Source organism: Comamonas sp. MYb21, assembly GCF_037479395.1.
Taxonomy (GTDB): domain Bacteria; phylum Pseudomonadota; class Gammaproteobacteria; order Burkholderiales; family Burkholderiaceae_C; genus Comamonas.
This window is the reverse complement of sequence record NZ_JBBGZC010000015.1, coordinates 1-57,671: the sequence shown is the minus strand read 5'-3', so window position 1 is coordinate 57,671 and position 57,671 is coordinate 1. Positions and strand designations below refer to the sequence as shown.

Genomic DNA, 57,671 nt, shown 5'->3' with positions numbered 1-57,671 from the left:
GCCGATCTTGTCGGTCAGCCAGCCGCCCAGAAAGCCACTGAAGAAGGTGCCCAGCATCGCCGATGCCGCCACCATGCCCTGCCAGAAGGAATCGAGGTGCAGATAATCAGAAAACTGCACAATGGCCACGCCGATAATACTCAGAATATAGCCATCCAAAATCCAGCCACCGCCACAACGCAAGGTCATTAACTGGTGGAATCCATTCAAGGGCACATCCTCGATGGACATATTCTCCTTTTGCATGATATATCGTCTCCTTTTTTAGTAATACATCAATCCATGGATAGCGTTATCCATGCCGGATATTTTTTGAATCCGGTTTAAAAAATCATTGGCGCCACGCTTTCACCGCGAGAGGCGCGGCGGCCTCAGCTCTCCAGCCCTGCCTTGCGCTGGCCCCACCACAGGGTGGCGTTGACGCCGAGCGACAAAAATGGCTCGGGCGGCAAGCGGCTGGGGCCGGAAGTAGCCAGCAAAAAATCCATCAATTCATGGCGTTTGCCGGCGATCATGTCGGCCAGCAGGCTGCCGGTGACGGTGCCGCGCGTGATGCCCAGGCCGTTGCAGAACAGCGCGCCGTAGACGTGGGGCGCCAGCTGCCCAAAAAAGCCGTTGTGGTTGCGGGTCAGCGCCAGCGATCCGCTCCAGGTGTAGTCAAAGCTGACGTCTGGCAGCATCGGAAAGCGCCGCGCAAAAGACTGCTGGTGCTGGCGGGCAAAGCGCGCCAGGCAGGCCGGCTTGGAGCGCTGGCCGGGGTTGAAGCTGAAGCTGTTGCGCATGAGAATGCGGTTGTCATGCGTGCGGCGTACCGTGCTGCCATAGGGGTCGGCCGGGATCACGCCCCAAAAGGCCTCGCCCCCCAGCAGCTGCTGCTCGGCCTCGGTCAGGGGGCGGCTGAGGCTGGCATACAGGTACATCGGCAGCACGGTGCGCTGCAAAAAGCCAAAACGCGCGCCAAAGGCATTGTTGGCCAGCACCAGCTTGTCGGCCCGGATGCAGCCCTGGGCATGGCGCAGCAGCACCTGGCTGCCGTAGTCCACCTCGGTGATGGCGGTGTTTTCGTACAGGGTCACATTGGGCGGCAGGCTATCGGCCAGGCCTTTGACCAGGGCCGAGGGCTGCAGCAGCATGGTGCCGGGGGTGAACAGCGCCTGGCGATAAAAATGGGTGCCAATGCGTGCGGGCAGGTCCTTGCCGGCAATCACCTCATAGGGCTCGCCCAGCTTGTCCAGGCCACGCCGGTAAGCCTCCAGCACCGCAATGCCCCGGTCCTCCACCGCCGCCTGGTACTTGCCACTCGCACGCATATGGCAGTCGATCTGGTGCTGCTGCACCAGCGCATGGAGCAGGCCCTGGCCCATGCGGTTGAGCTTGAGCGTGTTCCTGGCGATGGTAATGTCGCCGATATAGTCGTCAGCGCCAATGTCATGGGGCAGGTCGATCGCAAAGCCGGCATTGCGGCCCGAGGTGCCAAAGCCCACTTCCTGCGCATCGATCAGCACCACCTCGTCCTGCGGAAAATGCAGTGCCAGCTGCCGCGCAGCGGCTAGGCCGGTAAAGCCTGCGCCGATCACCGCCCAGCGGACGTGGCGATCGCCGCGGTGGGCGGGCCGGGCCTGGCGTGCAGGCCCCGTGTGGTACCAGCCGCAGGCGGCATCGTCCTGGGGCGTAACGCTTATCTTTTGCATATTGTCTCCGGCTTCCGGCCTCAAACTACTGCAGATATTCAAGCACTGCAATAAATCAAAGCCTTTTTATCAAAGGAAGCGATTATTTTTAGGCCGGCACACTACCCACAAAAAAAACACGTCGCTTTACCAATACCCCGCCTTTAAAAGGTGGATAAGGGTAAAAACACAGACGGGCTTGTTTAACGAGATAATGCGTTACCGAGCGATTGAAGTTTAGGCATTGGCCACCCCGGGCACAATCGACATTTCGTCCGGGCAATTGATAACATGGCGTTATGAATCAGCACCCCAGCACCGACCAGACCCTGCTCAAGATGCCTTCGCTGCGGGCGGTGAAGTGCTTTGTGGCCGCCGCCCGCTATGAGAGCTTCACCCGCGCGGCCGAGACCCTGTGCGTGACCCAGGCCGCCATTAGCCGCCAGATCCGCGAACTCGAAGAGCACCTGGGCACGCCGCTGTTCGAGCGGGTCGGGCGCTCGGTCCGGCTGACGACGGCCGGCGCCATCTTTTTTGATGCGGCGCAGCTGTCCTTCATCAACATCGCACAGGCGGCATCGCGCATCCGCAAGGACTATGGCAACAATGCCCGGCGCAGCTTGACCGTGTGCTGCTCGCCGGCCTTCTCGGCCTTGTGGATGGCGCAGCGCTTGCCGAGTTTTTTCAGCGACAACCCCGATATCGACCTGGACCTGGTGACCAGCCAGAACTTTCTGTCCCTGGAGCCGGGCATCCACCCCGATATCTTCATCACCAAGATGTCGCGGCTGCGCGATGGCTATGCCAGCGTGCCGCTGTTCCATGACCGCATCTACCCCGTCTGCACCCCCGCCTACTTGCAGGCGCACCCGGAGATCCAGACCCTCGACGGCCTGCGCCACAGCGTGCTGCTGAACCTGAGCCCCTATGGGCGCTCCCAGGTGGCCGAGCATGTGGACTGGAGCGTGTGGCTGGCCATCCACCGCCTGGACCTGGACGAGCGCCAGAAAAATGGCGCGCATTTCTTCAACGCCAATGACTACAACCTGCTCATTCAGATGGTGCTGAACGGCCAGGGCGTGGCGCTGGGTTTCAACCAGCTGGTCTCGCACCTGATCGCGCAGAACCTGCTGGTGCGGCCTGTGCCCGAGGAGCTGGTGCTCGAAGAATCACGCCACTACTTTGCCTACCGCGAAGACAAGGCCAGTGACAGCGCGCTCGCCCGCTTCAGAAGCTGGTTTTTTGCGCAGTGCGGGCTGCTGCAGGAATAAGCTAAAAGGCCATCACAGCGCAGCCTGCCGCATCCTGCTGTGCATAAAAAAAGGCCAGGCTTCCCCAGCCTGGCCTTCCCTTCTCCTCCTACATTTCTTAATCGATAGGCACAATGCGGACGCTCGACTGGCTGGCGGCATCGGCGGCCACCACGCCCACAAACAGGCGGCGGTTCTGCTCGTCATAGGCCACGCCCCGGATCTTGGGCCAGCCGCTGGCCAGCACGCTGGTCTCGCCCTTGGGGCTGACGCGGAACAGCTTGCCGCCCGAGCCGCCAAAGAACAGGCTGCCGTCCGTGGCGGCAGTCATCAGGTCAATGCCATCCGAGCTGGTGAAGCTGGCGATCAGCTTGCCGTCAGCCACAGTGGCTGGCGCCGCACGCAGCTTGGCCAGCGAGAAGGACAGCACCTGGCCGCTCGTCTGGTCGCTCACATACACCGCATCGCCCACCACGGCCAGGCCCACGGGCTTGCCAAAGCCGGTGATCAGCTCGGTCTCGGTGGCAGCGCTGCCACTGATCTTGAGCTCGCTCACGGCACCTGTGCCGCCCTTGATGAACCAGCCATCCAGCAGCGATCCATCAGGCGTGGGGGTGATGCCGATGCGGCGGCGCAGGCTGTCGGTGCCGCGCAGGTTGTAGGCCGTGCCGCTCTTGGGCACCGCAGCCACGGCGCCATCCGTGCCAAAGCCAAAGCGCGTCACATAGACGGTGCCATCGCTGCCACGCGTGACCTGGCCCAAGGTCGAGCCGCTGGCGGGCGCAGCGGGCAAGGCCGCGTACTGTGCAAACTGGCTGCCGCCCTCCCATACCCGGATGGTGTTGGCCTTCTCATCGCTCACAAACAGTCGGCTTTCGTTCTTGTCCCAATACAGGCCATTCAAATCCGCAGATACCGACAAGGTGGTCGGCCCCCGGTCCGCATCACTCCCGCCCCCGCCGCAGGCCGACAAGGCGACTGCCGCGCCAGTCAGGCCCACCAGCAGCATGCGGCGTATGCCTGCATCCACAAAAGGGCGGCGCAAAAAGGGGCTGATCCATGGCATGGGCTTGTCCTCGTTCTTCATATAAAGCGCTATTATATTTTTGAATAGCGCTTGGATGGAACAACGACTGGTGCGACAGCTGAGCCCGGGATTCTCAGCGCAGCAACGGCAGGCCGTTTCATGGATACGCACCGCAAGCGGTGGGGCATTGGGCAGCTGCTCAGCCCCTTGGCCCACGCCATTGGCGCTGCCCAGCGGCCGGACGTAAGACATTGTGCGGCCCGGTTTAAGGCCATTAAAAGGAGTACCGTGGGCCGAGGCCATCCATCTTGGTGTGCCGCAATCGCCATAGACCGGAGGTCTACATGTTCAAATTCTCAGCCTATCCCCCTGCTTCGTTTTGGGATAAGTCCAAACTGATGCTCCAGAGCGCAGGTGTGCCAGCGCCGCAGGAGCAAGACAAGAAGCCGCCTGCTGACCCAGAGCGCCCAGGCCAGGATCAACAGATCGTGGCTGGCCATGGTTTCAAATTTGTATAAACGTGGGAAGCTGCCGTCCCCAGAACTGACCGCCGTTGTGCGGTTTTTTTCTACCTGGTGTGCGCTTGCGCCAGCTTTGGCAGCACTGGCGCTGTTGTGGCCACTGCCGGCAAGGGCTGGCAACTACGCCACCTGTATCCTCGACCATGCAGCACGGGTGCGCAGCGACGCGGCGGCCAAGGCCGTGTCGCAAGGCTGCTTGGCCAGCTATCCCGGTGGGATAGAGGCCGTTCGGCAAGGCGCCAGCATCGCGAGCGATGACTTCAGCTCTGGCGCCCAGTGCTCGGCAAGAAAGGCAGAAGACACGCGCAGCTCCATGGCGGCCTACCAGATCAAACGGGCCTGCCAACGGCTGTATGACCATCCCGAGGTCCCCGCACCGGCGCCGATTGCGGTGCCTTGAGAACTTCTGTTCCAAGGGTTTTTTCAGCGCGCCGTTGCTGCCTCCTCTGCCCTTGAGGGACTCCACGGCCTTCCCGGCGTGCGGCCTTGCGCTCGCAGCTAGCCATGCTGGTCGTTGCAGCGGATGCTTGCTGCCATGGAGCACTTTGCACACAGAAGTCCGCTTTGTGCTATCCTGAAATATCCGATCAGGGCATGCTTGCCCCTTGATCCGTCAAAGTGCAAGGCGCGCAAGGCTTTATGCACACATCCTAGGCAAGCCCTCCAAGCCACAATAAATTCCTAGGGTCGGCTTTTCCCTCTTTCGCATTTATTTCTGGCGCTTCATGCTCCACCGTTTCAGCGCGTGGAGCGCGCACCCATGTTTCAATTTTTTAAAGATACCCACAAGATTTCCCGTTATTTCATCTCGCCAGGCGTGTGCGAGCAAGCAGACGGGAAATTCCAAGCAGCAGTCTCATTGAAGTCCGGCCAGGGCTCGGTTGCGCAAGACACCGTGTACACCTTCTCCAAGCTGTTCGAGACAGCGCAGGAGGCGGTCGATCACGCCAAGCATGAGGGCATGCAGCTTGCCCTCATGAAATAAGGCCACAGGCCATCACCAAGGACATCCGTTGAGCAAAGAAGACCTTATCGAAATGCAGGGGAAGATCGAAGAAATTCTCCCAGATGCGAGATATCGCGTGAACCTGGACAATGGCCACTCGCTGATTGCATATACCGGTGGCAAGATGAGAAAGCACCGTATCAAGATCATTGCCGGGGACAACGTGACGATCGAAATGTCCCCCTACGATCTGTCGAAGGGTCGCATTACCTTCCGGCATCTTGCGCCTCGCTCGGGAGCCGCCCCCGGCGCCAAGCAGTTCCGCAAGCGCTAGACATTCCAGCGTCCACAACGGCACATGGCTGTGCCGATCCATAACCGCCCATGGGCGGTTTTTTTATGGGCCGCTGCAGGCAGCGCTTGCCGCGCCATGGGTTATCAGCCGCCGCACAGCTCGCATTTGCAGCGGCTTCTGCCCAATGCTTGCGCCAACCGAGCAGCCAGCGCCACGGCTGGCTGCAAACCAACAAAAACTGGGCTGACCGGGCTCAGATGCGAGCCAGAGGGATGCTGCGGATTCACGTTAGGCTTCAAACCAATCGACATCGAGCGAAATGGCATAGCTCCGCTTCTTGCCGTCCACGCCCGTGCCACCACCGCCAATATAGGCATCGCATGACGTGACCTGGGCATGCAGGCCTGCGTCCTGCAGCATGACTTTGAAAGGCATCAGGTCTCTGACAGACAGCTGACCTATGCGCAATCCATCCACCACCACCGACACGGGCTTGTCCGTGTTCTCCTTGCCTTCTTCCGGAACGAGGAACGCGATGCAGTCCCGGTTGGCGTTTTCACCAGAGCTGTTTCCTGCGACGCGGAAAATGTTCGCCGTATAGGTGCCGTCGTCAGCCACCTTGACCGTCTCTCCGCGCGCCCAATGCTTTTTTGAGCTCAGGTCTTTCAATGCGATCGTCGCCTTCAAGGGGCCACGAAGAAACCCAGGTGTTCTCGGCGGCCCTCTGGACAGCAGCCAGTACGCAAAATAGGACAGCCAGCACAGGAAGAAAAACAACAGTATTTGTCCATAGCTCATCTCGTTCCTTTAATCGACGCTGTCTGTCAGGCTACCGCATCGCAAGGGGGAGGGAGCGAGAGCAAGAAGATGTCCTTCAAGTAGGCGCTTCCCGCGTTTACCCAATAAGCGGCCAGGCCGCAAAAATGGCGGCCTGTATTTGGCATGTACGCAACGACGGCGCTTCAAGCGCCAGCGCCTGGCCAGGCCGCGAGGCGCTTTGCAAGAGGGAGAGAGGGGACAGGCGGCCCGTTGTCAGCGAAGCAGCATATGCCCATGGCAGCGAGGCCAGGGCGGGTGCCGCCGATCACGGGCCTGGGACGCAACGCTGGCCAAGGCCCGGCCTACGTCAGTCGTCCACCCCGATCATCACCGACGAGGCCTTGATCACGCCGTAGGCCTTGGCGCCCTCTTTCAGCTTCAGCGCATCGGCCGAGTTGGTGGTGATGCTGGAGGCAATCTGCACGCCCGGTGCGATTTCCAGAACAACTTCGGTAGAGACGGGGCCGCGGGTGATGGAGATAACGGTGCCGCTCAAGACATTGCGTGCGCTGATTTTCATGGGGATTCCTTTGGGAGCGGTGGGTACCGCGAAATAAACGAACGCTCTATTCTGGCCGCATTTGCCGCGCGGCCCAAGCAGCAGACCCCCTCCACCGCCGTGATGGCAGCAGCGGGCCATGGCGCAATCACGCCACAGATCCCCGGCCAGGTCTAGGCACATCTAGAAACAGTCATAAAATGCGAATAATTCTCAAATGCATCGGATTGCTGCCTGCTCTGTACCGCCTCCCATGTCTGCCATTCCCGACGTCCAGCTTCTCTACACCGGCCACCACCAATGGCTGCAGCAGCGCTTGCAGCACCGGCTCGGCAATGCCGCCGATGCGCAGGACATGGCGGCCGACACCTTTGTCTGCGTGCTCACCAGTGCCACGCCCCCCGAGGCCATCCGTGAGCCCCGGGCGTTCTTGACGACCATTGCCAAGCGGCTTTTGATCAACCACTGGCGCCGCCGTGATCTGGAGCGCAGCTACCTCGAAGCGCTGGGCGCCCAGCCCGAGCCGCTGATGCCCTCGCCCGAAGAGCTGGCGGTGCTGCAGGAAACGCTGGCCCATGTGGCCCATGCGCTCGACGGCCTGCCGCTGCCGGCCCAGCAGGCCTTTTTGCTCAGCCAGCTCGATGGCCTGGGTTACGAGGCGATTGCACAGCGCCTGGGCATCTCGCACAGCACTGTGCGCCGCCATATGGCAGAGGGCTTTCGCCGCATTGCACTGGCCCTGGCCCGGCAGGATGCCGGCATTACCGCGCCAGTGCGCAACGCAGTACCTGCGATCGCGGGCAGCCTGAGCGCTGGATGACGGCCAGCCCCGAATCCACGCTCGACCCGGTCAGCGAAGCTGCCGTGGAATGGCTGGTGCAGTTCCACTCGGGCGAGATGACCGACGCCGACCAGGCCCGCCACCGCGCCTGGCTCGCCGCCCACCCCCAGCACCAGCTGGTCTGGCAGCGGCTGAGTGGCAGCCTGCATGCGCAGTTTGGCGCGGCCCGCGCCGTGGCCACGCCCAAGGCCGCCGCCGCGATGGGCGATGTGATGGGCCAGGCCCTCGCGCATGCCCAGCGCCGGGGCAGCAGCCGGCGGCGTCTGCTCAGCGGTGCGCTGGCCATCGGCGGTGTCTCTGCAGGCGCCCTGCTGCTGGCCGACCGCCAGATGCCCTGGCGCCAGATGACCGCCGACCTGCGCACCAGCACCGGCGAGCGCCAGAGCTTTACCCTGCCCGATGGCAGTGAACTGCTCCTGGATGCCCGATCGGCCGTGGACCTGGACTTTGGCCCAGGCCGACGCCGGGTCAAGCTGCGCCAGGGCGCGCTGCTGGTGCAGGCCAAGCCCGCCAGCAACGGCCTGCCGCCGTTTGAGGTGCTGAGCCCGCATGGCAGCATCCAGGCGCTGGGCACCCGCTTTTCTGTGCGGCTGGAAGACGCCAGCAGCCGCTACACCCGCGTCGGCATGCTTGAGCACGCCACGCGCCTGACGACCGCAGCCGGTGCCAGCCAGGTGCTGGACGAAGGCCATAGCGCGCGCTTTGACACCTTGTCCATCGACGCCGACGACATCAACCCCCAGGCAGAGGCCGCCTGGCAGCGCGGCATGCTGGAGGTGCACAACCGGCCGCTGGGCGAGGTGGTGCAGGCGCTGCGCGCCTACCGCCGGGGTTTTGTCCGCATCAGCGCCCAGGCTGCCGCGCTGCGGGTCTATGGCAACTATGCGCTCGACGACAGCGACCGCGCCTTGGATGCGCTGGCGGCAACCTTGCCGATCACGGTGCGCGTCTACCAGCGCGGCTGGCTGGTCGTGATCGAAGCGGCCTGAGGCGCGCAGACCTGCCCGGACAGGTCTGTCGAGGACGGGGCTGCAGCGCATCACCCCCACCTCGCAAAAATAAATGAACACTTTTTTGCGCTCGCTCTACATACCTTGGAAGCCTCGATTTATCTACCTGCATTTCCAAGGACCCTATGCCACTCCGCCGCTCGCCCACCCTGCCCACTGCACCTATGGGCGCCATCGCACTGGCCGCCGCACTCGCCGCTGCCATGTCCTGCACCCTGCCTGCCCAGGCCCAAACCCGCAACCCGGCCGCCGTCCAAAGCTATGACCTGCCCGCCCAGCCGCTGGGCAGCACGCTGGCCCGCATCGCCTCGCAAAGCGGCCAGCAGATCAGCATGGATGCCAGCCTGGTGCAAGGCCGCACGGCGCCTGCCCTGCGCGGCAGCTATGCCCCGGAGGATGCTGCACGCGCTGCGCTGGCCGGCAGCGGGCTGGAGCTGGTCAAGATCGACGGCAGCACCTGGTCGTTGCGCGCCGCGCCCCATACGGGAGCCGGAGCCGGCGCCACGACCGTCAGCAGCGATGCCGCCGCCGCTGGCCTGACGCTCAACGAGATCCGCGTGACCGCGCCGGCGATCCGCAGCGCCACCACCGAGCAGACCGGCGCCTACACGCCGCGTGCCGTCACCATCGGCAAAGGGGAGCAGGCGCTCAAGGACATTCCCCAGTCGATCAGTGTGGTCACCCGCCAGCTGATGGATGAGCAAAACGCGACCTCGGTCTACGACGCGTTGGGCAGCACCACCGGCATCACCTTGCTGCAAAGCCCGCAAGGCGGCAAGTACATCTACTCGCGCGGCTTCAGCATGGCCACCATCCAGTATGACGGGGTCAATGTGCAGCGCCTCTATGGCCGCGCCAGCAACTACCAGGGCGGCACCGCCATCTATGACCGCGCCGAAGTGCTGCGCGGCTCGGCCGGCCTGCTGCAAGGCGGGGGCGATCCGAGCGGCGCCGTCAACCTGGCGCGCAAGCGCCCGCTCAAGGAAGGCGGCGTCACCGTCACCGCCAAGGCCGGCTCCTGGGACCGCTATGGCGCGCAAATCGATGGCAGCGGCGCGCTGAACGCCGAAGGCAGCCTGCGCGGCCGCGCCGTCATCGATGTGGACGACCAGCACTCCTTCATCGACTACGCCAACCAACGCAACGGCACCCTGTACGGCACCCTGGAGTACGACATCTCGCCCCAGACCCAGGTCAGCGTGGGCGCCAGCTACGAGTCCTTCAAGGGCCGGCCCTTTATCTCGGGCCTGCCGCACTACAGCGATGGCCGCGACATCGCGCTGCCCCGCTCCACCTACCTGGGCGCCATCTGGAACCGCCAGAACAACAACACCCGAACGCTGTATGCAGACCTGAACCACCAGTTCAACAGCCAATGGCGCGCCAAGGTCTCGGCCCTGCATGTCAAGGAGGAGTTGGACATGAAGTACGCCTCGTCCCAGCGCGCCGTGGCCGCTGCCACCGGCCTGGGCGCCAGCGTCAGCAACCTGACCCAGGCCGACCAGAGCGCCTCGGGCCTGGATGCGAGCCTGGTGGGTGATTTCAGCGCCTTTGGCCGCGAGCACCAACTGGTGCTGGGCACCAGCTACAGCCAGGGCAAGGTCACCAGCGACTACAGCTCGATCAGCCCGGCCGTCCCGATCAATGTGTTTGACCCGGACCCGTTCCGCAGCGAGCCCAGCGACGAGGCCATTCGCTATGCCAACACCGAGCGCACCTTGGGCAAGACGCGCCAGGCCGGCGCCTATGGCGCGCTGCGCCTGCAGCTGAGCGATCCGCTCAAGCTGGTGCTGGGTGGACGCCTGGGCAGCTACAAGACCGATTTCGACACGATTACCACCACCACTGGCAACGTGGCCGCTTCGTCCACGCACCAGGACAACACCCGCTTCATGCCCTTTGCCGGGCTGATCTACGCCCTCAACCCGCAGTGGTCGGCCTACGCCAGCTATGCCGATATCTTCAACCCGCAGTGGTCGCTGAACGCAGCGGGCCAGAACTTGAAACCCATCCAAGGCGCCACCTATGAGCTGGGGCTCAAAGGAGAAATCCTGGGCGGCCGGGCCAACACCTCGTTTGCGCTCTACCGCGTCGACCAGAAGAACCGCGCCACCGAAGACATCGCCTCCGGCCCCGACTGCCGTGACGGCTACTACTGCTACACCGACGACGGGCGCGTGCGCAGCCAGGGCTTTGATGCCGAGATCAGCGGCGAGCTGAGCCGGGGCTGGAACCTGTTTGCCGGCTACACCTTCAACCGCAACACCTACAAGCGCGACATCAACAACGAAGGCCTGGACTTCAACAGCTACACGCCCAAGCACCTGCTGCGCCTGTGGACCACCTACCGCCTGCCCGGCGACTGGAACGCGCTCACCATCGGCGGCGGCGTCAACACCCAAAGCGCCTCCTACCGCAAGATCGGCGCGATCAGCCTCAATGCCCCGGGCCGCGCCGTCTGGAGCAGCTATGTGCGCTACCAGATCGACCCGCATTGGCAGCTGAGCCTGAACTTCAACAACATGTTCAACAAGCGCTACTACTCGTCCATCGGCAACCTGGTCAACAGCAGCCACTATGGCGATCCGCGCAACGCGATGCTGACCTTGCGCGGCTCGTTCTAAACCGCGTCTGCGCAGATGGCAGGCGAGTTTCGCCAACGCATGGCCTGGCTGCACACCTGGTGCGGCCTGGTCAGCGGCTGGCTGCTGTGCGCGATCTTTCTGACCGGCACTTTGAGCGTGTTCCGCGCGCCCATCACGCGCTGGATGCAGGCCCAGCCGCCGCTGGAGGCCGCAGCAGCGCAGGCCCCACTGGCGCTGGATAAAGCCGCGCGCCACCTGGCCAGCGAGGCCGCTGGCGCGCGCTTTTGGCGCATTGAGCTGCCCCAGCAAGCGGGCGATGCGCTGCTGCTGGCCTGGCAACCGGCTCGCGGCCAGCGCGGCGGCCTGCACACCGCTGCGATGGACCCGGCCACGGGCGCCCTGCTGCCCCAGCCCTGGGGGCGCAAGACGGAGGGCGGGCGCCATTTCATGAGCTTTCACTACAGCCTGCATGCGGGCACCATCGGCTTTTGGCTGGTGGGCTTTTTGGCCATGTGCATGCTCGTCGCGCTGGTCTCGGGCGTCGTCGTGCACCGGCGCATCTTTGCCGACTTTTTTACGCTGCGGCTGGGCAAGGGCCAGCGCTCCTGGCTGGATGCGCACAACGTGACCGGCGTGCTGGCGCTGCCCTTTCTGTTCATGATTGCCTACACGGGTCTCGCCTACTTCTACAGCAGCTATATGCCCTGGCCGCTGCGCGCCGTGTATGGCGACAGCCCCCAGGCCCAGGCGCGTTACCAGGGCGAGCTCTCGCCCGAGGCCGCGCCGCCACGCCGCAGTCTGCAGGGCCAGCCCGCTGCGATGCAGGACCTGGCGCAGCTGCTGGACCAGGCGCAGCAGCTGACCGGCCGCAGCCCGCGCATGCTGTTTATCGAGCGGCCCGGCGATGTCTCGATGACCGTGCGCGTCTTTCACCAGCCGCCCAGCGACACACAGACTATCCTCCACCAGGCCGCTCAGGTGAGTTTTGATGGGGTGAGCGGCGCGGTGCTGCAGCTGCGCAACCCCGACCCACACGCCCCTACCCACAGCGGCCAGATCCACCCGGTGCTCGAAGCGCTGCATGTGGCCAGCTTTGGTGGCTGGACACTGCGCTGGATGTACTTTGTCTTTGGGCTGATGGGCACGGCAATGATGGCCACCGGCACCATGCTCTTTATGGTCAAGCGGCGCAAAAAAAGCGCGCAGGAGTTTGGTGGCGCTACCGCTGGCTTTTACCGGCTTGTCGAGTGCCTGAACGTGGCCGCCCTGGCCGGTATGGCACTGGCCTGCATGGGCTACTTCTGGCTCAACCGCCTGCTGCCAGCCTCCCTGCCGGGGCGCGAGCTGTGGGAGATTCGGGGCTTCCTGATTATCTGGGCCGCCAGCGGGCTGCATGCCGCCTGCCGGCCCCCGGCGCGGGCCTGGGTAGAGCAGCTGGTGCTGGCAGCGGCCCTGTGCATGCTGCTGCCGCTGCTGAACCTGGCCACCACCGGCCTTTGTGCCTGGCATTACGCCCAGAGGGGCGACTGGCAAAGCGCCAGTGTGGAGCTGGTTGCCATCGCGTTTGGCATGCTGCTGATGGGCATGGCCAGGACAGTAAAGCGGCACTGGCACAGCCCAGGCCCGCGGGCAACGCTGGCTCCGCTGCCAAAGCCGGCCAAGCCTGCAAAGTGGCAGGCCGCCCAGCCAGGCTACCGCCTGCAAGTGAGCAGCCGGGTACTGGCCGCCTGCCTGGGCGGCTATGGCCTGGCCAGCCTGGCCGCAGCAGCCCTTGCGCGCATGCTGCCCAGGTTCAGCGGGCTATCCAGCGCCGAAGCGGTGCTGAGCGCCAGCCTGCTGAGCTTTGTGCTCTATACCGCCCTTGCCATCTGGGTGTTCAGCACCCGCAGCGCCAGCCAGGCCTGGCTGGGCCTGGCCATGCTGGCCTTGGCCTGCGCCGCCTTGGTTCTTGCTTAGAGTCGCTGCAAAATCCTCGCCTGGTGGGAGGAACCCGAGCCGCCCGCACCGCCCCGGAGCCAGCGGCTGGGCCTGGGCAGCGGCGAAAAAACGCTCTTGCCAAGGTCTTGCGCCAAGGTCTTGATCACAAAGCAGCTACGGTATTTCCAACTGGTGTGTCCATTTCCCATAACCACATAATCTATCCTCAGGAATCCCCGAAGCATCTGCCATAAATTCCGAATTGTGCTTCTGCCACCCATCCGGTTCAATGGGGCCATCTGGAGGTCCCCCATGCATGATTCAATGTTCTTTTATGGCTTGCTGACAGCCACCTTTCTTTTTGCCGGCATGGTGAAGGGAGTGACAGGGATGGGTCTGCCGACGGTGGCGATGGGGCTGCTGGGCATGGTGATGCCGCCGGCCATGGCGGCAACGCTGTTGGTGGTGCCATCCTTTGTCACCAATGTTTGGCAACTGTTCTCTGGCGGCGCGATTGCAGCGCTGGTGCGGCGCCTGTGGCCCATGCTGGCGGCCATGGTGATCGGGACGGTGGGCGGGTCCGCGCTCCTGGTGCGCGTTGACCCCCGCTGGTCCGGCTTCGCCCTGGGATCGGCCTTGATCGTCTATGCGGTCTATGCCTTGTTGGCGCCCGCGCTCTCCATCCCGCGTGCGCTGGAGGCATGGCTTTCACCGCTGGTGGGGCTGGTTACCGGCATGGTCACGGGGGCCACCGGCGTCTTTGTCATGCCAGCCGTTCCCTACCTTGGCGCTCTTGGCTTGCACAAGGACGAGCTGGTGCAGGCGCTGGGGCTGTCCTTCAGCATCTCGACCCTGGCCCTTGCCGCAGGTTTGCTGGCCAACGACGCATTTCGCCTGAACCAGCTGGGCCTGTCGTCACTCAGCGTCATCCCTGCGTTGCTGGGCATGTGGCTGGGCACTTGGGTCCGGGCGCGTATCAGCCCCCAGCGCTTTCGGCAGTGCTTTCTGCTACTGCTGCTTGTCCTGGGGCTCGAACTTGCCTCTCGGCCGTTCTTTTAAGTACCTGCTCAAAAGGCCGCGCCATCTAAGAACCTGTTCAAAGGCCCATGGGCAGTCAGCCAGATGCGGGGCGGGTTGTGACTCAGTGCCAACCACCGAACGCGCGCCGCCCCAGGCCTAGATGCCAGCACACCTTGGGCATGCCCATGCAGACCGTTGACAGCACCGCTGCCCGCACCCGCCGCCGCACAGCGGCCCATCGCTTGCATCGCAAAAATTCGTCGCTATAATCCGCGACCTATGGTCATCATCTCGTACGCCTTCGCTGTGCTGTACCGCCTCGCTTCCTAAGCGCGGCACGATTTCCTATTCCCATTTGAAACGATGCCGCCGCACGGGCGGCATTTGTTTTTTCAACGGGCCTTCCTGCGGCATTTTTCCCAGAAAGGACCCCGTCTTGTCTTCTCCCTGCGCTTCTTTCACCGCCCTGGCGCTGCTGCCTGACAGCGCCGGCCTGCGCCTGCACGCGCCGCATTTGCCTGCGCACAGGGCCTTGCGATGACGCACGCCGCCATCGCCCTTGCCCTGTGGACCGCATCGCTGCTGATTGCCGCATGGCAAGGCCGCGCCGGCCGTATCGACCGCCGCGATTACCGGGCGCTGCTCACCGTCGCGGGCCTCGCTGGCCTCACCTCCGCCGCGCTGGCGCTGATCGCACTCGTCGCTGGGGGCACCGCGCCCTGATGCCCGCCGCTGCACCCCACCTCACCCACCCCATGTCCATGCTGCTACAGCAAGTCCTTCCATGACAACCGATACCCACCTACCTGCCAGCGGCCTGCGCTTTGCCGCCTCTCTCGCGCTGATTGCCGTGCTCGGCCCCTCGGCCACCGACATGTACCTGGCCTCGATGCCCGAGATCGCCACGGAACTGGCCGTGCCCTATGCCCAGGTGCAGCTGACCCTGACGGTGTTCCTGCTGGCCATGGGCCTGGGCCAGTTGCTGTTTGGCCCCATCGTCGATGCCTTTGGCCGCCGCCGGCCGCTGCTGGCGGGGCTGTTGGCCTTTGCGCTGGCCTCGTTCTGGGCCAGCCAGGCGTCCTCCATCGGCATCTTGCTCACCAGCCGCTTTGTGCAAGGGCTGGCCGGCGCGTTCACCCTGGTGGTGGTGATGAGCTCGGTGCGCGATGTGGCCAAGGGCGCGCGTGCCGCCCAGCTCTTTGCCTTGCTGATGACCATCGAGGGCCTGGCCCCGGTGCTGGCGCCTGCCGTGGGCGGCTATGTCGATGTGCATTACGGCTGGCGCGGCGTCATGGTGGTGCTCGGCGCGATGGGCCTGTTGGTCCTCTTGAACACCGCGATGGCCCTACCCGAAACCCTGCCGCGCGCGGCCCGGCTGCCGCTGCGGCTGCGCTCCGTCGCCAGCACCTACCTGCGCATTGCCAGCGACCGGCAGTTTCTGCTGCCCGCGCTCGCGCTGTCCAGCGCCTTCTTTGTGCTGTTCATCTACATCGCCGGCGCCTCGCTGGTCTACCAGCAGCGCTTTGGCCTGAGCCCCGACCGCTTTGGCCTGGTCTTTGGCGCCACCGGCGTGGCGGTGCTGATGGGCGCAGTCACCAGCGGCAAGCTGGTGCAGCGCGCCGGCGTTGCGCGGCTGGCGGTCATCGGCGCACTGCTCATGGTGGCCGGCTCCGGCCTGGCCCTGGCCGCCGCTGCCGCGCAGCTGGGCCTGCCCGGCATCGTGCTGGGCATGTTCCTTGCGATGTGGGGCCTGGGCATGGCCGAGGCCACCTTGATGTCGATGGCGATGGGCTCGCAGCACAGTGCGTTGGGCTCCACCGCTGCGCTGCTGGGCGCCTTCCAGCTCAGCATCTCCTCGGCCGCCACGCCGCTGGCCGGCAAGGTGGTGGTGCTGGGCACCGTTCCGTGGCTGGCCTTCATGCTGCTGGCCTCTGCCGTGCTGTGGCTGCTTACCTGGCGCAGTGCCCAGCAGGCGCCATCTACGCTCCATGCGCTGGCGGGGCATTAGCGCGCCAGGGGCAATAACAGCCGCATTTACCGTAAATGCGTGATGGCAGATCTCCCTCTTTGCGTCAAAATGTAGCGATGGCTATTGCGCAACTCCCCGTACTGCTGGTTGATGACGACCCCGACATGCTCGCCCGGCTGGGCGCCGTGCTGGGCTCGGTAGGCGTCGCAGCCGATCAGCTGTGCGAGGCTGGCTCGCTGGCCGAGTGCCAGCAATTGGTGACCGCGCCCGAAGGCGGCCTGCAGCCCATGGTGATGGCGCTGATCGACCTGGGCCTGCCCGATGGCAATGGCATTGACCTGATTGACTGGCTGCGCGCGCGCAACCCGGTGCTGCCGATTCTGGTGGTGTCGGCCTGGAGCACCGAGGAGATGATCCTGGGCGCGCTGCGCGCCGGCGCCAATGGCTATGTGCTCAAGGAGCGCGACGACCTGGAGATTGCGCTGTCGGTGCGCAATGTGCTCAAGGGCGGCGCGCCCATCGACCCCTTTATCGCCCGGCGCATTCTGGACCTGGTGGGGCGCCCGGCCGGGCGCCCTCCCACCCCGTCGCAGCCGCCCGACCCGGCGCTGCGCGAAGCGCTCACCGAGCGCGAGCGCGAGATCCTCGACCATGTCGCCGCCGGCATGAGCAACCGCGAAATCGCCGAATGCCTGCACCTATCCCGATGGACCATCGACACCCATATCCGGCATATCTACGACAAATTGGCCGTGAGCTCGCGCACGCAGGCCTTGCGGCGTGCACGCGAGCATGGCTTGCTGCGCTGATCTGTCTGGCAGCGCTATGCCAGGTACCGCCCGCGCAGGCCCAAGGCCAGCCCTGGCCCGGCACGGCCGAGGCCGCGCGCTCGGACTGGAATGCCCAGCAGCCACCCGACAACGGCTGGGTGCCGGTGAAGGTGCCCAACGACTGGAACCAGCAATGGCCGGGCTATAGCGGCGTCGTCTGGTACCGGCTGCGCTGGGACATCAGCGGCGAGCCACAGACCCAGGGCCTCTACATCCACTACCTGATGCAGGCCGGGGTCATCTCGGTCAACGGCGTGGAGCTGCAGCGCGACCCGTATTTGACCGAGCCGATGACACGTGCCTGGAACACGCCGCGCTACCTGGTACTGCCCGCACCGCTTCTGCACAGCGGCAGCAACGAGCTGCTGATCCGCGTGAGCGGCTACTACGCCTACCAACCCGCGCTGGGGCCGGTGGAGATCGGCGCACCCGAGTTGCTGCGCGCGGCGCAGCAGGACAGCTACCTGGTGCGGCACAACCTCAACTGGCTGCACCTGGGCGTGGGCGCAACCCTGGGCTGCTTCTTCCTGGTGCTGTGGTTGATGCGCCGCCAAGAGGCCGCCTACGGCTGGTATGCCGCACGCCAGGCCGCCTGGGTCGGCTTTACCGTCAACTTTGTCAGCGTGACGCCCTGGCCGTTCCACCACATCAACACCTATGCGGCTGTGGTCTCGATCGCCTATGTGCTCTACCACGGCTGCAATGCCATGTTTGTGCTGCGCTTCATGGGCCGCCGCTGGCCCAGGCGCGAGGCCGCCATGTGGCTGGTTATTGCCGCGCTGGCGGCCATCACCTTGCTGGTGCCCGATGCGCAGCTCAGAGAGATGCGCAACGTCATGGCCTGGGCCTCATCGGCCCTGCTGTTCACCACCGCTGGCGTGTTTGTCGGCCTGGCCTGGCGCAACGGCAACCAGGCCCAGCGCCTGCTGTCGCTCACGGCGCTGGCCAGCGCGCTGGCGATGGCGCATGACCTGCTGGTCTTCACCCGCATCGTGGACGACAACTTCTACCTGGCCACCTACACCGAGCCACTCGCCACCGTCGGCATTGCGCTGACCTTGGCCTGGACCTTTGTGCAGAACACCCGGCGCGTGGAGAGCTTCAATGACGAGATGCAGCACCATGTGGCCGAGGCCCGCGCCGAGCTGACCGAATCGCTGGCCGGCCGCCATGAGCTGGAGCTGCTGCAGGCCCGCCTGGGCGAGCGCGTCAATATCGCCCACGACCTGCACGACGGCCTGGGCGGCATGCTGATCGGCAATATCACCACCTTGGAGCGCACACGCGGCGCGCTGCCACCCGACCAGGTACTGGGCATGCTCCGAGGCATGCGCGATGACCTGCGGCTGATCATCGACCTGGCCTCCGCCCAGCACTATGGCGAGCTATCACTGGGCGAGCTGCTCGCCCCCATGCGCTACCGCATGAGCCAGCTGTTCGAGGTGCACGACATGGAGGTGCACTGGCAGCTGAGCCATATCGACCAGCTGCACCTGCCCACCAGCGCCAGCCTGGATGTCCTGCGCATTCTGCAAGAAGCCCTGACCAATGCCTTCAAACACAGCCATGCCCAACGCGTGGACGTGGTGCTGGCCCGCGAGGCCGGCCAGCTGCTGCTGCAGGTGCAGGACAACGGGGTGGGCCTGCCTGCGGCCAAAGCAGCCAACACCCCCACGCACGGCACCGGCCTGCGCAGCATGCAGGCCCGGGCGCAGCGGCTGGGTGCGCAGTTGTCGGTGGGGTCGCAAGGGGGGCTGACGACGGTGGTGCTGCGGGTGCCGCTGCCGGCTGTGGTGGAAGTGCGGGACATACCTGAGGTCTGACACCCCCGCGTAGTCAGCTATTTGAGGTACGACTGGATTAGACTAAGAAAATCATTCAACCAATTAGAAGAGTCGCTCGCTACTAATGTCCCGCGCATCAAAAACGTTCTTAATCTCTATCCAAGATGCGACCACGCTCCTTGCGCATTTCGACTCACTCCATAAGCAAAATGCGGAGTCAGCAGAGGTTCTCAAACGAGCAGGGCTCGTGATGGCACTTACCGCATGGGAGACCTATGTGGAAGATCGCGTCATAGAGGCAGTTGCCGCCAGATTAAAAGCGGTGAACGGTAGTCCTATCGGGGATTTCGTGAACAACAAGCTCACGGAGGAATTGAAGCGCTTTCACAACCCCAATTCAGAGAAGACCAAAAAGCTATTTCTTGATTACTTGCAGGTCGATGTGACCGCAGGGTGGGCATGGCTTCACTACGACACTGCGTCAGCAAAAAAGTCACTTGATCAACTCATCAGCCGCCGTGGAGATGTGGTTCATCGCTCGAAACCAGTAACTGTCGGGGCACCTGCACCTCACATGGTCAAGCGGGATGACTTGGAGAAAGCCATTCGCTTTTTAACTGGCCTTGTAACTGCCACGGAACATGCTCTTGAAGCAGAGTGACGGTGAAGGCTTCATAAAGGCAAACGGCTGACTTGGCCAAGCCAGCCGTTCGCCTAGGACCTGTCTCCCTGCCCTCCTACACCCCCTCCACCTCTGCTTATTCACCACATCTCGGCGCCCGGCCCCCGCAATACAGGCTGGCCCGGCGCCCCACCACTCAATCGGCCTTGCGCGCCACCACACGGCGCCCGACCAGGCCCATCCCGCCCACCAGCGCAGCCAGCAAGGCCAGTGCCCAGCCCGACAACGCAGGGACCGCAATGGGGTTGGTGCCGCCGTTGCCCGGAGGCGCGGTGACGACCACCTGCGACGGGGTCAAGGTCACAGCGGCGGCGTTGTTGCTATCGCCGCTGTAGGTCACGGTGATAGCGCGCTCGCCCTGCGCCAACGCGGAGGTGGTGCAGCTGGCGGTGGCGGTATCGCCCACGGTGACAAGGGCCACAGGGCCGCCGCAGAGCACGCTGGGGCCATCGCTGAAGGTGACGGTGCCGCCAGGGGCGCTGCCGGTCACCGTGGCGGTCAAGGTCACTGCCTGGCCCTGCTGCACTTGCTGCGGGCTGGCTTCCAGGCTGACCTGCGCGGCAGCCTGGCCAACGGCAAAGCTGGCACTGCTGTTTTGCAGCACAGCCGGCTCGGCCAAGCCAGGGTTGAGCGCCAGGCTGGCGACGAGGCTCTGGCTACCGGCTTGGGCAAACTCCAGATCGTCAAACACGGCAGTGCCGGTGGCAGTGGCCAGGTCTACCGATACCGGCGTGGTGGCCAACACCAGCTTGGCCAGGCGGCCCGTGCCCGGGCCTTGGGCCAGCTGCACGCTGCCCAACGAGGCGAGTGCGCCAAGGGCTGGGTAGCTGGTACTGCTAAAGGCCTGTCCGTTTTCTTGCAGTGTGACTTGCGGCGCTGGCAGCATGGGCGTGTTCAGCGCCACCGCTGATGGCTGCACGCTGAACTGCATCGCGTAATGGCTTTGCACGGCACCGGCATCCACGCAGGATGCGGGCACCAGACCATCGGCCACATAGGGGCGCGCGGCGCCGCGCTGGTCCAGCGGTGGCACCGTCACCTCTGCCGCGCTGGCCACGCCCGCGCAAATGCTGCGCGAACCGGGCAGCGCCAGCAGGGTTGGGGTGTTGCCACCGTAGTGGCCCAGCGGTGCCAGGCCAGGGTCGATGGTCGTAGGCGTGTCCTGGGTAAAGACATTGCCACCGCCATCAATGAGGGTCAGCCCTGTGCTGCGGATATCAGCCGCTGGCCCAGCGCCGCCGCTGTTGCCGGCCACGATGCTGTTCACCAGGTTCAGGCTGGGGGTGTTGCCACCGTCGGCTGCGCCACTGATACCACCGGCAATGCCGCTGCTATTGCCTGCCAGCGTACTGTTCAGCAGCACCAAACGGCTCTGGCCCTGGCTGAACAGGGTGCCGCCTTGGCCGGCCGCGTTCGGGCTGGCATTGGCGCTGAAGGTGCTGTTCTCGATCTGCGCCACACTGCCCAGGTTGGCAAGCGCACTGCCGCCCAGGTCGCCTTGGTTGGACACCCAGGTGCTGCCGCGCAAGGTGGCGGTGTTGCCCGCCGCCACCAGCAGACCACCGCCCAGTTGCGCAGCACTGTTGCTGTCGAAGCTGGAACCTTCAATCTCCAACGCACCCGTTCCATGCGAGTACACGGCGCCGCCCGAGCCCGCCTGGGCCAGCGTGTCATTGTCACCGCTATAGCCACCGGCTGCGGCCACATTCTGCGCCAGCACCAGGTTTTGCAGCTGCACCAAGCCGGATGAATGGTTGAGCACCGCGCTGCCGCCGTTGGAGCGGCCTTGCGCCAAGCGCAGGCCCGCCAGGCGCACCGGCTGCGCGGCGGCCTCGATCTGCAGCACACGGCTGGCACCATTGCCGCTGACCGTCAGCACATCGGCGCCCGGGCCCTCGATGGTCATGCTTTTACCCAGGCTGATCTGGCCATGGGCCAAGCTGATGGTCTGCGGCGCAGCGGGGTTGAACACGCTGGCATCAAACTGGATGACGGGCGCGCCGCCCAGCATATTGGCCTGCAGCACCGCATCGCGCAAGGTGCAGCTGTTGGCATTGCCCTGGGCGCAGGCTTGTGGGTTGCTGCCATCGCTGTCGCCAGCGTTGTTGACCACATAGCTGGCCGCAAAGAAGCGCAACACGCTGGCGGGCGTGATGGGGCTCATGCAATTGGCGTTGGGCACGGCCAGATAGCAGCCTTGGGTAAACACCTGTACCGCTGCATCGCTGCCGCCCGCGCCAGCCGGCGCCACAAAGCTGAGCGACGTGGGCGTCACATTGAAAGGCTGGATATAGGTAAAGCCTGCAAATTGCACTTGGGCCGTGGCATCAAAGTGGCTGCCGTTCACCGTCACCACCGTGCCGCCTGCGGCATCGGCCACGGAGGGCGCCAGACTGGTGACGAGGGGCGGCAGCAACAGCACCTGCGTGCTGGCCGAGCCTTGTACCACGGGGTTGGACAGCGCATCTGCCACCGTGATCTGCTGGCTGCCCGTGGCGGCCAAGGTGGCGCTGAAACTGCCCGCACCGCCGGAGAGTGCGGCACCTGCGGGCAACTGTGCCCCGGCATCACTGCTGCTGAAATGCACGGTGCCGCTGTAGCTGGGCATCGCATGGCCATCGGTATCGAGCGCGTTGACGCTGAAGTTAAACGCCTGGCCCGCAGCCACTTGCGCTGGCAGGCTGATACCAAATCCGCCCAGCTGCTGGGCCGCGACGGTAAAGGCCGCGCTGCTGACCGAGGCTGCGCCCAGGTGCGCATTGAGGCTGACGCCCGAAACCGGCACGCCACCGGGCAATGTGAAGCTGACCGTGCAAGCAGCCTGGCCGCTGGCATTGCTCGGCGCGCAGCTGGCGCTGGAGGTCAGGCCCGCATGTGTGCTGGCAAGCAAGGCCGGGGTCACCCCCAGCAGAGGCTGTCCGCTGCTTTGCACATCCACCGTCACCGGCAACGCCGCACCCGGCGCCACCTGGCTGGGGAAAGGCGAAGGGCTGGCAAATGCCAGGGTATAGGCCTGGCCTTGCACAGCACCTGCATCAATCACCGCACCTACGGTCGCTGGGCGCGGTGCGCCGATCTGGTCGAGAGCCTGCTCGCCTGCTGCGTAGCGGCCCAGACCCAGCGCCGGTGAGCCCGCCAGGGGCGGCATCGTTGGCATGGTGCCGCCATAGGCGCCCAAAGCGGCAAGCCCGATCACAGGCAGGCCTGTGTCGGCTGCGTTGGCGATATGGACGGAACTGTTCTGGTTCACCAAGCTGCTGCCGCCCACCACATTCGGAAAGCTTGGCGCCGTGTTGCCGCGAATGATGGAGTTGACCACCAACGGCGCGCTGCTGCCCTCCCTGTAGAAGCCTCCACCCCAACTGGTTGCTTGGTTTGCGCTGATGGTGGAGTTGTGGATGGCAATGCTGCCACCTGAGCTACTGTTGATGCCGCCACCTTGGCGGGCCACATTGTTGGCAATGGTGCTGTTGTGGATCAGCAGCGCCGTGGCAGTCGGATCATTCTGGATGCCGCCGCCGTAGCCAAACGACGCGTTGCTGGCCGTGTTGTTGGCCACCGTGCTGTTGAGCAAGCTGAGGCTGCCGCGGTTGAGGATACCGCCACCGTTGCTCGTGCTGGTGTTGGTGTTGCTATCGATCCAGCAGCTGTCGACCGTGAGCTTGGCAGCGCTGTTGATGCCTTGGCGCGCGCCACTGATGCGCAGCCCAGCGAGACGAACCTCCAAGGTACTTCCGGTACCGCTCGCGCCTTGGCCGGCATTCATCACAAACATGGTCTGCGAGGTGCTGCCCCTCAAAGTCAGCAGATGCGCACCCGGGCCCGCAATGTCCACGCTGTAACGCGGGGCCAATTGGCTCACCGCAATCGTCTGCGGAGACGAAAACAGGCCCGCCTCAAACTCGATGCGCGCCGCAACGCTGCTGTCTGCATCGGCATTGAGCGCCAAAATGGCATTGCCGAGGGTGCAAGTGCCGCTATTGCCTGCATCACAGCCCGACGCATTGGTGGTGGAACTGCTCACCGCATTGACCACATAGGTTTTGGCCTGGGCCGCCAGTGGCAGTGCAACTACCAATGCCAAACTGCCCAGCAAAACCAACTGCCGCAAACGGCTCCCGGCTGCCTTTGCCTGCACAGTGCGTTCCAGCAGCGTTGCCAGCCCAACTGTGCCGCCTTGCGCCCGCCGGTTGGCGTTACCAGCGTTGCCAAATCTAACCATAGTTACCCCCAGTCTTGTCTTGAGCGCAGACTAAAGGGGCAAGCCGGTTTTGCCATCCCGTAAATTAGTGATTCGGCTGCGGGTGGCCGGCTTTCAGGGCCTGCCCAGGGGAGATGTGGAGGTATCTCGAGGCCCATGCCCGGCACTGGGGCGCTGGTTCAGCGCTCGGGTTAAAGCCAGTGCAGTCCGCTTGCTTATCAGCGTCCAGCCGCCAAGCTTGCCAGACCTACTCGGCGTCACCGACGGCGTGGTTTGGCCCAAGCGGAAGAATACAGAACAGGTGCCTGGCATCCTGCCCTCCGCTTCTGCGCATGCAAGGACAAATAGCGGTTGGCCTCCGCCCGATGGCGCTTGCCGAGGGCCCCATGCGAGCGGGTACCTTGGTGCAGCCTGCACAACATGCCTCGCGCAAGTCCAAGGCTCAAGGTTGACCCGTCCCCTGCTGAAGCTGCCGGCTCAACGCCTCTATCTCGGCATCGATCCAGGACAAGCGCGCATGGTCGCTGGTGCCCGGCGCCGGCCTGCGGGCCAGCAACTCCGCCCCTTCTTCCCTCAAGGCTGCCAATCTTTCAGCCAAATCCTGCAGGTTGCTAGAACGTTCTGACATTTGGTTTTCTTCAATTTTCTTTGAAAAATTAACTCTACCTATTTATTTGATGAAATCTATCCGGCGTTACAAAAACTACATAACGAAGCGATTTCCGCTTACAGGGCGCCCGTGCCAGCCGGTTGAACTTTTCCGCCAAGCACGGTCCCGGCTGCCCCGGATTTGCCAAGACCACAGCCATGCGGCATTTACATGGCATCTGCGCAGCAGCCCCGTCTGAGGCGCTGATGCGCCAAAACAGGATGCCCGCGCAAGCCCCTCGCTGACAGCGGGCTGCCGGGGTCGCCACTACGCTTTTGCGACGAGATCAGCGCATTTCTCAAAACCACAAGAGCAGCACCACATGGTCAAACCCCCAAAGCCTTTGGCTTATGTCACCGATGCCTCGCCCGGCTGGCAGCGCATCCAGCGCGGCGACGGGTTTGTTTACCAAAACCAGCGTGGGCAGACCATTCGCAACCCGCGCCAGCTCGAACGTATTCGCCTCTTGGTCATTCCTCCCGCCTACACCGATGTGTGGATCTGCCCCGATCCGCAGGGCCACCTGCAGGCGACGGGCCGCGATGCCCGGGGGCGCAAGCAGTACCGCTACCACCCGCTGTGGCAGGAGCAGCGCAAGCAGACCAAGTTCGAGCGCATGGCGGCCTTTGCGGCCAAGCTGGGTCTGATTCGAAGGCGCATCCAGCGCGACCTGAAAGCGGGCGATACCACGCAGACCTCGGTGGCGGCAGCGGTGGTCCGCCTCCTGGACACCACCGCGCTGCGCATTGGCAATGACAGCTATGCGCGCGATAACGGCTCCTTTGGGCTGACGACCCTGCGCAACCGCCATGTGACGATGCGCGCATCGCGCATCCGTCTGGCGTTCAAAGGCAAGAGTGGCGTGGAGCAGCAGGTGGAGCTGGAGGACCCGCGCGTCGCGCGCATCGTGCGGCGCTGCCAGGACCTGCCGGGCCAGCGGCTGTTCCAGTATATGGATGACGCGGGCGAGCGCAAGCAACTGCGCTCTGAGCATGTGAATGCCTATCTGCACGAGATCGCCGGTGAGGACTTCAGCGCCAAGGACTTTCGCACCTGGCATGCCAGCGTACTGGCCTTGTCGCTGGCGCTGCAGTCGCGCAGCAGCGATGCCCCGCTGACGGCACCCGATATCGTCCGCCAGGTCGCCCAGCACCTGGGCAATACCGTGGCGGTCTGCCGCAAGTACTATATCCACCCGCTGGTGATGGAGGTCTGCGAAGGCCCCGAGGGCGGCGCGCGCTGCGATGCCTATGCGGGCAAGCTGCGCGGCAGCGCGGGATTGCGCGAGGCCGAGCGCAGGCTGATGGCGTTTTTGGCAAGCGGCAAACCCAAAGAGTAAGAACAAAATTCATTCTGCAGAGCTTGCCTAACCCAAGCCAGGGTTCTGATCGTGCAACGAAAAAAGGGGAGGTATGTTTCCATACCTCCCCCGACGTCTGTGGAGACTCTACCTGTTGTGCCAATCTCTTGGTAGGCAACAGGCTGGCGAAATATCTCAATCCGATAGACGGATTAAGCCAAGCTACTTTGCTTGCGATGACGCACAACGGCAACCACCGCAATCAATAGCGAAAGAATCCACAGCGCCCATTGAGAAAGCGAAGGCACAGGCTGTGCCACTGCAGCGGGTGCCGGCAAGGGCACGGGGACGATAGGATCATTAATGACTCCGTCGGCAACAATATTATCATCGCCAAGACCACCATCCGTCAGTTCATAAGTAATCGTGTTTCCCGATATCGTCAGGCCCATTGGATCATACCAAATGCTCTTACCCGAAGAGGTTGGGGTTGGACCAAACTTCTTAGCCCCCATTCCCTCGAGCGATGGGAATGTAACAGCAACCTTAACCTTTTCACCGACTTCACAGTTCAGCAGTTTAAATTTGAAGCCGCCTTGTGCAAAAACCGAATTTCCTTCATAAGCCACCGCCGGCGTAAATGGGCCCGTGTTTTCCGGATCGAATTCACAAGCAGAACTTGCCGTGATCAAACTGGCACTTACGACAGCATCAGTAGAAGATTTGCTGATGATGCTTCGCATTGCAAATTTAGCGGTCACGGACTTATCGCCTTGGATGTTCTCTACCGTGCAGATTTTCCCAGTGCAATCACCTTGAAACCCAACCAGCTCGAAGCCAGGTGCAGGCGTTGCAGTACACACGCTGGTATCACCATAAGCAATTGGACCCGTGCATGCCACTTGACCTCCATTGGCAGGAGTAGCAGACCCAGTCACCACAAAGAAATTACGTGTAAATGTTGCAACTGCAGTTTTGTCACTCTGAATATTATCGATAGTGCAGACCGAACCGGAGCAATCGCCACTGAACGACGCAAATGTATAACCAGGATTAGCGATTGCTGTACAGGTACTGCTGCCTCCGTGATTAATCGATGTCGTACAAGTTACCGTTCCGGCTTCCAATGGATTCACGACTCCAGTGACGCTATAAAGAGTCGGCGAAAATCGAGCAATCACCATCTTGTTACTCTGGACATTGTTAATGGTGCAAACATTGCCCTCACAATCACCAGCAAATGCCTCGAAGGTATATCCTGGCACGGCTTGTGCCGAGCAATTGATCGTGCCGCCAAAGCCCACAGGCCCAGAGCAAGTCACCGCTCCCGCATCCACAGGATCGGCAGCACCAACAACGTTGAAAGATGCAGCAATAACCGCATCCGTATCGGTTGCCGAATTATTTTCAGGACGGGGATCAACGATTTCTGCAGAATTCGCAACAACTGCAGTATTGGAAATCGTACCAGACGCGGCCAGGTCCACTGTCGCATTCAATGTATATGTCACAGATCCGCCGACGGCCAAGTTAATGGAGTCATTGATGCTACCTACGCCGGAAGGCGTACATATTCCACCGGCATTTCCCACGCAGGTCCATACCGCATTGGTCAAAGAGGCAGGCAATGTATCGCTCACGGTGGTGCCAGAAGCGGTGTCAGGCCCTGCGTTCGACACCGTAATAGTGTAGGTCAGGGAACCGCCTGCCGCCACCGACGTGATGCCATCCGTCTTGGTAATAGATACGTCTGCAGCGGCTACTTTACCCAGCAGCGGGATCTGCAACGTTACACCATTGGCGGTAAAGGTCAGCTCGCTAGACGTCACACCTTGGGAGGTGGGCGTGAAGGTCACATCAACCACGCAGCTTGAATCTGCTGCCAAACTCGCTTGACAGTGCGAGTTTACTGAATAGCCAGGACCAGCCACAAAGTCGCTCAAAATCGCCAGTGCTTTTCCATTATTCTTAATGGTAACCGGCAGACTGCTCACCGAAGCCAAACGTTTATTACCAAAATCCAAAAACCGTGGCTCTACACTGACATCATAACCCACGGCACCCGAACCATAGGTATTCATCTTGATACCAGAGTTGGTTATATAGGCAATGTGAATATTACCAGTCTGGGGATTGATTACCGCGGTTTGATTATTAGCCTGCGCCACTATAGTCTGCGAAGCATTGAAAGTAGTAAAAAAATCGTTTGAATTTTGAAATGCTATGCCACCACCATTGGTCTTATAAAGATAGAGCGCATTTCCAAAATCATCAGAAAATACGCTAGCCGAATTCGCAACAGTCGTTGCGTCCAGATTAAGCCGAACACTAGTATTTGAATTTATATTTACTTTATAACCCGGATCACCAGAAGATCCGATAAGACTTCCGACCGCATACAAGTAAGTATTATCTTGCTCATGCGCCAAGGCCCAACTAGAAAAATATGCTTGCCCTGGAGGGTTGATTACCGGCCCAAAGGTTTTGCCAAAATCGGTACTTTTACGAACCTGGAAAGCGGGAGTGTCAGCGGCGATGTAAACATCGCCATTAACCCTGTCAACCATAACATTTCCGAATGCCACGCTCATAGCGACATTCGTAGTAGCAAACGTCAATCCCTCATCATCACTTCTGAAAAGCTGAAAACCACCACCTCCAGCACCCATAAGATAGACGTATTTACCAAATGTAGCCATCCCAATAGCGGAACTGGTGCTCGAAACCGCGCCCACCTTGTTCGGGTCAGACCAAGTGACACCTTGATTCAAGCTTCTCGAAACATATGCCTCGCCATTATTCAGTATGGCAAATACGTAAACTATTCCACTGCTTGATGACCTAATTGATGCGGCAGCTACCGTAGTCGCACTACCCCCAAATGCGGGCAGATTAACGCGCTCCAGAAAACTAGCACCCTGGTTGGTGGATTTTGCTACGCTTAATACATTTGCCTTAAAAAATACCATATATACATTACCAGCAGGATCTGCGGTAAGTGAACGAGAGGTATTGGATACGCCAACATTGCTTCCTGTGCACGCCGCCCCTTCACACACATCAACTTGCACGTCTCCGCTCAACAAGATTGGGGTGAGGGCCGCATGCGCGTTCCAAGAAATAAATAGAAGTAGCCAGATTCGAAAAATTGATTTCATAAAGCTCTCAGTAAAATCTTAATTAACACCAATTACCTGGATCAAAAAAAATACGATGCAGCACCAAAACGAACACGGTTGATCATGTCGTCTGCATGACAAACCTACATGTGCAGAACGCCCTATCCAGAGGAATGTCAATGGGTTACAGCGCCATAAAGCAACCGGTCCCCAAACCGGCGCTTTACCAAATTACCAACCTGCCTCGATGTAGTGGAGCCGAGATCAGACTCGTCAGCAGCCTGAGCTCATGTAGCGCGGAACGACGGGAACCAACACACCGCGCGCAAGCTTACACACATTTCAATACATTTGAAACTTTTTGCGATAAAGATTGCACGGTTCTTCAATTCGCTATCGACTTTCGTTGGAAGAACGCCGCCAAGAGGCGCTAAGGCGAAGCTAGTGCTCGGTGCCAGCAGAATTTTTGTAGTCGCCCAAGGCGGAGGCGGCCGACAGATGCGAGGCTTCGGGAGCAATATCGGCCTCAAAAAGCTATATGCGTTTGTCGCCACCCAGCAGAATGTTGCCCCCTAACCCGCAGCGGGATCAGTGCCGATCAATGCTGGCAAGGTTTTGCCCACCACCAATGATGGCTACGTGGGCAAGGCACCGGATGTTGGCGTCTTTGAGGCCGGGAGGCCCCCCCCCCAAGCAGTACGACCCACGCGGTATGCCGTCAGCGAGGCGGTAGTTTGGATGTGGCGGGGGCACGCATATAAGTGCTTTCCCCCTTCCCTGGCCTGACTCAGCCAGCCATGGAGTCGTTACACTCACTCACATCCAAAGAGGGGGAGACCGTGTTCAGGCCCGTCATCTATCTGCTGATCGCATTAGCCGCGTGGACGGTGTACAGCCGCTATGAGCAGCAGCAGGCCGCATCGCTGCGGGATTCCGAGCCTGTTCTCTCCGAGCCCGAGCCACCCGAGGCACCGGAGGCAGCTGCGCCCAGTGCGCCGAACCCACTGTTCAAATGCGATGGCCGCACCCACTGCTCGCAGATGACCTCGTGCAAAGAGGCCAAGTTTTTTCTGAAGAACTGCCCGGACACCAAGATGGACGGCGACAACGACGGCGTCCCCTGCGAGCGGCAGCTCTGCAACGTCAACAAAAGACCATAAACCAAGAGCTTTCACTACAGTCCTCGTCCTCGTACTCTTTCTCGCACTCGAACTTTCCGCTCCAAGTCGGCAAGGGGCCGTCGGCCTCCCAACCCGTTCAGACAGTGTCGTTGCGCAATTTGCCAAGCATCCAGCTGCAAAGACGCTTTGGCTCAGGAAAGACGTTCTCACCGGTTCGCTAGAAGCTTGGTAAGTCCGACCAACCATCGGGCGTCAGGCCTTTTCGATCCATAACCCGGGGAACCAGGAATTCTCTCCACCGTTCCCTGAAGACATCCACTTGGCGCATGTAGGCAAGGTGGCTTTGCACATCCACTCCAGCGCGTCGCTCGCTGGCCAGTACCAAACTCAAACCTGGAGAGAGCCAAGACCAATGCTCCACGAAGTCTGACTGAGCTTCACGCGCATCTTCGAATCGCTTCAGCTCAGCACGCAATTCCTGCTCTTGTTGTAATGCCCTAACGACAAAGCTTGCAGGCCAAACTGCAGGTAGATGGCTCGGAATGTCTGGATGACTTGCATACCAATTTTGGGCGAGCTCTTGCTCATGCGTCTCGCTCTCCTGCTGCGCATCTCTGATTTTCACAATCGAGGACAGCCTTGAAGGCATTGGAGAATGTATTTGGGCAGCCTGCACCATGGCCGCAGGAACGACGAAGGTGAGCGCAAGCCAAATGCCCAAAGCAGTGAGCATGCTCGCTGCGCCGGAGATTGGCGCCCAAGACAGCAAGCCTCCAATCACTACCCATATCAAGGTGAAAACTGCCAGGAGACCTAGCCAACTTAGAGCTGCACTGGCGCTTGAGCCCGGATCCAGAGCGAATGCAGGCAAGGTGGACACAGAGGCCACCCCGAAGAGCGCCATAAATCGCCACCCAATCGCTGCGCGCATGAGCCCACCTACACCATGGCTGGCTTGCACGCGAAGAAGGCTAAGCCGACCCTGTTCGCGCTCTTCCTGCATCATTCCCGCGCAAAGAATCAGTGTAGCAAGGGGCAGCAGCAAGGCAGTCATCGCAGGAATACCAGGCAAACCCGACAAACTCAACAGAGGATTCTTGATAGACCCCAGCTCCCGTGCGTCGACTTGGCTATTGTCAAGAGAGACCTTCAACGCTGAGGGCAGCGAATAAAGGCGCTGAACACCCAGGACCAGCCCTTCTTGAACAGGCATTCGGGTTGAGCCCAATTCACTGCGTCCGGCTTGGTAGGTGGCGGTCGCCAACGCAGGTCCGGAGGTACCGGCTTTACGCGCCGCCTCCATCACGGCATCCAACCTTTGCGCGCGAAGCGGTTCATCTTGCGCAGCAGCGGCTCGCCATGCTCTTGCATCCAACCCCGCAGAAATCGAGGCAAACATCAGTACGAGCATCAGCGCACCCAGGCTCACCCACGTTAAGGGCTGCTGCACAAATTTGCTGGCTTCTGCACGCCAGTAGTGCACTCCAAACACGGCTTTCATGGATTGAGCCTCCGCGTACTGAGCCAAAGAGCAGCAGCAACCGCTGTGGCCCATGCCATCAGTTGCGCCCAAGCCAGAGCGCTCGCTTCTAGTGCAAATCCAGTCCCAGGCGCCTCATAGCTCCATGCGGGAATCGCCTGCCACTGCGCGTTGCCAGCATATTTGTCTTCGAACGATGTCACCCCTTTGGTTGAGGTAAGGTCCCACTCGTCCATCCAGGTGGTGAACTTTTGACGGTAGGTTTCCGCCGCCATCTCAAAATGATGTCGATGCGCCAGATCCGTGCCCGCCATCGCCGCGCTGATAGTCCCCATTGGTCCGTAGGGGCTGATGAAGCTCATCCAGCCGAGCAGCTTCTGTTGGTGGAATTGTGCAGACCAAAGCCGCTCGAAATGCAGTTCATGGACATGGGTCGAATAGCTGTCTCGGTAGAGCCGGCGCTTGGCGTTCGCACCGAAGGGCAAGTCCTCAAGCCTTGACACGCCGTTATCCGCCAGAAGCGTTTTATCAAAGGCTTTCATGCGTTCAGAAGCTGAACCGTCACCTGGCAGGCCATTTTGGATGTCATCGCCAATGTCTTGCCAGAATGCCGCACCGGTTGGCAAGGGGGCCCATCGCTCGACCAGGGAGGCCGAGAGCCTCGGCACGATGAAGACCCAGCCAACCCACAAGGCAGTCAGAACAAGCAGCGCCATCCTTGAACTATGGCAGTGCACAGATACAAGCACTGTTACTCCCACCCAAGTGATGTAGTACACAAGAAGAGATACACCTAGAGCAGCGAAAGCACCAAGGTGCTGCTCACCCCCAGCCATCCAAGCGCAGGCAAGCCCGATGGGCAAAAGCACGACCAGCAAGGCCACGGTAACCCCTATCCATTTACCAAACACCAGTGAGCAACCGCTGATACCACATGCATGCAGCATCCTCAAGGTGCCAGATTCCCGCTCTTGGGTGATGGTGCTGTGTCCCAGAACCGCAATGAGAAGCGGGACCAATACCAGCAACACAAATGCGGGAGTGAATGCCCCCAAGCCGATAGAGGGTGTCGCATCTGCGGCGGGCGAGAATAAAGCCATGTTGCGCTTGTGCGGCTCTAACCACATTGCCTGGCCAACATGCGCATCAACTCCGGGATCCACGCTGGACAGCGTGGACCGGGGCTTGAAAGCGTACATGCCGAAGTGGGCAGCACGGTGCGGGTTCTTGTCTCCTTGGTGGTCCCATTGCTGGCGGGCCACTTTCTCAACGTGGGCGCGCTCTTGTTCGGCAGCATCACGTTGCATGGATGCAGTCGTCAGCATTGCTGCAAACAGCAGTACAAGGACAAGACCCAATGTCCAGAGTCGCCCGTCCCGTAACAACGAGCGGGCCTCCTTCGTAGCAATAGAAGCCATCATGGGACGCTCTCCTCCCTACAAGTTGTGCCTGCTTGCTCAAGGTAGATGCGCTCCAGCGTGTGATGGTCAACATGTTTCGCGTCGAACGCAGATACAAGCTGCCCTTCGCGCAGTATGCCAATACGGTCCGCCACCTGGAGGACGTTGTGCAGGTCATGCGTTGCCATGAGGATGGCCATGCCGGCGTGTTTGGCCGCTAACACGCTTTGAGCGAATTCATTGGCCGCAGACGGATCAAGTCCCGAGGTGGGCTCGTCCAGCAGCATTGCACGTGCTTGCCGTGCCGTGGCGATGGCAAGGCCCACTTTCTGGCGCATGCCCTTCGAATATCCAGCAACTTTTCGTTCATGGGCTTCGATGGCCAGGCCAGAGATTTCCAGGAGCTCTTGTGCTCTGCCCTTGTCCAGTGGCAACTTGGAAACCATGCAGAAATAGCGCAGGTTCTCCACCCCTGACATGTAGGGATAGAGTGCAACATTTTCTGGCAGGTATGCCAGTCTGGAGCGAGCGTCTTGCGGATGCACCGAAGCGTCGATGCCATCCACCAGAGCTTGACCGGAGGATGCTTTGACGAGACCCAAAAAGGCATTCAAGGTGGTTGTTTTTCCAGCGCCATTGCCTCCCAGCAATGCGTAAACCGTGCCCGACGGGATTCCTAGATTCAAGGTCTTGAGCGTGGTTCTGCTGTTGCGTTGGACAGTGAGGCCGCGAGCCTCAAGAATGAAGTTGTTGGACATCAGAAAAAGTAGCGGACCGTAGCGCCAAATGTAGTGCGAGGAACAGGCGAGACCATCAATCCAGCAGCGCTCCCATAGGCAATCTCGGTACCATAGCGATGGGGCTGGAATGAGGCATACAGCGAAAACTGTGTTTGGCCCATGTCATAGGTACCGCGCAAGTCGTACCTGGTAAATATCGGCATGGTCCGCTCCTGTGTAGTAGGCGTTCCAACGTAATACGGAATATCCGAGATCAGATAGGCATCGGCGTTCAGCGTAAGCTGGCCTGAGCCCAACCGGAGTTTGTGCTGCGCTCCCGCCTTGAGTTGCGTGGCTGGGATAGAGAGCTTGGCACCGGCATTGGCAGCTGGATTGTTCACCTTGGCCATCAGGATCTTGCCGATGCTGGCATACACGCTGGTTGATGGGCTTACCCGCCAACGTGCGTCCAGCTCGTAGCCCTTTCGGGTGGTGTCCCCGACAGATTTGAAGGAGCCGTCCGCCTGGCTGACGATTTCATCGGTGTTCAAGATGTAATACGCGGCGCCAGACAAAGTCCAAGCATCAGCGGGGACCGCCGTAAATCCCAGATCGTAAGAGCGCACCTTGCTAGGGGCCACATGGCTGACAACGCCTCCCGCTGCACCGAGCGGCCCGGTTGAGCCACTGCTGCTGATTTGTTCCGCTGCAGGAGACCGCATACCTTCGGCGACGTTCGCAAACAGCTCCAGCTTGGGCAGCACTGACCACGATGCTCCGAGCTTGGGTGTAAAGCTTCCCTTGTCGTACGTGGTACTTGCCGCGGGCAGCTTGAGATTATCGATGTCGTAGTCGAATCGGTCATAGCGCGCGCCGGCGCTCAGCTTCAGCGTCTCCGTAGCTTTCCATTGACCTTGCGCGAACACCCCATAGGTGAGCAAGTCCAAAGACTGTGCGTTCACATAGTTCGCCGTTGGAGCCCGATTGACGTACATCTGGCGGTAAGCATCGCCGCGGTCTTTGCGCAGCTCAACGCCCAATGCCAATGCTGCCTGGTCAAACGTTGTGTTGTTCAACACGCGCACGCCATAGATGTCACGGTTGTCTACACCTACTGTATGGGTCGTGGCGTTGGACGTAATTCCTCGAGTGCGTTCAAAGTCCTCGGCATAGACGGTTGCGTACCAGCCATCCTCACCATCAACGGGCACGCGATTGAAGACAATGCTGGTTCGGCGTGCATTGCCAAAGCCTGGGTTGTTGGCCTGGGTCGAGCGCGGGTCCAAGCCTGCCTCAATTTGAGGCAGAAGCAGATAGCCCGAGGCCGTAAAGTCAGCCACATAACGGGTCAAGCGAAGACTGTAAAGGGCACCATCATGTTTGGTGGAAAGCTTCCACGAGAAGCTGTCTCGGTCGGTCGACGAGTCGTAGCGATAGCCGTCGTTGCGGTACACATCGGCCAGGAACAAAGAGTCGATGTCCGAGAAGCTATTGGACAGCAGCAGCGTCGCACGACGCAGACCGTATCGCTCGGCACTCACGCTGATGCTTGAAGGGGTGGCACTTCCGCCGTTCTTGGTTCGAATGCCGACGGCACCGGCGCGGTTTTGGTCACCGTAAAGCGCGGAAATTGGCCCTTTGATGACATCAATGCCGTCAATCAGATCCGGGTGCAGCCACTCCAGAAAAACTGGCCCGTGACCCGCACCGCCTTGGCTTGATGGAATGTTTTGTGGGACGCCATCGACATAGACTGCCGTGTCGGCGCCATGGGTTCCTTGTGTGGCAAATCCGCGCATTCGAAATCCGTTGCCGGTCTCGCCCTGGTCAATATTGTTGGCAAGCACCCCGGGCACCCGGCGAAACACATTGGAGATGTCGCGTCCCACGTTCGTACTGGCTATGTCGTCTGGAGTCAGCGCTTGCACTGTGGTTGGCAACGCTGTTGCCTTCAGGGAGACTGCTGCACGGTCCCCTGGTGCGCGCCTGGCTGAGCCAGCACTTTCTCGCACTTCCACCGACGGAAGTGTGACCTCTGCTGTAGCGCCTTGGGGAACCGAAGCATCGGAAGCGCTTGGTTCAGAAGTCTGCGCATGCACGCTAGGAAGGAGCGACACCGCCACGGCAACAGCGCTGAGCTGTGCAGTGGACCAGCGCAGCTGAGGGTTCACAAGGCTGAGGGGATAGAAGAAAGGCATAAAACTTGAAAATGGTTCTTGTGACAGTGCACACGACCACCTGACAGGCGCATCAATGCCTGCCCACGTGAGAACATAGTGAAAGGTCGGGTTTTGAAGGCCCCGCCCCGAAACGGCTGGACCGCCAATGGTCAGATCATTTGACTGGGACGCGATGGCGATACGTCGCTCGCTGGAAGCGGGAGAGTCGGACTGCAGCTAGAGAAGCAGCGCAGGGATGCAGCCTGACGGATTCAGCCTGCGGGTGGGCCACGCGGATGCGCCGCAAGTGCGCTATGCGCAGAGGGTAAACCTGCCCAGATCTGCGCAGGAGGAGGATTGGCTTCAGCATGCGCGCAGAACTGAAAGAATGCGGGCATGGCTTCCAGCTGGCTTGCATGGAACATGCACCAGAGGCATGACTCCTTCGTGCTGCCTTCGTGGCTTGGTACATCAACGTCCGAGTTGGAGACGGCTGCCCTATTTCCCTGCGCCAAAGGAGTCTCTGTATCTATGGGCTCGCTGGCATGCTGCGCTTGGTGCAACGGCCACGCAAGCAAGACACAAGCCGCGATAACAGCAAGTATCCAGCGTGAAGCTGATTGGCTAAGCACAAGCATGTTGGATTCAATTGATAATGAATTATCATTATCACATTTTTAGCGCTTGTCTGGTGCATCAAGGCCTATGGTGGTGCTCGCTTTCCGTGTTGCGGCCATGCGCATAGGCTAACCAAGTGCCATTTAGTTAGCGCCTGGCGAGCTCCACTTGCCACAGGCACTCGTCACTCCAACTATCAATCCAGCGCCTGTCCCCACAGCTGATCCATATGACGAACGCAACCAGCGGCTCAGCCCGATCCCCAAACATGTTTCGCAGATGACCTCGTGCAAAGAGGCCAAGTTTTTTCTGAAGAACTGCCCCGACACCAAGATGGACGGCGACAACGACGGCGTCCCCTGCGAGCGGCAGCTCTGCAACGTCAACAAAAGACCATAAACCAAGAGCCTGCGCTGCAGGCTCTTTTTCATCGCCGATGGCCTAGAACTTGCCGTTCAAGGTCAGCATCGCATTGCGTTGCAGCGCCTGCATATTGCCGTTGTAGACCGAGCTGACGGTCTGGTAGTAGGTCTTGTCAAAGACATTGTTCAGGTTCAGGCTCAAGGTCCAGGTCGGGTCAAAGCGGTACTGCAGCATCAGGTCCCAGGTCGCATAGCCGCCCTGCGTGAACTTGTAGGGCTGGCTCTCGCCGCTGCTGTTGGTGACAGCGCCACTCACATACTGCGTGCTCTGGATGCGGCCACTGCCGCCCACGCGCCAGTTCGACAAAGCACCCGGCAAGGTATAGACGGTGGACAGCTTGAACAAATGCTTGGGCGTGATGCTGCTGAAGACCGTGCCTTCGGTCTTGTCCCGCGTCTGGTTGAAGTTATAGCCCGCCGCCAGCTGCCAGCCGCTGGAGACCTCGCCCCCCACTTCCACATCAAAACCCCGGCTGGTGACCTTGCCCTGGGGCAGGTAGCAGCAGCTCGCGCCCCAGAGGCTGTAGTTCTCCGCATAGCGCTCATCGAGCACTGCGGTGCCGGTGCGCTCCACGTTGAAGACGCTGAAGGTCGCGTTCATGCGCCCATCCATCAGCTCGCCTTTGAGCCCCGCCTCATAGCTCTTGCCCTTAATGGGGTTCAGCGGCGTGCCCGGCTGCGGGCCCGCCAGGTTGAGTGCCTGGGGCTTGAAGATCGACGAGTAGCTGACATAGGCCGACCAATGCGGGTTCAGGTCATAGATCACACCGCCATAGGGCGTGAGCTTGGCGCTTTCCTTGAACGATTTGGCGGACCAGGGGCTGGTGTTGCCAGCGGTGTCGATGATGTCGGACATGGTCTGCGTGAACTCATAGCGCGCCAGACGGGCGCCAGCAATCACATGCAGCTTGTTGGTCGGGTGCAGCCGCACAACGCCATAGGCGCCCAGCTGCTCCTGGCCCCAGGGGCCGTAGCGCTCGCTGAGGTTCAGGTTGAACTGGTCAAACGCCGGGTTCCAGGGCTGGATGTCAAACACATTGCCGCCCACCGTGCCGCTGTCGGCAAAGCTCATGTTCTGCCAATGGCTGCGCACCCGCTGCCAATCGGCCCCGATCAGCAGCTCATGGCTGCGGCCCAGCAGCGAGAACGGGCCGCTCAGGTTCAGATCCACCATGTCCTGGGTGTTGGACGAGTCCAGTACACCGCCGCGCCATACCGGCCCGGCCAGGGTTTGCGGATCGACGGCGCCGGATAAGGTGCTCCAGCGGCGCTGCTGCTCGGTGCGCGCATGGGTGGCGTTGAGCTTGAACTTCCAGTGGTTGTCAAAACGGTGCTCCAGCTGGGCAAACACCTCCTCGTTCTGGTAGTGGAAGTAGGCCCAGGGGTTGGAGAAGGCCGTGCTGCGCGGCAGGCCCAGACTGCGGCCATCAGCAAAGCGTGGCAGGCCGGCATAGTCGCCCTTCTGCCGCACCTTGCCGTAGGAGCCGCCCACGGTCAGCAAGGTGTCGGCCGTCAGGTCGGCCTCCAGCACGCCATAGAGCGAGGGCTTTTCCTGGCTGATGTAGTCAAAGTAGGAGTCGCCCTTTTGGTAGCTCAGCACCGTGCGGCCCCGGATGCGGCCATCCTGCGTCAGGGAGCCGGTGGCATCCACCTCGGTGCGCTGGTTGCCCCAGCTGCCCAGCGATTGCGACACCTCCACCTGCCGCTGCGCCAAAGGCTTTTTGCGCACCAGGTTGATGATGCCGCCCGGGTCGCCCACCCCGCCCAGCAGGCCGGATGCACCACGCATCACCTCCACCCGGTCGTAGGAGCCCATGTCCTGCTGGGGCTGGTAGGTGTAGGCGCCCAAGGCCATCGGCGCGCCGCCATCGATCTGCATGCTGGTGATCTGAAAACCGCGCGAAAAGTAGCGGCCGGAGTTGTCGGCCACGATGACGCCAGGCGTCAAGGTCAGGGCCTGCTCCACATCCACCACCCGCTTGTCATCCATCAGCTGCCGCGTCACCACCGACACCGACTGCGGAATCTCGCGGAAGGACTGGTCGGTCTTGGAGGCAATGCTGGTCACCTGGTTGGTGTAGGAGCCCGTGCCTTCGGTCGTGCCATTGGCCGAGCGCCGCGCCGTCACGCGGATCTCTGCCAACGAGCGCTCGGGCGCCAGCGCCGCAGCCGCAGCGACCGGTGCGGCCGGCGCGGGCGTGGTGCTGGTCGGCTTTTTGACGACCAGGTAGCTGCCGCTGGCCTGTTGCACCGCCTGCAGCCCCGTGCCTGCGACCAAGGCAGCCAGGCCCTCTGGCACCGTATGCAGGCCCTGCAGGCCGGGGCTGCGCAGGCCCTCGGTGGTATCGGGGGTAAACGACAGCAGCACGCCGCTCTCCTTTGCAAAGCGGGTCAAGGCCACATCCAGCGGGCCGGCGGGGATGGCGTAGGCCTGGGCGCTCTGCCCCGCTACAGCGGCCTGTTCTTGGGCCTGGGCATGTGCGGCAGGCGGCAAGATAGCGGACAGCGCCAGCGCCAATGCGCTAGGGATGCTCTGCAAAACCCTCGCCAAGCGGGATGGGCGCGGATCGGGATGAGACGCAAGGCGTCTTTTGCAGTCAATAGCCGTAGCTATTGACAAGGAAGACAACGCAGCGGATCGCCCGAGACCGCGTTCAGACCACGGCAGGGAGTTTTGCAGAGGGTCCCTAGGGGCAAGAACGGTGGAGCGGCCGCCAAAGCGGCGCGCGGATGTGCGGTGATGGGCCATGGATGCAATACTTTCTGTTCGCCACGGTGGCGACGGCGGTCAAGAGGAATCTCGGATCAACAATGCGATCTCCTCTTCTTGAAACGCTGCTCGGCCAAACAGCTCAGCCCATCCCCATTATTTTTTTGGCCCTGCCTGTACCAAGCGGTACGATGCCGCGCGCCAGCCCCACAGCCGGCTGACGCTGTGCACCTGCAAGGACAGCAGGCCAGCCACGTTGTCCAGCACCTTGGCAATATCGCCCAGCGGATAGGCACCCGACAGGCGCAGGCCCGCCACGTTGTCATCGCAGGACAGCGGATGGACGCTGTAGCGCCTCAACTCCTGCAAAAAGTCATCCAACCGCATATCCCGCGCAACCAGCACCCCATCGACCCAGGCCGCATCGCTGTCCTCGCGGGCGGGCCGGGCATCGCCGATGTGCTGGCGGTCAAAGCTGCTCTTTTGGCCGGCCTGCAGCACCAGGCTGCGCTGGCCGTCCACCGGCGCCAGACGCACCGCACCTTCATACACGCCCACCCGGGTCGGCCCGTCCGCATCCAGCCGTACCGAAAACCGGGTGCCCAGCGCGGTCGCCAGACCGTGCGGCGTCTCCACCAGCAAGGGCCGGCCGCTGCCCGCCTTGCCGCTCTGCACCAGCATCTCGCCGGCAATCAGGCGCAGCCTGCGCTCGCTGCTGCCAAAGCGGATATCAAGCACGGTGGATGCGTTCATGACCACCCGCGTGCCGTCATCCAGATCGATCGTGCGCCGCTCGCCCACCCCCGTGCGCTGACCCGCCAGCACCTCGCGCCAGCTGGTCTGCCGGTAACCCGTCCAGGCCGCGCCACCAGCAACGACCAGCACCACCAGCGACTTGACCATCTGCCTGCGCCGCGCCGAACGCTGCGGCGCCAAGGCGGCTTTGGCAAAATCCAAGGTATCGGGCCCGGCCATCGCACCCAGCTGGCGGTTGACAGCTTCAATGCGCTGCCAGGCCTGTTCATGCACCGGGTCTGCCGCGCGCCATTGCTGCCATTGGTCTTTCAGATCGAGGGTGGCATCTGGCGACTGTAATTCCACCATCCATTCCACCGCCTGCTGGGCAACCGCCCGGGGAATCGCCGCCTCAGCCATGGACGGCGAAGTAGCACTGCATGCCCGCTTGCACGATGTAGCGCTTCACGGTCGAGAGCGACACGCCCAGCGCAGCGGCAATCTCCAGCTGGGGCATGCCCTCCAACTGCGCCATCAAAAACGCCTGGCGCACGGGGGCTGGCAGTTGGTCCAGCATGCGGTCGATCTCATCGAGCGCCTCCAGCAAGAGCGCCCGCTCCTCGGGCGACATCGCCATCACAGCGGGCGCCTGCGCCAATGCCTCCAGGTAGGCCTGCTCCAGGCGCTGGCGGCGGTAGTGGTTCAGCAGCGCATGCTTGGCAGCGGTGGTCAGAAAAGCGCGCGGCTCCTGCGCCGCCACCGGCTCATCGCGCAACAGCAGGCGCAGAAAAATATCATGCGCCAGGTCGGCCGCATGGTGCGCATCACCGAGTTTGCGGCGCAGCCAGGTGCGCAGCCACGTGTGGTGGTCGCGGTAGAGCGCACTGACTTCCTGTCGCACGCCGTGGTGCGCACTGGCATCTTGGGACATAAAAAGGGGAGCCCCGCGCAGGTGCTCCCTCATGTATTGCAAATGATTCGTATTCTATTTGAAATTCCCAAATACAAGTAGCGACCAGGCTTGGGATGTTGGTTCCTGTCTGCGCCGATCAGCCCAACGCCGAGGTCAGCGGGCGGTTGAACACGACATCCTTCATGACCAAGGTCGAGGTCATGCGCTGCATCCCAGGCAAGGCCGTCAGCTTCTCGTCGTAGAGCTTCTGAAAAGCCGGCAAGTCCTTGACAACGATCTGCAGAAGATAGTCGGGGTCGCCAAAGAGCCGCTGGGCCTGGATCACGTTGTCCAGTTCCGCAACCGCCTTTTCAAAGTCGCGCACGACCTTGCTGCTGTTGAGCGTGACGAAGACGATGGCGGCAAAGTCCAAACCCAGTGCCGCAGGTGCCAGATCGGCACGGTAGCCGCGGATGGCACCCGCCTCCTCCAGCGTGCGTACACGCCGATGGCAGGAGGACAAACTCAGCCCCACCTGCGCGGCCAGGTCGGTGAGGCTCAAGCGCCCGTCACGCTCCAGCGCTGCAAGAATTTTCCGGTCCAGTGCATTCATTCTTAAATAGCTTCCAGTTTTCTCTCAGTTATCGGAATTTAAGGGAAGCACATTCTGCTACATGTTGCCTATCCTTCTCTCCTTTGTTTGCAGAGAGAAGTACTGTGCCTTTGACCGCTGTAGCCGCCTTCTGGGCAGTGTCGTTTGCGTTGGTGATCACCCCGGGGGCCGATTGGGCCTATGTCATTTCTGCAGGCTTGCGGGGGCGCCGGCTGGCTTGCGCTGCGGTCGTCGGTCTAGCCTGCGGCGCCTTGTTGGCCACAGCGGCCGTAGCCGCAGGCGTTGGCGCGCTGGTTGCCCGCCACCCCGTGGTCTTGACGGTTCTGACGGTGGCCGGTTCCGCCTATCTGCTCTGGATGGGCGTGGCCATGTTGCGCAGCCCTGCGGCCGCCGTCAGTGCCAGGTCCGAGCTGGTGGGCGGCGGATGGAAATGGGCGTGCAAGGGCGCAGGTATCAGCGGCTTCAATCCCAAGCTGATTCTTTTGCTTCTGGCGTTGCTGCCGCAGTTTGTACATGCCGAAAGTGCCTGGCCCGTCGCGCTGCAGATCATGGTGCTCGGTGCCGTGCATGCGCTGAGCTGCTGTGGTGTGTATCTAGCGGTTGGTTTTACAGCGCAGCGCGTGCTGGGCACGCGCCCAGGCGCGGCACTGGTGGTATCTCGTGTGTCAGGGGCGCTGATGGTTGGCATTGCGTTGCTGCTGCTGGCTGAGCGGGCGATGCATTGATGGGGGTAGTGGCTGCCGATGGGCTGCAATGACACTTCGGTTTGCGGCTCTGCCTGGTCTAAAGCTGGCATTCAACATTAAAACCGGGAGTTAACAACAGCCTCCCCACTCCCTCAAATTCGCCCGTTTAGGTGCTTTTTTTCATTGACGGGAAGTCCCTGCAGTGCAACAAAGCCACCAACATCCAATCCGCTATCTGATATCGAATTGGTTCACTTGCGTGGTTTCTTTTGCAATAGTGCTGGTGTATTGAGTGGCTTCAGCTGCGTTAGTACCGACATACCCGTATGTAGTGATAATGGAGTTCTCTTTGAGGGAGAGTCCTCGGTAAGGACCTGTAGCAGCCACCCATGAAGTGGCCTGTGTATCAAGGGTGAGCCTGCCGCTGTCTGCGTCCTTGGCCTGTGTCTTGGTATCAAAACGGCAGGCCGAAAATTGACCCAGCGAGGTGGTGACCGTTTCCAGGCCTACAAAGGTTCTTGTGTAGGCAACGTTGGAAACTCCACGTGTATAAACACCCTTTAAATATCCTTCATTCGTCTGCACAAAGTTCTGCATGGTGACCTGGCCAGGCTGCATAGCCATCACGGATGCGCGTGCTGGCACCAAGCTTTGTTTGCTCGAAAAAACTAGGTTATCTAAATTGCCGAAACCGTAATAGAGCAGCACACCGTTTCCAATGGCATAACGAGAGTGGCCAAACGAATCTTCATTGGAGTCCACAAGAATAATATTGGCACCGTCTTGTTTTTCTTCGCCTACGACCCGGTGAAAGAGAGAGTGTACATAAGTCGATGCACTGGAAGATTCAGCGGCTTGTGTGGTTTGTGATTGCATAAAAGCGATTTCGGTCCCCAGGCGGTAAAAACCGGCGTTGAAGCAGGCGGCCGAATCCACAGGCTCAGCGATGTCATCATCGCCACCACCTCCGCAAGCCGAGAGGATGGTTGCCAAGGCAAAGACGACTATGTGGTGTGAAGTTCTTTGGTACATGAAGTGTGCCCCGTTGATGTATCTGGAACTATCTTAAGTGTCACGTGCGAGTTCGGGCATAACTCCACGTGCATCAAATGACATTTGCAGCTTTTTAGTGTGACAACGCCAACAAGAGCCGCTTCCACAATCCAGCAAACCGCAGGTTTGCATTGAAGACGAGACATGAAGCCGCAGGCAGTACAAAAGTACGAAAAGGTTTCCTTGAGCGACGACTGGGTAAACCTAAGGGTAATTGCTAGGCACTGACTTTTAGAGCTCTAGGGAGTCATATTCTCGGTGCTTTAGTGTGCAAGTCGTGGACGGGTCTGACCGACAGCTTTTGTGTGAAATGAACTCCCGCCTTGGGTCTTTAACCGCCCTCAAATTCATCAAGACCCTTCTCTACGATCATCGCAATAACTTGAGAACAGACAACGCGCGCACTCAATCCGCAATTCACACTCCAAAGTGCAGCAATCCCCCTCACCTCTTCCCCGCACCCCCATACATCTCCCCCGCCGGAAACGCATTCGTCTCAAAATCCAGCCACGGCGGGTTCTGTGCATACATCTCGGCCGTCAGCTCCTTGATCGCCGCGATATACCAGGAGTCGTCATTGACGCGGTGGCTCAGGATGATGGGTGAGGTGGCGCGCTCGTCGTCGATCAGGCGGTAGACCAGGTCCGAGCGCAGCCGCGCTGCTGCCGGCACGATACAGACGCCCATCTCGGCGGCAACCAGGCCCAGGCCGGCCTGCAGCTCACGCACCTCATGCACCTCGGCGGGCTGTATGCCCTGGTCATGCAGGAGGCCCAGCACATGGTCGGCAAAGCTGGGGCGCGGGTCCTTGGGGTAGACGATGAGGCGCTGGCCGGCCAGCTCGGGCAGGCGGATGCGGCCGGTGTCGGCGGCCAGCGGGGTGCCTGGCGCAATGGCCAGCACCAGCTTTTCTTCGCGCAGCACGGTGCGCGCCACCGAGGTGTCATTGGTGCGGATGCGGCCAAAACCCAGGTCGATGCGGCCCGAGCGCAGCTCCTGGATCTGCTGGATCGAGCCCATGTCCACCAGGTGCACGTCCACGTCCGGATAGCGCTTGCGGAACATGCGCACCAGCATCGGCAGGCCGCCATACAGGGTGGAGGCTACATAGGCGATCGAGATCGATTGCCGCTGGTTCAGCCCCACCTGGCGGGCCGCGCTTTTCATCTGGTCCACCCGCTGCAGCACCTGCAGCGATTGCTCATAGAACAAGCGCCCGGCCTCGGTCAGGCGCACCGGGCGGCTGTTGCGCTGGATCAGCTGCACGCCCAGCTCGTCTTCCAGCTGCTGGATCTGGCGGCTGAACGGTGGCTGCGCAATATGCATTTGCTCAGCCGCGCGGGTGAAGTTGCGGGTAGTGGCCACGGCCACAAAATACCGGATATGGCGCAGATCCATCAGGGAAAACCATAGATATGGGAATGTAGCGATTTTAAGTCATTGTTTTTTAATATTCAAACTCCACACCATACCTTAAAGGTATGAAATAAGACAAATTCGGTGTTGGATCAAGGGGCGCACTGCGTCGTCCAATAGCCTCCATGCAAAACACACACCCACCCCAAGACAGCGCCCGACCTGCGGCATATACGGCAGCAGGCACCGTTGTCGTCGAACAGGTGGAGACCTTGCTGGTCGATCTGCCCACCATTCGGCCCCACAAGCTGTCGATGGCCACGATGAACGGCCAGACCCTGATGCTGGTGCGCGTGCGCTGCTCCGATGGCACGGTGGGCATGGGCGAGGGCACGACCATTGGCGGCCTGGCCTATGGCGCCGAATCGCCCGAGGGCATGAAGCTGGCCATCGATACCTATTTTGTGCCGCAGATGGTGGGCGCCAACGCCAACCGCGTGCCCGCGCTGATGGCCCGGCTGAACCAGGCCATCCGCGACAACCGCTTTGCCAAGTGCGCGGTCGAGACGGCGCTGTTCGATGCGCTGGGCCAGCGCACCGGCCTGCCGGTGTCCGAGCTGCTGGGCGGGCGCCTGCGTGACCGCCTGCCCGTCGCCTGGACGCTGGCCTCGGGCGACACCGGCCGCGACATCGAAGAAGCGCAGCGCATGCTGGAGACACGCCGCCACCAGATCTTCAAGCTCAAGATCGGCCGCAAGGCGGTGCGCGACGATGTGGCCCATGTAGCGGCCATCAAGAAGGCACTGGGCGATCTGGCCTCGGTGCGGGTCGATGTGAACATGGCCTGGAGCGAGCTCGAAGCGCACCACGGCCTGGCGGGCCTCGTCGATGCCGGCTGCGAGCTGGCCGAGCAGCCGGTGGCCAGCGCCGATGTGCTGGCCCGGCTCAAAGGCCGCTACCCGATTGCCATCATGGCCGATGAATCGCTGACCGGCCCGGCCTCCGCGTTGGCACTGGCACGCGTGGCTGGCGCCGATGTGTTTGCGATCAAGACCGAGCAATCGGGCGGGCTGCAGGCGGCGCAACAGGTCGCCGCCATTGCCGATGCGGCCGGGATCGAACTGTATGGCGGCACCATGCTCGAAGGCGGCGTGGGCACCATCGCCTCGGCCCATGTGTTTTCCACGTTCCGCGAGCTGCAATGGGGCACCGAGCTGTTTGGCTCGCTGCTGCTGACCGAAGAGATACTGGCTACGCCGCTGGAGTACAAGGATTTCCACCTGACGGTGCCCACCACACCGGGCCTGGGCATTGCGCTGGATGAAGACCGCGTGCGGCACTTCCGCAGGGACCGCAGCCGCGTGAGCGTGCCGGTCGGGGTGTCCGCCACAGACTGACACCACAGACGGATAGACAGACAGATTGACCCCAAGAATTTACGACAAGGAGACTACGATGAGCGCCCCAATCTTCAACACCCCCGACGTGCAGGATTTTCTGCGTCTGGCCAGCGGCCTCAACCAGGACGGCGGCAACCCGCGCACCAAGCAGATCATCCACCGCATCCTGTCCGACCTGTTCAAGGCCATTGAAGACCTGGACATCACCTCCGACGAATACTGGGCCGGCGTGGCCTACCTGAACCAGCTGGGCGCGCGCGGCGAGGCCGGCCTGCTCTCGCCCGGCCTGGGGCTGGACCGCTACTTCGACATGCGCATGGATGCTGAAGACGCGGCGCTGGGCATCGCCAACGGCACACCGCGCACGATTGAAGGCCCGCTTTACGTGGCAGGCGCCCCCGTGGTGCAAGGCTCTGGCCGCCTCGATGACGGCAGCGACACGGCCGGCCACACCCTCATCATGCACGGCACCGTCTACGGCGCCGATGGCCAACCGCTGCCCGGCGCGCAGGTCGAGGTCTGGCATGCCAACACCAAGGGCTTTTACTCGCACTTTGACCCCACCGGCGAGCAAAAGCCATTCAACATGCGCCGCACCATCATGGCCGATGCGCAAGGCCGCTACAAATTCCAGAGCATTGTGCCGATGGGATACGGCTGCCCGCCCGATGGCCCGACCCAGGCCCTGCTCAACCAACTGGGCCGCCACGGCAACCGCCCCGCGCACATCCACTTCTTTGTCACGGCCGATGGCCACCGCAAGCTCACCACGCAGATCAATATCGACGGTGACCCGCTGGTGTTTGACGACTTTGCCTACGCCACCCGCGAAGGTCTGGTGCCCCCGCTGACCGAGCACAGCGACGAGGCCAGCATCCGCGCCCACGGCCTGAGCGGCCCGTTTGCCGAGATCGTGTTCGACATCCAGCTCAGCGCGCTGGTGGGCGGTGTCGACAACCAGATCGTGGACCGCCCACGCCTGGCGGCCTGATCCGCTGACGCCCGACGGCCGGGGTGCTGCCTAGCGGGCAGTGCCCCCGCCCCAGACCCATCCTCCCTCCCCTAGCCATTCGCGCCGCGATCCGCGTTGCGAGGCGGAGCTGTACCCCCAGGAGCCCTCACCATGACCACGATTGCCTCTGCCGATCAGTTCGGCGCCGTCGAACACCTGCTGGAGACAGCGCTGCAAGACGACAAGGAAGCGGGCATTTTCCGCTGCCGCCGCGACATCTTCACCAACCCTGAGCTGTTCGAGCTGGAGATGAAATACCTGTTCGAATCGAACTGGGTCTACCTGGCGCACGAGAGCCAGATCCCCGACAACAACGACTACTACACCACGTCGATCGGCCGCCAGCCCATCATCATCACCCGCGACAAGCTGGGTGAGCTGCATGCGGTGATCAATGCCTGCGCGCACAAGGGCGCGATGCTGTGCCGCAAAAAGCATGGCAACAAGGGCAGCTTCACCTGCCCCTTCCATGGCTGGACCTTCAGCAACGCCGGCAAGCTGCTCAAGGTCAAGGACGAGAAGACCACCGAGTACCCGATCTCCTTCAACAAGAACGGCTCGCACGACCTGACCCGGGTCGCGCGTTTCCAGAACTACCGGGGCTTTCTGTTTGGCAGCTTGAACGCCGATGTGCAGCCGCTGGAAGACTACCTGGGCGAGACCCGCGTCATCATCGACCAGATCGTGGACCAGGCGCCCGACGGCCTGGAAGTGCTGCGCGGCAACTCCAGCTACATCTATGACGGCAACTGGAAGATGCAGATGGAAAACGGCTGCGACGGCTACCACGTCAGCTCCGTGCACTGGAACTATGCCGCTACGATGAGCCGCCGCAATGCCGAAGGCACCAAGGCGACTGACGCCAACAACTGGAGCAAGTCGGTCGCCGGCGTCTATGGCTTTGAGAACGGCCACATTCTGCTGTGGACCAACACCTTGAACCCCGAGGTGCGCCCGATCTGGAACCAGCGTGAAGAGCTGGCCCAGCGCGTGGGCCAGAAGCGCGCCGATTTCATCGTGCGCCAGACGCGCAACCTCTGCCTCTACCCCAATGTGTTCCTGATGGACCAGTTCGGCACCCAGATCCGCGTGGCCCGCCCCTTGAACGTGAACCAGACCGAGATCAGCATCTTCTGCTTTGGTCCCAAGGGCGAGAGCGCACAAGACCGCGCCACCCGCATCCGCCAGTACGAGGATTTCTTCAACGTCTCGGGCATGGGCACGGCCGATGACCTGGAAGAGTTCCGCGCCTGCCAGGCAGGCTACGCCGGCAGCGCGGTGCGCTGGAACGACATGAGCCGTGGCGCGCCGCTGTGGATCAAGGGCCCCGACGAGAACGCCAGGAAGATGGGCATGAGCCCCTTGCTCAGCGGCGAGCGCAGCGAGGACGAGGGCCTGTTTGTCTGCCAGCACGACTACTGGGCCAAGACCATGCGCCAAGCCGTGCAGCAAGAGCGCGCAGGAGCCCAGCCATGAGCAGCGCCGCCAGCCACAGCAACGCGGCCGACCACCGCGCCATCTGCGCCTTTCTGTACCGCGAGGCGCGCTACCTGGACGACCGCGAGTGGGAGCCATGGCTCGCGCTCTACGCGCCCGATGCCGAGTACTGGATGCCCGCCTGGGACGACGATGACCAGCTCACCGACGACCCGCACAGCCAGATCTCGCTGATCTACTACCCCAACCGCAATGGGCTGGAAGACCGGGTCTTCCGCATCAAGACCGAGCGCTCCAGCGCCTCCATGCCTGAGCCGCGCACCAACCACATGATCACGAATGTGGAAGTGCTGGCCGAGCAGGCCGATGCGGTGGAGGTTCGCTACAACTTTCACACGCTCAGCCACCGCTACAAGCAGACCGATCACTTCTTTGGCACGGTCTATCTGACCCTGCGCAAAGTGGCCGGCAGCTTCCTCATCGCCCGCAAGAAGATCGTCCTCAAGAACGACTACATCCGCCAGGTCATTGATGTCTACCACATCTGACACGCCAGGAGACCACCATGAACAGCTATCGCATTGCCCTGAACTTTGAGGACGGGGTCACCCGCTTTGTGGACTGCGGCGCCCACGAAAAAGTGCTGGACGCCGCCTTCCGCAACCGTATCAACCTGCCGATGGACTGCTCGGACGGCGTCTGCGGCACCTGCAAGTGCAAAGCCGAAAGCGGCACCTACGACCTGGGCGACGACTACATCGACGACGCGCTGACCGAGGACGAGGCCGGCCAAGGCCTGGTGCTGACCTGCCAGATGGTGCCGCAGTCCGACTGCGTGATCGCCGTGCCGGTGCCCTCCACCGCCTGCAAGACCGGCACCAGCCAGTTCAGCGCCACGGTGAGCGCGGTGCAGCCCTTTGGCGATGCCGCCTATGAGCTGGTGCTGGATGTGGCCGAGGCCGCACCCGCATTTCTGCCGGGCCAGTACGTCAATATCGGCGTGCCGGGCAGCAGCCAGCATCGCTCCTACTCGTTCAGCTCCGCGCCAGGCGATGGCCGCATGACGTTTCTGATCAAACAAGTGCCCGGGGGCCTGATGAGCAGCTGGCTCCAGCGCGCGAGCCAGGGTGAGCCGCTGCAGATGACCGGGCCGCTGGGCAGCTTTTACCTGCGCGCGGTCACGCGGCCGCTGCTGTTCTTGGCAGGCGGCACGGGCCTGGCGCCCTTCCTGTCGATGCTGGAAGTGCTGGCCCGCGACGGCGCAACGCAGCCCATCCACACGGTCTATGGCGTCACGCGCGATGCGGACTTGGTGCTGGTCGAGCGCCTGCAGGCCTATGCGCTGCAGATCCCGGGCTTCACCTTCAGCACCTGCGTGGCTGATGCGCAAACCGGGCATGAGCGCCAGGGCTATGTCACCCACCACCTGCCCGCCCAGGCGCTGCATGGCGGCAATGTCGATGTCTACCTCTGCGGCCCGCCGCCCATGGTGGATGCAGTGCAAAAGCACTTCCAGGCCGAAGGCATAGTGCCCGCCAACTTCCATTACGAAAAGTTCACGCCCACCCAGCCGGTGGCGGCCGTGCCGGAGGCCCTGGCATGAACGCGCCCCTGCAACCCGCAAGCCACCCACGCTTTGCCGGCAAGGTGATGGTGGTGACCGGCGCGGCCCAGGGCATTGGCCGGGGCGTGGCGCTGCGCGCCGTGGCCGAAGGCGCCAAGGTGCTGTTGGTCGACCGGGCCGACTTTATTGCCGACGTGGCAGCCGAGGCCGGCAGCCCCCACGCCGCTGGCCTGGTCGCCGATCTGGAAACCTACGAGGGCGCACAGGCCGCGATGGCCCGGGCCGCCGAACTGTTTGGCGGCATCGACATCCTCGTCAACGGCGTGGGCGGCGCAATCCGCATGCGCCCTTTTGCCGAGTTCGAGCCCGCGCAGATCGATGCGGAAATCCGCCGCTCGCTGATGCCCACCCTCTATGCCTGCCATGCCGTGCTGCCGCATTTGCTGGCACGCGGCGGCGGCACCATCGTCAATGTGTCGTCCAACGCCACGCGCGGCATTCGCCGGGTGCCGTACTCGGCCGCCAAGGGCGGCGTCAATGCCTTGACGCAATCGCTGGCGATGGAATACGCACCGCAGAACATCCGCGTCGTCGCCTCGGCCCCTGGCGGCACCAATGCGCCGCCCCGGCGAGTGCCGCGCAATGCCGCTGGCGACAGCCCGCAGGAGCAGAGCTGGATGCGCGAGGCCGTGCAGCAGGTGACCGAGTCCAACTACTTCAAGCGCTACGGCAGCCTGGATGACCAGATCGGCCCGATCCTGTTTCTGGCCTCCGACGAGGCAGCCTACATCACCGGTGCGGTGCTGCCCGTAGCCGGTGGCGACAACGGCTGAGCGCAGCCCGCCGCCCGCCGCCCACCACCCTACTCACTCTAAAAAGAAAAACCGCGCCAGCGCAGCACTGCAAAGCTGCAGCGATGCGCGGGCCCAGGAGACACCATGACTGATCGCCAAGCCATTGTTCCGCCCGGCATGGAGGCGGTGTACGAGCAGATCGGCTACGCACCGGCCATCCGGGTCGGTCGCGCCGTCTATGTATCCGGCCAGATCGGCCGCAGGCCCGACCTGCAGCTGGTCGAAGACCGCGAAGCCCAGATCACGCAGGCCTTTGCCAACCTGCAGCTGGTGCTGGAGGCTGCAGGCGCCCGCCTGGCCGATGTGGTCGATCTGACCAGCTTTCACACCGATATGCGCGACCTGCCCTTGTTCATGCAGGTGCGCAACCGCTTTTTGCACAGCCACCCGCTTCCCGCCTGGACAGCGGTGGGCGCACACATGCTGGGCGGCGCGCCCGGCTACATCGTGGAGATCAAGGCCATTGCAGTGATACCGGCCCATGAAGCCAAACCGGGCTGAACAACCCAGCCCTTATAAAAGGAGACAGAGATGAAAACCTTGGACATCAACCAGGTCATAGACAACGCCCGCTTTACGCGCTTCCACTGGATGGTCACCCTGCTATGCGGCTTGCTGCTGGTGTTTGATGGCTATGACCTGTTCATCTACGGCGCCGTGCTGCCCGTGCTGATGAAGGAGTGGAGCCTCTCACCCGTGCAGGCCGGCGCCCTGGGCAGTTATGCGCTGTTCGGCATGATGTTTGGCGCCTTCATCTTTGGCCCGCTGGCCGACCGCATCGGCCGCAAAAAAGGCGTGGCCATCAGCTTTGTGCTGTTCAGCATTGCCACCTTCATGAGCGGCTTTGCCACCTCGCCCACCGAGTTTGGCATCTTCCGCTTTATCGCTGGCCTGGGCTGCGGCGGCCTGATGCCCAATGCCGTGGCCCTCATCAACGAGTACGCCCCCAAGCGCGCCCGCAGCACCCTGGTGGCGCTGATGTTCAGCGGCTATTCGCTGGGCGGCGTGCTCTGCGCGGGCCTGGGCATCTACATGCTGCCGCGCTTTGGCTGGCAGTCCATGTTCTTTGCCGCAGCCCTGCCGCTGGTGCTGCTGCCGCTGATCTTGTGGAAGCTGCCCGAGTCGGTGGGCTTTTTGCTGCGCCAGGGCCAGCAGGCCAAGGCAAGGCAGATGCTGTCGCAGGTTGCGCCCGATGTGGCCATGGGCAGCGATGTGCAGCTGCTGCAGACCGAAGCCAAGGGCGCCGGCGTCCCGATGCTCGATCTGTTCCTCAAGGGCCGCGCCATGGGCACCTTCATGATCTGGCTGTCCTTCTTCTGCTGCCTGCTGATGGTGTATGCGCTGGGCTCCTGGCTGCCCAAGCTGATGGCCACGGCCGGCTACAGCCTGGGATCGAGCCTGTCGTTCCTGCTGATGCTGAACTTTGGCGGCGTGGTCGGCGCCATTGCCGGCGGCTGGCTGGGTGACGGCTTCAGCCTGCCCAAGGTGGTGCTGGCCTTCTTTGCGTTGGGCACCGTGGCCATCGCGCTGCTGGGCTTCAACAGCCCCATGCCGGTGCTCTACCTGCTGATCGCCATTGCCGGCGCCACCACCATCGGCACGCAGATCCTGCTGTATGCCAACACCGCCCAGTTCTATCCGCAGGCCATCCGCTCCACCGGCCTGGGCTGGGCCTCGGGTGTGGGGCGCACCGGCGCCATTGTGGGCCCGCTGCTGGGCGGCTGGCTGATGGCCGCAGCCCTGCCGCTGCAGATGAACTTCCTGGTGTTTGCCGTGCCCGGCCTGGTGGCGGCGCTCGCCATCGGCTTCTTCATCCTTTACTACCGTGGCAAGCAAGAGGCGCCCAGCGTCTCCGTGGCTGCCGTTCGCCCCGCCGTCTGATCCCGCCTTAGGAAAAAACCATGCTCTATCTTGTCCATATGGTCGTCAACATCCCCGCCAGCCTGCCTGCCGAAGAGGCCGCGCGCATCAAGGCTGCGGAAAAAGCCTATTCGCAGCAGCTGCAGGAATCCGGACAATGGCCGCACCTGTGGCGTGTGGTGGGCGAATACGCCAACTACAGCGTCTTCGATGTGGCCAGCCATGACGAGCTGCACAACACGCTGAGCCAGCTGCCGCTGTTCCCCTATATGCAGATCACAGTGACGCCACTGGCCAAGCACCCCTCTTCCATCCGATAAGCAGACAGGCAGATGCAGATGACGATGCAACGGCGAACCCTGGCCCTGCTGCTGGCGGCCCTGGCGCTGCCAGGTGCCGCCATGGCGCAACCCGATGCCGCCTGGCCGGCCAAGCCCATCAAATGGGTGGTGCCCTTTCCGCCGGGCGGCGCGATGGATGTGATTGCCCGGACCTTGGGCGACCGCGCCGCGCGCGAGCTGGGCCAGCCCTTTGTGATCGAGAACCGGCCCGGCGCCGGCGGCAATATTGGTGCTGACTATGTCGCCAAGCAGCCTGCCGACGGCTACACCATCATGATCACCTCGATTGGCATGGCCACCAACCCGGCGCTGTACGCCAAGCTGGCCTACGACCCGGTCAAGGACTTTGCGCCCATCAGCCTGCTGGCGGTGGTGCCCAATGTGCTGGTGGTCAATGCCGCCCGCAGCCCCGACCAATCCGTGCAGGACCTGCTGGCCCATGCGCGCCGCAACCCCGGCAAGCTGAGCTATGCGTCCGCAGGCAACGGCACCTCCATCCACCTGGCCGGCGAGGTGTTTGCCTCCACCGCCGGGGTGGAGCTGATGCATGTGCCCTACAAGGGCAGCGGCCCGGCCATTACCGACATGCTGGGCGGCCAGGTCGATCTGATGTTTGACAGCATCACCTCGGCGCGGCCCCATATCCAGTCTGGCAAGCTGCGCGCGCTGGGCGTGACGACTGCCAAGCGCTCCTCGGCATTGCCCGGTGTGCCCACGATTGCCGAAGCCGGCCTGCCCGGCTACGAGGTATCGCCCTGGTTTGCGGTGTTTGCGCCAGCCGGCACACCACCTCAGGTGGTGGCCCGGCTCAACCAGGTGCTCAACGGCGCGATGCAGCAGCCCGATACCCTCAAAAAGCTCGAAAGCGTGGGCGCCGAGCCCATTGGCAGCACGCCCCAGGCGCTGGCCACCCACCTGCAGCAGGAGCTGGCGCGCTGGGGCAAGCTGATCAAAGAACGCGGCATCCGCCTGGATTGATGCCGCAGCCCGGCAACGGACAACAAGGGCCAACCCCATGAACCTCAACGATACCCGCAGCCACGCCGAGCAGGCGATTAGCGCCGTGCTGCCCCAGCGCAGGCATGACTTGGCGCGCCTGCGCGTGCTGGCCGAGCGCGGCCTGCAGCCCGTCGTCACCGTGGTGGGCAAGTACAACCACGGCAAAAGCCGCCTGCTCAATGAGCTGATCGGCAGCCCCACCTTTGCCGTGGCCGACCGGCGCGAGACCGTGGCCCTGTCCGGCCATGTGCATGCGCAGGTGCGTTGGCTGGATGCGCCGGGGCTGGATGCCGATGTGGACCAAGCCGATGACGACCACGCGCACCGCGCCACCTGGCTAGAGTCCGACATCCGCCTTTTTGTGCATGCCGCCAAGGAAGGCGAGCTCGATGCGCGCGAGCGCAGCCTGCTCCAAGCACTGCACGCCGATTCCCAGCGCACCCGGCGCCAAACGCTGTGCGTGCTCACCCAGATTGACCAGCTGGCCGACGATGCCGCCCAGCAGCAGGTGAACGGCGCCATCGCAGCGCAAGCCGCCGGCCAGATGTGGCTGGCCGTCTCATCCACCCGCTACCGCCAGGGCGTGGATGGCGCCAAACAACTGCTGCTGGAGAGAAGCGGCATCCCGGCGCTGCAGCAGTCCCTCAAACTCGCGCTCGCCCAGGTGCCCCAGGCGCGCAGCCATGAGAAAGCGCTGCTGCTGCAAGAAATTCGCAGCCAGCTCCAGGCCCTGCATGCCGAGCGCCAGCAGAGCCTGGCCCAGTTGAGCCAGCTGCAGGCAGCGCAAGGCCAGCGCTTTGCGAGCGACCTGGCCGCCGTGCAAGACAAGACCGGCCAGGACATCCAGGCCGTGCTCGATGTACCGGGGCCGGACCATTCGCGCACGCCCGACAGCTTTGCCGACCAGTTCAAGATGACGCCCGGCAAGCTCGAGCGCAACCGCCTGCAGGTCGCCTATTCCAAGGCCTGCATCAGCATCAGCGCCATCTTGACCAAGCATGGCGTGGTGGAGCTGCCGCTGGAGCAGCAGACCCAGGTCAAGAGCCTGGACAGCGTGATGGTCGCCGTCATGGGCGTCTCGGTGAAATACCGCCAGGACCTGCGCCGCCTGTTTTGCGAGTCCGCCGGGCGCAGCGCCCTGGCCCAGGCCTTTACCCGCTACTTTGAGCTCTCGGCTGACCGCCAGGCCCTGGTGCAGCGCATGGCCCACCAAGAAGCCCAGGTGCAAGCCAGCGCCCAGGCTTTAACAGCCTTGAGCGCACTCGAAGCACTGGAGACCCGCGCATGAATGCCATGGCCGGCGAGCAGCAATTTCTGGCCCATGCGGGTGGCAGCGCTGCCGGGCCCACCACTGCCAACCATCAGGCCGGGCTGGCGCAACTGCATTCCCAGCTGCAACAGCTGCAAGCCTGGCAAACCCAGCTGCAACAAGGCCTGGGCAGCGCCCTGGCACCAACACCCGGCCTGCAGCCCAGCCACCCGCTGGCCCAGCAAGCCCAGGCCCTCCAGCAGCAATGCCAGGATCTGCAGGCACGCTGGGCGCAGCAATGGTCTGCGCTGCAGCCCGCACGCAGCCTGGCCCAGGACTTTGAGCAGCGCGTGATTCTGCTGGTATTTGGCAAGTTCAATGCCGGCAAAAGCTCGCTGTGCAACTTTCTGGCCGAGCGCTTTGCCGCGCAGGGCCAGCCCCTGCGCTTTTTCCATCTGGCAGATGGGGCCGTGGTGGAAAGCGACGAGCCGCTGCGCGAAGGCGCCACCGAAACAACAGCCCGGCTGCAAGGCCTGTGCCTGGGCACCGGCCTGGTGCTGCTGGACACCCCCGGCCTGCATTCCGTCACGCCCGAGAACGCCGCCCTCACCCAGCGCTTTACCGAAAGCGCCGACGGCCTGCTCTGGCTCAGCAGCTCCACCTCGCCCGGCCAGGTGCAAGAGCTGGACGAACTCGCCCGCGAACTGCGCCGCAACAAGCCTCTGCTGCCGGTCATCACCCGCAGCGACCTGATCGAAGAAGACGAGGTCGATGGCGAGATCCAAAAATGCCTGCGCAACAAAACCCCAGGCAACCGCGCGCTGCAAGAGGCCGACGTACAGGCACGCGCCCAGGGCAAGCTGCGCCAGCTGGGCATTGATGTGTCGGTACTGAAGCGCCCCGTCTCCATCTCCGTCCACGCCGCACGCAGCCAGCCAGGCCCCGACGCACTGGCCAACGCTGGCCTGCTGCGCCTCTACACCGCCATCGCCGAGGTACTGGCCCCCGCCCAGGTCTACAAACAGCGCAAACCGGCCGAGGTGCTGCTGCACCACCTGGAAGAAAACCTACAAGGCGCTATCGATGCCGAACTGCGGCCCCAACTGCAGCGCCTGCAACAGGTCCTGGCCCAGGAGCAAGAGCGGCTACAGCACAGCAAGACGGCGATGCTGCGCGCTGCGTGGCGCCAGACCATTCCTGCGCTGCCGGGGTTGCTGGATCTGTATGCGGATCGGTTGCCCTTGCTGTTTGCCGAGGTTGCTGCGCTAGTGCGAGGTGAGATTAGGGAACAGCTGCGCAGCCATCTCGCTGGCTATGCACTGCCTGCGCTGCCAGCAGAACCAGCGACCCTGGGGTGGCCACCGGCTACTGTGGGCCCTGATGCCCTTTACGCGACTTTGCAAAATGCTGTGCGCGAGCAGCTAGAGATGGCTTTGGCTGCAGCGGTCGATACCTGCAGCCATGCACTGGAGCCGATGGTGCTGCCAGTCGCGCAGATGCAGGCGCATTTGCGGCAGTGCAGTCAGGATTTGCATGGCGTGGGCACTACGTTGCGGGCTTGAATGCGAACGGACGCCAATGTCCCCCATTTCCCCTAACGAGCCACCTAGAGTCATGGTTTGCCATCCCATTCGGGCTTCGGGCAAAAGCATGCCCATGTTTTTCAAGGTGGATGGGCGATGCTCAAGAGCAGCAAAACGGCATGGTCGAACGCGTAACCCGAACGATGAAGGAGCAATGCGTACACACACCGCTTGGAGCGTCTGCACAACGCCAGCAGGGTCCTTGGGGACTCGATGGGCTTCTGCTGGACGGTCCCGGGTCAGGCCAGAACTGCTGGTGCCAGCTAATCACCAGATTCGCACGATAGATACCATCATCTACCTACCATATATCCCGTACCTTGCCACATATCCATTGCGCCTGTTTTATAGATTTGAGGCGAACAAAGAACAATTAAGCAGAGGGATCTTTGGCTTGCAGTGAATCGCCCCGACTTGGCTAGACACTCTTGAGCCGTTGGGAATGGCGCTGTTCAAACTCGATGGGCGATAGCC

At 62.2% G+C, this 57,671-nt stretch carries 47 protein-coding genes (1 of these 47 running past the window's edge); 30 read left to right on the top strand and 17 right to left on the bottom strand.

Annotated features, from left to right (window positions below):
• On the bottom strand, window positions 1-246 hold the start of the coding sequence (locus WH367_RS20780) for an MFS transporter (RefSeq protein WP_339537527.1). It extends 1,086 nt beyond the left edge of the window; only the first 246 of its 1,332 coding nucleotides appear in the window; its start codon is at window positions 244-246; the stop codon falls past the left edge of the window.
• A 125-nt stretch (window positions 247-371) separates the two neighbouring features.
• Complete coding sequence (locus tag WH367_RS20775) at window positions 372-1,691, bottom strand: NAD(P)/FAD-dependent oxidoreductase (protein ID WP_339537526.1); 1,320 nt, start codon at window positions 1,689-1,691, stop codon at window positions 372-374.
• 278 nt (window positions 1,692-1,969) lie between these two features.
• Here WH367_RS20775 and WH367_RS20770 point away from each other — a divergent pair, with 278 nt between their 5' ends.
• The gene (locus WH367_RS20770) at window positions 1,970-2,941 is read left to right on the top strand and encodes a LysR substrate-binding domain-containing protein (RefSeq protein WP_339537525.1); all 972 of its coding nucleotides are present in this window, start codon (window positions 1,970-1,972) and stop codon (window positions 2,939-2,941) included.
• A gap of 97 nt (window positions 2,942-3,038) precedes the next feature.
• On the opposite strand, the gene WH367_RS20765 is transcribed toward WH367_RS20770, so the two are convergent.
• Window positions 3,039-4,007 (bottom strand): hypothetical protein, encoded by a 969-nt coding sequence (locus WH367_RS20765; RefSeq protein ID WP_339537524.1) that lies wholly within the window; start codon window positions 4,005-4,007, stop codon window positions 3,039-3,041.
• A gap of 438 nt (window positions 4,008-4,445) precedes the next feature.
• On the opposite strand from WH367_RS20765, the gene WH367_RS20760 reads away from it, so the two are divergent.
• The 3 genes from WH367_RS20760 to infA all read left to right on the top strand — a co-directional run bounded on the left by WH367_RS20760 (window position 4,446) and on the right by infA (window position 5,748).
• Entirely contained in the window at window positions 4,446-4,868 is a 423-nt protein-coding gene (locus WH367_RS20760) for a hypothetical protein (RefSeq protein ID WP_239645036.1), read from the top strand.
• Between the two features lie 360 nt (window positions 4,869-5,228).
• A complete protein-coding gene (locus WH367_RS20755) occupies window positions 5,229-5,453 on the top strand; it encodes a hypothetical protein (protein ID WP_021028220.1) in 225 nt (74 codons plus the stop codon).
• Between the two features lie 28 nt (window positions 5,454-5,481).
• Window positions 5,482-5,748 carry a translation initiation factor IF-1 gene (gene infA, locus WH367_RS20750; protein ID WP_312990313.1) on the top strand — a complete coding sequence of 89 codons (267 nt, stop codon included), beginning with the start codon at window positions 5,482-5,484 and terminating at the stop codon, window positions 5,746-5,748.
• A gap of 249 nt (window positions 5,749-5,997) precedes the next feature.
• Here infA and WH367_RS20745 read toward each other — a convergent pair whose 3' ends face one another.
• Both WH367_RS20745 and WH367_RS20740 read right to left on the bottom strand, forming a co-directional pair.
• Window positions 5,998-6,507: a hypothetical protein gene (locus WH367_RS20745; protein ID WP_339537523.1), complete on the bottom strand. Its 510-nt coding sequence runs from the start codon at window positions 6,505-6,507 to the stop codon at window positions 5,998-6,000.
• Between the two features lie 328 nt (window positions 6,508-6,835).
• Window positions 6,836-7,048: a TOBE domain-containing protein gene (locus WH367_RS20740; RefSeq protein WP_021028223.1), complete on the bottom strand. Its 213-nt coding sequence runs from the start codon at window positions 7,046-7,048 to the stop codon at window positions 6,836-6,838.
• A gap of 232 nt (window positions 7,049-7,280) precedes the next feature.
• On the opposite strand from WH367_RS20740, the gene WH367_RS20735 reads away from it, so the two are divergent.
• The 10 genes from WH367_RS20735 to WH367_RS20690 all read left to right on the top strand — a co-directional run bounded on the left by WH367_RS20735 (window position 7,281) and on the right by WH367_RS20690 (window position 19,644).
• Window positions 7,281-7,847 (top strand): sigma-70 family RNA polymerase sigma factor, encoded by a 567-nt coding sequence (locus WH367_RS20735; protein ID WP_339537522.1) that lies wholly within the window; start codon window positions 7,281-7,283, stop codon window positions 7,845-7,847.
• Entirely contained in the window at window positions 7,844-8,857 is a 1,014-nt protein-coding gene (locus tag WH367_RS20730) for a FecR family protein (RefSeq protein WP_339537521.1), read from the top strand. The genes WH367_RS20735 and WH367_RS20730 overlap by 4 nt, the downstream gene beginning before the upstream one ends.
• A 146-nt stretch (window positions 8,858-9,003) precedes the next feature.
• A complete protein-coding gene (locus WH367_RS20725; RefSeq protein WP_339537519.1) occupies window positions 9,004-11,502 on the top strand; it encodes a TonB-dependent siderophore receptor in 2,499 nt (832 codons plus the stop codon).
• A 39-nt stretch (window positions 11,503-11,541) separates the two neighbouring features.
• Entirely contained in the window at window positions 11,542-13,419 is a 1,878-nt protein-coding gene (locus WH367_RS20720) for a PepSY-associated TM helix domain-containing protein (RefSeq protein ID WP_339537518.1), read from the top strand.
• A 273-nt stretch (window positions 13,420-13,692) separates the two neighbouring features.
• Window positions 13,693-14,439, top strand: a complete 747-nt coding sequence (locus WH367_RS20715; protein ID WP_339537517.1) for a sulfite exporter TauE/SafE family protein — start codon at window positions 13,693-13,695, stop codon at window positions 14,437-14,439.
• A 498-nt stretch (window positions 14,440-14,937) separates the two neighbouring features.
• The gene (locus tag WH367_RS20710; RefSeq protein ID WP_339537516.1) at window positions 14,938-15,123 is read left to right on the top strand and encodes a hypothetical protein; all 186 of its coding nucleotides are present in this window, start codon (window positions 14,938-14,940) and stop codon (window positions 15,121-15,123) included.
• A gap of 61 nt (window positions 15,124-15,184) precedes the next feature.
• Window positions 15,185-16,408: a multidrug effflux MFS transporter gene (locus tag WH367_RS20705; protein WP_339537515.1), complete on the top strand. Its 1,224-nt coding sequence runs from the start codon at window positions 15,185-15,187 to the stop codon at window positions 16,406-16,408.
• Window positions 16,409-16,485: 77 nt separating this feature from the next.
• Window positions 16,486-17,178, top strand: coding sequence for a response regulator transcription factor (locus tag WH367_RS20700; protein ID WP_021024671.1), 693 nt, complete (start codon window positions 16,486-16,488; stop codon window positions 17,176-17,178).
• Between the two features lie 125 nt (window positions 17,179-17,303).
• Window positions 17,304-19,022, top strand: coding sequence for an ATP-binding protein (locus WH367_RS20695; RefSeq protein ID WP_339537514.1), 1,719 nt, complete (start codon window positions 17,304-17,306; stop codon window positions 19,020-19,022).
• Between the two features lie 85 nt (window positions 19,023-19,107).
• Window positions 19,108-19,644: a HEPN domain-containing protein gene (locus WH367_RS20690; RefSeq protein WP_021024673.1), complete on the top strand. Its 537-nt coding sequence runs from the start codon at window positions 19,108-19,110 to the stop codon at window positions 19,642-19,644.
• Window positions 19,645-19,801: 157 nt separating this feature from the next.
• On the opposite strand, the gene WH367_RS20685 is transcribed toward WH367_RS20690, so the two are convergent.
• Window positions 19,802-23,749 (bottom strand): IPTL-CTERM sorting domain-containing protein, encoded by a 3,948-nt coding sequence (locus WH367_RS20685; RefSeq protein WP_339537513.1) that lies wholly within the window; start codon window positions 23,747-23,749, stop codon window positions 19,802-19,804.
• Window positions 23,750-24,837: 1,088 nt separating this feature from the next.
• On the opposite strand from WH367_RS20685, the gene WH367_RS20680 reads away from it, so the two are divergent.
• Entirely contained in the window at window positions 24,838-25,854 is a 1,017-nt protein-coding gene (locus WH367_RS20680) for a DNA topoisomerase IB (protein ID WP_339537512.1), read from the top strand.
• 173 nt (window positions 25,855-26,027) lie between these two features.
• Here WH367_RS20680 and WH367_RS20675 read toward each other — a convergent pair whose 3' ends face one another.
• Window positions 26,028-28,973: an IPTL-CTERM sorting domain-containing protein gene (locus tag WH367_RS20675; protein WP_339537511.1), complete on the bottom strand. Its 2,946-nt coding sequence runs from the start codon at window positions 28,971-28,973 to the stop codon at window positions 26,028-26,030.
• Between the two features lie 758 nt (window positions 28,974-29,731).
• Between WH367_RS20675 and WH367_RS20670 the strand changes: the two genes are divergently transcribed.
• On the top strand, window positions 29,732-30,094 hold the full coding sequence (locus WH367_RS20670; RefSeq protein ID WP_339537510.1) for an excalibur calcium-binding domain-containing protein: 363 nt from the start codon (window positions 29,732-29,734) through the stop codon (window positions 30,092-30,094).
• 178 nt (window positions 30,095-30,272) lie between these two features.
• On the opposite strand, the gene WH367_RS20665 is transcribed toward WH367_RS20670, so the two are convergent.
• Genes WH367_RS20665 through WH367_RS20650 form a run of 4 tightly spaced genes read right to left on the bottom strand, consistent with a single transcriptional unit; the run spans window position 30,273 to window position 35,753 of the window.
• Window positions 30,273-31,556: a DUF3526 domain-containing protein gene (locus WH367_RS20665; protein ID WP_339537509.1), complete on the bottom strand. Its 1,284-nt coding sequence runs from the start codon at window positions 31,554-31,556 to the stop codon at window positions 30,273-30,275.
• Entirely contained in the window at window positions 31,553-32,956 is a 1,404-nt protein-coding gene (locus tag WH367_RS20660) for a DUF3526 domain-containing protein (protein WP_339537508.1), read from the bottom strand. The genes WH367_RS20665 and WH367_RS20660 overlap by 4 nt, the downstream gene beginning before the upstream one ends.
• Window positions 32,953-33,693, bottom strand: coding sequence for an ABC transporter ATP-binding protein (locus WH367_RS20655; protein WP_339517791.1), 741 nt, complete (start codon window positions 33,691-33,693; stop codon window positions 32,953-32,955). The genes WH367_RS20660 and WH367_RS20655 overlap by 4 nt, the downstream gene beginning before the upstream one ends.
• Complete coding sequence (locus WH367_RS20650; protein ID WP_445228142.1) at window positions 33,693-35,753, bottom strand: TonB-dependent receptor; 2,061 nt, start codon at window positions 35,751-35,753, stop codon at window positions 33,693-33,695. Before WH367_RS20650 ends, WH367_RS20655 begins: the two co-directional genes overlap by 1 nt.
• Window positions 35,754-36,710: 957 nt before the next feature.
• Between WH367_RS20650 and WH367_RS20645 the strand changes: the two genes are divergently transcribed.
• Window positions 36,711-36,830, top strand: a complete 120-nt coding sequence (locus WH367_RS20645) for an excalibur calcium-binding domain-containing protein (protein ID WP_339537506.1) — start codon at window positions 36,711-36,713, stop codon at window positions 36,828-36,830.
• A gap of 42 nt (window positions 36,831-36,872) precedes the next feature.
• Here WH367_RS20645 and WH367_RS20640 read toward each other — a convergent pair whose 3' ends face one another.
• The 4 genes from WH367_RS20640 to WH367_RS20625 all read right to left on the bottom strand — a co-directional run bounded on the left by WH367_RS20640 (window position 36,873) and on the right by WH367_RS20625 (window position 41,803).
• A complete protein-coding gene (locus WH367_RS20640; RefSeq protein WP_339537505.1) occupies window positions 36,873-39,392 on the bottom strand; it encodes a TonB-dependent siderophore receptor in 2,520 nt (839 codons plus the stop codon).
• 327 nt (window positions 39,393-39,719) lie between these two features.
• Window positions 39,720-40,718: a FecR domain-containing protein gene (locus tag WH367_RS20635; protein WP_339537504.1), complete on the bottom strand. Its 999-nt coding sequence runs from the start codon at window positions 40,716-40,718 to the stop codon at window positions 39,720-39,722.
• On the bottom strand, window positions 40,711-41,229 hold the full coding sequence (locus WH367_RS20630; protein WP_021024682.1) for a sigma-70 family RNA polymerase sigma factor: 519 nt from the start codon (window positions 41,227-41,229) through the stop codon (window positions 40,711-40,713). Before WH367_RS20630 ends, WH367_RS20635 begins: the two co-directional genes overlap by 8 nt.
• A gap of 118 nt (window positions 41,230-41,347) precedes the next feature.
• Window positions 41,348-41,803 (bottom strand): Lrp/AsnC family transcriptional regulator, encoded by a 456-nt coding sequence (locus WH367_RS20625; RefSeq protein ID WP_021024683.1) that lies wholly within the window; start codon window positions 41,801-41,803, stop codon window positions 41,348-41,350.
• 104 nt (window positions 41,804-41,907) lie between these two features.
• On the opposite strand from WH367_RS20625, the gene WH367_RS20620 reads away from it, so the two are divergent.
• The gene (locus tag WH367_RS20620) at window positions 41,908-42,528 is read left to right on the top strand and encodes a LysE family transporter (protein ID WP_027010355.1); all 621 of its coding nucleotides are present in this window, start codon (window positions 41,908-41,910) and stop codon (window positions 42,526-42,528) included.
• A gap of 192 nt (window positions 42,529-42,720) precedes the next feature.
• Here WH367_RS20620 and WH367_RS20615 read toward each other — a convergent pair whose 3' ends face one another.
• Together WH367_RS20615 and WH367_RS20610 are read right to left on the bottom strand one after the other, a co-directional pair.
• Window positions 42,721-43,521 (bottom strand): hypothetical protein, encoded by an 801-nt coding sequence (locus tag WH367_RS20615; RefSeq protein ID WP_339537503.1) that lies wholly within the window; start codon window positions 43,519-43,521, stop codon window positions 42,721-42,723.
• Between the two features lie 465 nt (window positions 43,522-43,986).
• Window positions 43,987-44,940, bottom strand: a complete 954-nt coding sequence (locus WH367_RS20610) for a LysR family transcriptional regulator (protein ID WP_021024686.1) — start codon at window positions 44,938-44,940, stop codon at window positions 43,987-43,989.
• Window positions 44,941-45,083: 143 nt separating this feature from the next.
• On the opposite strand from WH367_RS20610, the gene WH367_RS20605 reads away from it, so the two are divergent.
• The 12 genes from WH367_RS20605 (at window position 45,084) to WH367_RS20550 (ending at window position 57,176) form a co-directional block, all read left to right on the top strand.
• Entirely contained in the window at window positions 45,084-46,295 is a 1,212-nt protein-coding gene (locus tag WH367_RS20605; RefSeq protein WP_339537502.1) for a muconate/chloromuconate family cycloisomerase, read from the top strand.
• A gap of 58 nt (window positions 46,296-46,353) precedes the next feature.
• Window positions 46,354-47,289: a catechol 1,2-dioxygenase gene (catA, locus tag WH367_RS20600; protein ID WP_339537501.1), complete on the top strand. Its 936-nt coding sequence runs from the start codon at window positions 46,354-46,356 to the stop codon at window positions 47,287-47,289.
• A 132-nt stretch (window positions 47,290-47,421) separates the two neighbouring features.
• Window positions 47,422-48,786 (top strand): Rieske 2Fe-2S domain-containing protein, encoded by a 1,365-nt coding sequence (locus WH367_RS20595; RefSeq protein ID WP_339537500.1) that lies wholly within the window; start codon window positions 47,422-47,424, stop codon window positions 48,784-48,786.
• Entirely contained in the window at window positions 48,783-49,295 is a 513-nt protein-coding gene (gene benB, locus WH367_RS20590; protein WP_339537499.1) for a benzoate 1,2-dioxygenase small subunit, read from the top strand. Before WH367_RS20595 ends, benB begins: the two co-directional genes overlap by 4 nt.
• Before the next feature lie 17 nt (window positions 49,296-49,312).
• The gene (gene benC / locus WH367_RS20585) at window positions 49,313-50,350 is read left to right on the top strand and encodes a benzoate 1,2-dioxygenase electron transfer component BenC (RefSeq protein ID WP_339537498.1); all 1,038 of its coding nucleotides are present in this window, start codon (window positions 49,313-49,315) and stop codon (window positions 50,348-50,350) included.
• Window positions 50,347-51,144: a benzoate diol dehydrogenase BenD gene (gene benD, locus WH367_RS20580; protein ID WP_339537497.1), complete on the top strand. Its 798-nt coding sequence runs from the start codon at window positions 50,347-50,349 to the stop codon at window positions 51,142-51,144. The genes benC and benD overlap by 4 nt, the downstream gene beginning before the upstream one ends.
• A 105-nt stretch (window positions 51,145-51,249) precedes the next feature.
• Complete coding sequence (locus WH367_RS20575) at window positions 51,250-51,666, top strand: RidA family protein (RefSeq protein WP_339537496.1); 417 nt, start codon at window positions 51,250-51,252, stop codon at window positions 51,664-51,666.
• Between the two features lie 30 nt (window positions 51,667-51,696).
• Window positions 51,697-53,046 carry an MFS transporter gene (locus WH367_RS20570; protein WP_339537495.1) on the top strand — a complete coding sequence of 450 codons (1,350 nt, stop codon included), beginning with the start codon at window positions 51,697-51,699 and terminating at the stop codon, window positions 53,044-53,046.
• Window positions 53,047-53,066: 20 nt separating this feature from the next.
• Window positions 53,067-53,345, top strand: coding sequence for a muconolactone Delta-isomerase (catC, locus tag WH367_RS20565; protein ID WP_339537494.1), 279 nt, complete (start codon window positions 53,067-53,069; stop codon window positions 53,343-53,345).
• Window positions 53,346-53,363: 18 nt separating this feature from the next.
• Complete coding sequence (locus WH367_RS20560) at window positions 53,364-54,344, top strand: tripartite tricarboxylate transporter substrate binding protein (protein WP_339537493.1); 981 nt, start codon at window positions 53,364-53,366, stop codon at window positions 54,342-54,344.
• 37 nt (window positions 54,345-54,381) lie between these two features.
• Window positions 54,382-55,653: a GTPase gene (locus WH367_RS20555; RefSeq protein ID WP_339537492.1), complete on the top strand. Its 1,272-nt coding sequence runs from the start codon at window positions 54,382-54,384 to the stop codon at window positions 55,651-55,653.
• Window positions 55,650-57,176, top strand: a complete 1,527-nt coding sequence (locus tag WH367_RS20550; RefSeq protein ID WP_339537491.1) for a dynamin family protein — start codon at window positions 55,650-55,652, stop codon at window positions 57,174-57,176. Before WH367_RS20555 ends, WH367_RS20550 begins: the two co-directional genes overlap by 4 nt.
• Window positions 57,177-57,671 lie beyond the last annotated feature (495 nt).

What these genes read in the sequence shown, in the direction of transcription:
- catA (WP_339537501.1), top strand. Translation starts at nt 46,354, where the DNA reads ATGAGCGCCCCAATCTTCAACACCCCCGACGTGCAGGATTTTCTGCGT.
- WH367_RS20665 (WP_339537509.1), bottom strand. Translation starts at nt 31,556, where the DNA reads ATGAAAGCCGTGTTTGGAGTGCACTACTGGCGTGCAGAAGCCAGCAAA.
- WH367_RS20765 (WP_339537524.1), bottom strand. Translation starts at nt 4,007, where the DNA reads ATGAAGAACGAGGACAAGCCCATGCCATGGATCAGCCCCTTTTTGCGC.
- WH367_RS20735 (WP_339537522.1), top strand. Translation starts at nt 7,281, where the DNA reads ATGTCTGCCATTCCCGACGTCCAGCTTCTCTACACCGGCCACCACCAA.
- WH367_RS20630 (WP_021024682.1), bottom strand. Translation starts at nt 41,229, where the DNA reads ATGTCCCAAGATGCCAGTGCGCACCACGGCGTGCGACAGGAAGTCAGT.
- WH367_RS20760 (WP_239645036.1), top strand. Translation starts at nt 4,446, where the DNA reads ATGGTTTCAAATTTGTATAAACGTGGGAAGCTGCCGTCCCCAGAACTG.
- WH367_RS20555 (WP_339537492.1), top strand. Translation starts at nt 54,382, where the DNA reads ATGAACCTCAACGATACCCGCAGCCACGCCGAGCAGGCGATTAGCGCC.
- WH367_RS20770 (WP_339537525.1), top strand. Translation starts at nt 1,970, where the DNA reads ATGAATCAGCACCCCAGCACCGACCAGACCCTGCTCAAGATGCCTTCG.
- WH367_RS20690 (WP_021024673.1), top strand. Translation starts at nt 19,108, where the DNA reads ATGTCCCGCGCATCAAAAACGTTCTTAATCTCTATCCAAGATGCGACC.
- WH367_RS20725 (WP_339537519.1), top strand. Translation starts at nt 9,004, where the DNA reads ATGCCACTCCGCCGCTCGCCCACCCTGCCCACTGCACCTATGGGCGCC.
- WH367_RS20715 (WP_339537517.1), top strand. Translation starts at nt 13,693, where the DNA reads ATGCATGATTCAATGTTCTTTTATGGCTTGCTGACAGCCACCTTTCTT.
- WH367_RS20700 (WP_021024671.1), top strand. Translation starts at nt 16,486, where the DNA reads ATGGCTATTGCGCAACTCCCCGTACTGCTGGTTGATGACGACCCCGAC.
- WH367_RS20670 (WP_339537510.1), top strand. Translation starts at nt 29,732, where the DNA reads ATGGAGTCGTTACACTCACTCACATCCAAAGAGGGGGAGACCGTGTTC.
- WH367_RS20615 (WP_339537503.1), bottom strand. Translation starts at nt 43,521, where the DNA reads ATGTACCAAAGAACTTCACACCACATAGTCGTCTTTGCCTTGGCAACC.
- WH367_RS20635 (WP_339537504.1), bottom strand. Translation starts at nt 40,718, where the DNA reads ATGGCTGAGGCGGCGATTCCCCGGGCGGTTGCCCAGCAGGCGGTGGAA.
- WH367_RS20660 (WP_339537508.1), bottom strand. Translation starts at nt 32,956, where the DNA reads ATGATGGCTTCTATTGCTACGAAGGAGGCCCGCTCGTTGTTACGGGAC.
- WH367_RS20605 (WP_339537502.1), top strand. Translation starts at nt 45,084, where the DNA reads ATGCAAAACACACACCCACCCCAAGACAGCGCCCGACCTGCGGCATAT.
- WH367_RS20730 (WP_339537521.1), top strand. Translation starts at nt 7,844, where the DNA reads ATGACGGCCAGCCCCGAATCCACGCTCGACCCGGTCAGCGAAGCTGCC.
- WH367_RS20560 (WP_339537493.1), top strand. Translation starts at nt 53,364, where the DNA reads ATGACGATGCAACGGCGAACCCTGGCCCTGCTGCTGGCGGCCCTGGCG.
- WH367_RS20655 (WP_339517791.1), bottom strand. Translation starts at nt 33,693, where the DNA reads ATGTCCAACAACTTCATTCTTGAGGCTCGCGGCCTCACTGTCCAACGC.
- benC (WP_339537498.1), top strand. Translation starts at nt 49,313, where the DNA reads ATGAACAGCTATCGCATTGCCCTGAACTTTGAGGACGGGGTCACCCGC.
- WH367_RS20720 (WP_339537518.1), top strand. Translation starts at nt 11,542, where the DNA reads ATGGCCTGGCTGCACACCTGGTGCGGCCTGGTCAGCGGCTGGCTGCTG.
- WH367_RS20775 (WP_339537526.1), bottom strand. Translation starts at nt 1,691, where the DNA reads ATGCAAAAGATAAGCGTTACGCCCCAGGACGATGCCGCCTGCGGCTGG.
- WH367_RS20680 (WP_339537512.1), top strand. Translation starts at nt 24,838, where the DNA reads ATGGTCAAACCCCCAAAGCCTTTGGCTTATGTCACCGATGCCTCGCCC.
- WH367_RS20645 (WP_339537506.1), top strand. Translation starts at nt 36,711, where the DNA reads ATGACCTCGTGCAAAGAGGCCAAGTTTTTTCTGAAGAACTGCCCCGAC.
- WH367_RS20575 (WP_339537496.1), top strand. Translation starts at nt 51,250, where the DNA reads ATGACTGATCGCCAAGCCATTGTTCCGCCCGGCATGGAGGCGGTGTAC.
- WH367_RS20740 (WP_021028223.1), bottom strand. Translation starts at nt 7,048, where the DNA reads ATGAAAATCAGCGCACGCAATGTCTTGAGCGGCACCGTTATCTCCATC.
- WH367_RS20705 (WP_339537515.1), top strand. Translation starts at nt 15,185, where the DNA reads ATGACAACCGATACCCACCTACCTGCCAGCGGCCTGCGCTTTGCCGCC.
- WH367_RS20550 (WP_339537491.1), top strand. Translation starts at nt 55,650, where the DNA reads ATGAATGCCATGGCCGGCGAGCAGCAATTTCTGGCCCATGCGGGTGGC.
- WH367_RS20745 (WP_339537523.1), bottom strand. Translation starts at nt 6,507, where the DNA reads ATGAGCTATGGACAAATACTGTTGTTTTTCTTCCTGTGCTGGCTGTCC.
- benB (WP_339537499.1), top strand. Translation starts at nt 48,783, where the DNA reads ATGAGCAGCGCCGCCAGCCACAGCAACGCGGCCGACCACCGCGCCATC.
- WH367_RS20610 (WP_021024686.1), bottom strand. Translation starts at nt 44,940, where the DNA reads ATGGATCTGCGCCATATCCGGTATTTTGTGGCCGTGGCCACTACCCGC.
- catC (WP_339537494.1), top strand. Translation starts at nt 53,067, where the DNA reads ATGCTCTATCTTGTCCATATGGTCGTCAACATCCCCGCCAGCCTGCCT.
- benD (WP_339537497.1), top strand. Translation starts at nt 50,347, where the DNA reads ATGAACGCGCCCCTGCAACCCGCAAGCCACCCACGCTTTGCCGGCAAG.
- WH367_RS20675 (WP_339537511.1), bottom strand. Translation starts at nt 28,973, where the DNA reads ATGAAATCAATTTTTCGAATCTGGCTACTTCTATTTATTTCTTGGAAC.
- WH367_RS20595 (WP_339537500.1), top strand. Translation starts at nt 47,422, where the DNA reads ATGACCACGATTGCCTCTGCCGATCAGTTCGGCGCCGTCGAACACCTG.
- WH367_RS20570 (WP_339537495.1), top strand. Translation starts at nt 51,697, where the DNA reads ATGAAAACCTTGGACATCAACCAGGTCATAGACAACGCCCGCTTTACG.
- WH367_RS20625 (WP_021024683.1), bottom strand. Translation starts at nt 41,803, where the DNA reads ATGAATGCACTGGACCGGAAAATTCTTGCAGCGCTGGAGCGTGACGGG.
- WH367_RS20710 (WP_339537516.1), top strand. Translation starts at nt 14,938, where the DNA reads ATGACGCACGCCGCCATCGCCCTTGCCCTGTGGACCGCATCGCTGCTG.
- WH367_RS20755 (WP_021028220.1), top strand. Translation starts at nt 5,229, where the DNA reads ATGTTTCAATTTTTTAAAGATACCCACAAGATTTCCCGTTATTTCATC.